The sequence below is a fragment of the Sphingobium agrisoli genome, assembly GCF_041877245.1.
Taxonomy (GTDB): domain Bacteria; phylum Pseudomonadota; class Alphaproteobacteria; order Sphingomonadales; family Sphingomonadaceae; genus Sphingobium.
The window spans coordinates 1-53,673 of record NZ_JBHDJI010000006.1 but is presented as its reverse complement, the minus strand read 5'-3'; the positions used below and the strand labels follow the sequence as shown (position 1 = coordinate 53,673).

Annotated in this window: 60 protein-coding genes (1 of these 60 only partly in view); 30 read left to right on the top strand and 30 right to left on the bottom strand. The window is 67.4% G+C overall.

The window, feature by feature from the left end; genetic code table 11:
• Positions 1-771: the 5' portion of a phage shock protein operon transcriptional activator gene (gene pspF, locus ACETPF_RS11420; protein WP_373934599.1), read on the bottom strand. It extends 255 nt beyond the left edge of the window; the window shows 771 of its 1,026 coding nt (coding positions 1-771); its start codon is at positions 769-771; its stop codon lies beyond the left edge, outside the window.
• A 184-nt stretch (positions 772-955) separates the two neighbouring features.
• On the opposite strand from pspF, the gene ACETPF_RS11415 reads away from it, so the two are divergent.
• The 8 genes from ACETPF_RS11415 to ACETPF_RS11380 are packed head-to-tail and all read left to right on the top strand — an operon-like array spanning position 956 to position 3,737.
• On the top strand, positions 956-1,129 hold the full coding sequence (locus ACETPF_RS11415; RefSeq protein ID WP_373934598.1) for a hypothetical protein: 174 nt from the start codon (positions 956-958) through the stop codon (positions 1,127-1,129).
• A gap of 42 nt (positions 1,130-1,171) precedes the next feature.
• Positions 1,172-1,840, top strand: coding sequence for a phage shock protein PspA (gene pspA, locus ACETPF_RS11410; RefSeq protein ID WP_373934597.1), 669 nt, complete (start codon positions 1,172-1,174; stop codon positions 1,838-1,840).
• A 4-nt stretch (positions 1,841-1,844) separates the two neighbouring features.
• Entirely contained in the window at positions 1,845-2,111 is a 267-nt protein-coding gene (pspB, locus tag ACETPF_RS11405; protein ID WP_373934596.1) for an envelope stress response membrane protein PspB, read from the top strand.
• 1 nt (position 2,112) lies between these two features.
• Positions 2,113-2,487, top strand: a complete 375-nt coding sequence (gene pspC / locus ACETPF_RS11400; RefSeq protein ID WP_066764369.1) for an envelope stress response membrane protein PspC — start codon at positions 2,113-2,115, stop codon at positions 2,485-2,487.
• Positions 2,488-2,520: 33 nt separating this feature from the next.
• A complete protein-coding gene (locus tag ACETPF_RS11395; protein WP_373934595.1) occupies positions 2,521-2,811 on the top strand; it encodes a hypothetical protein in 291 nt (96 codons plus the stop codon).
• A gap of 24 nt (positions 2,812-2,835) precedes the next feature.
• Positions 2,836-3,180 carry a hypothetical protein gene (locus ACETPF_RS11390; RefSeq protein ID WP_373934594.1) on the top strand — a complete coding sequence of 115 codons (345 nt, stop codon included), beginning with the start codon at positions 2,836-2,838 and terminating at the stop codon, positions 3,178-3,180.
• A gap of 36 nt (positions 3,181-3,216) precedes the next feature.
• Entirely contained in the window at positions 3,217-3,468 is a 252-nt protein-coding gene (locus ACETPF_RS11385; protein WP_373934593.1) for a hypothetical protein, read from the top strand.
• 29 nt (positions 3,469-3,497) lie between these two features.
• The gene (locus ACETPF_RS11380; protein ID WP_373934592.1) at positions 3,498-3,737 is read left to right on the top strand and encodes a hypothetical protein; all 240 of its coding nucleotides are present in this window, start codon (positions 3,498-3,500) and stop codon (positions 3,735-3,737) included.
• A 39-nt stretch (positions 3,738-3,776) separates the two neighbouring features.
• Here ACETPF_RS11380 and pheT read toward each other — a convergent pair whose 3' ends face one another.
• From pheT to ACETPF_RS11345, 7 genes are all read right to left on the bottom strand, one after another.
• On the bottom strand, positions 3,777-6,194 hold the full coding sequence (gene pheT / locus ACETPF_RS11375; RefSeq protein ID WP_373934591.1) for a phenylalanine--tRNA ligase subunit beta: 2,418 nt from the start codon (positions 6,192-6,194) through the stop codon (positions 3,777-3,779).
• Complete coding sequence (gene pheS / locus ACETPF_RS11370) at positions 6,191-7,282, bottom strand: phenylalanine--tRNA ligase subunit alpha (protein WP_373934590.1); 1,092 nt, start codon at positions 7,280-7,282, stop codon at positions 6,191-6,193. The genes pheT and pheS overlap by 4 nt, the downstream gene beginning before the upstream one ends.
• 56 nt (positions 7,283-7,338) lie before the next feature.
• A complete protein-coding gene (locus tag ACETPF_RS11365; RefSeq protein ID WP_373934589.1) occupies positions 7,339-7,656 on the bottom strand; it encodes a GIY-YIG nuclease family protein in 318 nt (105 codons plus the stop codon).
• A gap of 51 nt (positions 7,657-7,707) precedes the next feature.
• A complete protein-coding gene (locus tag ACETPF_RS11360) occupies positions 7,708-8,322 on the bottom strand; it encodes a LysE family translocator (protein ID WP_373934588.1) in 615 nt (204 codons plus the stop codon).
• 89 nt (positions 8,323-8,411) lie between these two features.
• The gene (rplT, locus tag ACETPF_RS11355; protein ID WP_007711871.1) at positions 8,412-8,774 is read right to left on the bottom strand and encodes a 50S ribosomal protein L20; all 363 of its coding nucleotides are present in this window, start codon (positions 8,772-8,774) and stop codon (positions 8,412-8,414) included.
• Between the two features lie 13 nt (positions 8,775-8,787).
• On the bottom strand, positions 8,788-8,991 hold the full coding sequence (gene rpmI / locus ACETPF_RS11350; protein WP_066699836.1) for a 50S ribosomal protein L35: 204 nt from the start codon (positions 8,989-8,991) through the stop codon (positions 8,788-8,790).
• A 134-nt stretch (positions 8,992-9,125) separates the two neighbouring features.
• Entirely contained in the window at positions 9,126-9,938 is an 813-nt protein-coding gene (locus ACETPF_RS11345) for an inositol monophosphatase family protein (RefSeq protein WP_373934587.1), read from the bottom strand.
• 69 nt (positions 9,939-10,007) lie between these two features.
• Here ACETPF_RS11345 and ACETPF_RS11340 point away from each other — a divergent pair, with 69 nt between their 5' ends.
• Positions 10,008-10,439, top strand: a complete 432-nt coding sequence (locus tag ACETPF_RS11340) for a VOC family protein (protein WP_373934586.1) — start codon at positions 10,008-10,010, stop codon at positions 10,437-10,439.
• A gap of 48 nt (positions 10,440-10,487) precedes the next feature.
• On the top strand, positions 10,488-10,724 hold the full coding sequence (locus ACETPF_RS11335) for a hypothetical protein (protein WP_373934585.1): 237 nt from the start codon (positions 10,488-10,490) through the stop codon (positions 10,722-10,724).
• A gap of 79 nt (positions 10,725-10,803) precedes the next feature.
• On the opposite strand, the gene ACETPF_RS11330 is transcribed toward ACETPF_RS11335, so the two are convergent.
• Positions 10,804-11,739 carry a ribose-phosphate pyrophosphokinase gene (locus tag ACETPF_RS11330; protein ID WP_373934584.1) on the bottom strand — a complete coding sequence of 312 codons (936 nt, stop codon included), beginning with the start codon at positions 11,737-11,739 and terminating at the stop codon, positions 10,804-10,806.
• 126 nt (positions 11,740-11,865) lie between these two features.
• Here ACETPF_RS11330 and gltX point away from each other — a divergent pair, with 126 nt between their 5' ends.
• The gene (gene gltX / locus ACETPF_RS11325) at positions 11,866-13,194 is read left to right on the top strand and encodes a glutamate--tRNA ligase (RefSeq protein ID WP_373934583.1); all 1,329 of its coding nucleotides are present in this window, start codon (positions 11,866-11,868) and stop codon (positions 13,192-13,194) included.
• On the opposite strand, the gene ACETPF_RS11320 is transcribed toward gltX, so the two are convergent.
• The 4 genes from ACETPF_RS11320 to hemC all read right to left on the bottom strand — a co-directional run bounded on the left by ACETPF_RS11320 (position 13,191) and on the right by hemC (position 16,580).
• Complete coding sequence (locus ACETPF_RS11320; RefSeq protein WP_373934582.1) at positions 13,191-13,949, bottom strand: esterase/lipase family protein; 759 nt, start codon at positions 13,947-13,949, stop codon at positions 13,191-13,193. The genes gltX and ACETPF_RS11320 overlap by 4 nt on opposite strands.
• A gap of 111 nt (positions 13,950-14,060) precedes the next feature.
• Positions 14,061-14,942: a hypothetical protein gene (locus ACETPF_RS11315; protein ID WP_373934581.1), complete on the bottom strand. Its 882-nt coding sequence runs from the start codon at positions 14,940-14,942 to the stop codon at positions 14,061-14,063.
• A 28-nt stretch (positions 14,943-14,970) separates the two neighbouring features.
• Positions 14,971-15,642 carry a uroporphyrinogen-III synthase gene (locus ACETPF_RS11310; RefSeq protein WP_373934580.1) on the bottom strand — a complete coding sequence of 224 codons (672 nt, stop codon included), beginning with the start codon at positions 15,640-15,642 and terminating at the stop codon, positions 14,971-14,973.
• The gene (hemC, locus tag ACETPF_RS11305; RefSeq protein ID WP_373934579.1) at positions 15,639-16,580 is read right to left on the bottom strand and encodes a hydroxymethylbilane synthase; all 942 of its coding nucleotides are present in this window, start codon (positions 16,578-16,580) and stop codon (positions 15,639-15,641) included. Before hemC ends, ACETPF_RS11310 begins: the two co-directional genes overlap by 4 nt.
• Positions 16,581-16,624: 44 nt before the next feature.
• Between hemC and tsaD the strand changes: the two genes are divergently transcribed.
• Genes tsaD through ACETPF_RS11290 form a run of 3 tightly spaced genes read left to right on the top strand, consistent with a single transcriptional unit; the run spans position 16,625 to position 20,193 of the window.
• Entirely contained in the window at positions 16,625-17,659 is a 1,035-nt protein-coding gene (gene tsaD / locus ACETPF_RS11300; RefSeq protein WP_373934578.1) for a tRNA (adenosine(37)-N6)-threonylcarbamoyltransferase complex transferase subunit TsaD, read from the top strand.
• Positions 17,656-18,627 carry an NAD(P)H-dependent glycerol-3-phosphate dehydrogenase gene (locus ACETPF_RS11295; RefSeq protein ID WP_373934577.1) on the top strand — a complete coding sequence of 324 codons (972 nt, stop codon included), beginning with the start codon at positions 17,656-17,658 and terminating at the stop codon, positions 18,625-18,627. Before tsaD ends, ACETPF_RS11295 begins: the two co-directional genes overlap by 4 nt.
• A 45-nt stretch (positions 18,628-18,672) precedes the next feature.
• Positions 18,673-20,193, top strand: a complete 1,521-nt coding sequence (locus tag ACETPF_RS11290; protein ID WP_373934576.1) for a lipopolysaccharide biosynthesis protein — start codon at positions 18,673-18,675, stop codon at positions 20,191-20,193.
• Here ACETPF_RS11290 and ACETPF_RS11285 read toward each other — a convergent pair.
• The gene (locus ACETPF_RS11285; protein ID WP_373934575.1) at positions 20,190-21,233 is read right to left on the bottom strand and encodes an adenosine kinase; all 1,044 of its coding nucleotides are present in this window, start codon (positions 21,231-21,233) and stop codon (positions 20,190-20,192) included. The two genes, ACETPF_RS11290 and ACETPF_RS11285, sit on opposite strands and share 4 nt — an antisense overlap.
• Positions 21,234-21,296: 63 nt before the next feature.
• On the opposite strand from ACETPF_RS11285, the gene ACETPF_RS11280 reads away from it, so the two are divergent.
• On the top strand, positions 21,297-21,956 hold the full coding sequence (locus tag ACETPF_RS11280) for an EI24 domain-containing protein (protein WP_373934574.1): 660 nt from the start codon (positions 21,297-21,299) through the stop codon (positions 21,954-21,956).
• Positions 21,953-22,324 carry a hypothetical protein gene (locus ACETPF_RS11275; protein WP_373934573.1) on the top strand — a complete coding sequence of 124 codons (372 nt, stop codon included), beginning with the start codon at positions 21,953-21,955 and terminating at the stop codon, positions 22,322-22,324. Before ACETPF_RS11280 ends, ACETPF_RS11275 begins: the two co-directional genes overlap by 4 nt.
• Positions 22,325-22,864: 540 nt before the next feature.
• On the opposite strand, the gene queG is transcribed toward ACETPF_RS11275, so the two are convergent.
• Complete coding sequence (queG, locus tag ACETPF_RS11270; RefSeq protein WP_373934572.1) at positions 22,865-23,905, bottom strand: tRNA epoxyqueuosine(34) reductase QueG; 1,041 nt, start codon at positions 23,903-23,905, stop codon at positions 22,865-22,867.
• Between the two features lie 28 nt (positions 23,906-23,933).
• On the opposite strand from queG, the gene ACETPF_RS11265 reads away from it, so the two are divergent.
• The 3 genes from ACETPF_RS11265 to msrB are packed head-to-tail and all read left to right on the top strand — an operon-like array spanning position 23,934 to position 26,579.
• The gene (locus ACETPF_RS11265) at positions 23,934-24,896 is read left to right on the top strand and encodes an ABC transporter ATP-binding protein (RefSeq protein ID WP_373934786.1); all 963 of its coding nucleotides are present in this window, start codon (positions 23,934-23,936) and stop codon (positions 24,894-24,896) included.
• Positions 24,893-26,083 carry an ABC transporter permease gene (locus ACETPF_RS11260; protein ID WP_373934571.1) on the top strand — a complete coding sequence of 397 codons (1,191 nt, stop codon included), beginning with the start codon at positions 24,893-24,895 and terminating at the stop codon, positions 26,081-26,083. Before ACETPF_RS11265 ends, ACETPF_RS11260 begins: the two co-directional genes overlap by 4 nt.
• A gap of 19 nt (positions 26,084-26,102) precedes the next feature.
• Positions 26,103-26,579 carry a peptide-methionine (R)-S-oxide reductase MsrB gene (gene msrB, locus ACETPF_RS11255; RefSeq protein WP_373934570.1) on the top strand — a complete coding sequence of 159 codons (477 nt, stop codon included), beginning with the start codon at positions 26,103-26,105 and terminating at the stop codon, positions 26,577-26,579.
• On the opposite strand, the gene ACETPF_RS11250 is transcribed toward msrB, so the two are convergent.
• From ACETPF_RS11250 to ACETPF_RS11200, 11 genes are all read right to left on the bottom strand, one after another.
• Positions 26,566-28,326, bottom strand: coding sequence for a hypothetical protein (locus tag ACETPF_RS11250; protein ID WP_373934568.1), 1,761 nt, complete (start codon positions 28,324-28,326; stop codon positions 26,566-26,568). The two genes, msrB and ACETPF_RS11250, sit on opposite strands and share 14 nt — an antisense overlap.
• Before the next feature lie 5 nt (positions 28,327-28,331).
• Complete coding sequence (locus ACETPF_RS11245; protein WP_373934567.1) at positions 28,332-29,867, bottom strand: NAD(P)/FAD-dependent oxidoreductase; 1,536 nt, start codon at positions 29,865-29,867, stop codon at positions 28,332-28,334.
• 176 nt (positions 29,868-30,043) lie between these two features.
• The gene (locus ACETPF_RS11240; protein WP_373934566.1) at positions 30,044-30,376 is read right to left on the bottom strand and encodes a UrcA family protein; all 333 of its coding nucleotides are present in this window, start codon (positions 30,374-30,376) and stop codon (positions 30,044-30,046) included.
• A gap of 154 nt (positions 30,377-30,530) precedes the next feature.
• Positions 30,531-32,081, bottom strand: a complete 1,551-nt coding sequence (locus ACETPF_RS11235) for a hypothetical protein (RefSeq protein WP_373934565.1) — start codon at positions 32,079-32,081, stop codon at positions 30,531-30,533.
• Positions 32,082-32,135: 54 nt separating this feature from the next.
• Complete coding sequence (purH, locus tag ACETPF_RS11230; protein ID WP_373934564.1) at positions 32,136-33,725, bottom strand: bifunctional phosphoribosylaminoimidazolecarboxamide formyltransferase/IMP cyclohydrolase; 1,590 nt, start codon at positions 33,723-33,725, stop codon at positions 32,136-32,138.
• A 14-nt stretch (positions 33,726-33,739) separates the two neighbouring features.
• Positions 33,740-34,924 (bottom strand): glycosyltransferase family 87 protein, encoded by a 1,185-nt coding sequence (locus ACETPF_RS11225; RefSeq protein ID WP_373934563.1) that lies wholly within the window; start codon positions 34,922-34,924, stop codon positions 33,740-33,742.
• A complete protein-coding gene (locus tag ACETPF_RS11220) occupies positions 34,924-35,481 on the bottom strand; it encodes a DUF1993 domain-containing protein (protein ID WP_373934562.1) in 558 nt (185 codons plus the stop codon). Before ACETPF_RS11220 ends, ACETPF_RS11225 begins: the two co-directional genes overlap by 1 nt.
• A 31-nt stretch (positions 35,482-35,512) precedes the next feature.
• Complete coding sequence (locus ACETPF_RS11215) at positions 35,513-37,279, bottom strand: heparinase II/III family protein (protein WP_373934560.1); 1,767 nt, start codon at positions 37,277-37,279, stop codon at positions 35,513-35,515.
• Entirely contained in the window at positions 37,276-37,938 is a 663-nt protein-coding gene (gene rpe, locus ACETPF_RS11210) for a ribulose-phosphate 3-epimerase (protein ID WP_373934559.1), read from the bottom strand. The genes ACETPF_RS11215 and rpe overlap by 4 nt, the downstream gene beginning before the upstream one ends.
• Positions 37,939-38,029: 91 nt before the next feature.
• Positions 38,030-38,521 carry a PAS domain-containing protein gene (locus ACETPF_RS11205; protein WP_373934558.1) on the bottom strand — a complete coding sequence of 164 codons (492 nt, stop codon included), beginning with the start codon at positions 38,519-38,521 and terminating at the stop codon, positions 38,030-38,032.
• A 51-nt stretch (positions 38,522-38,572) separates the two neighbouring features.
• Positions 38,573-39,889, bottom strand: a complete 1,317-nt coding sequence (locus tag ACETPF_RS11200) for an RsmB/NOP family class I SAM-dependent RNA methyltransferase (RefSeq protein WP_373934557.1) — start codon at positions 39,887-39,889, stop codon at positions 38,573-38,575.
• Between the two features lie 100 nt (positions 39,890-39,989).
• Here ACETPF_RS11200 and ACETPF_RS11195 point away from each other — a divergent pair, with 100 nt between their 5' ends.
• Positions 39,990-40,925, top strand: coding sequence for an FkbM family methyltransferase (locus ACETPF_RS11195; protein WP_373934556.1), 936 nt, complete (start codon positions 39,990-39,992; stop codon positions 40,923-40,925).
• A 15-nt stretch (positions 40,926-40,940) separates the two neighbouring features.
• Here the strand turns inward: ACETPF_RS11195 and ACETPF_RS11190 are convergent, their stop codons facing one another.
• On the bottom strand, positions 40,941-41,255 hold the full coding sequence (locus ACETPF_RS11190; protein ID WP_373934555.1) for a hypothetical protein: 315 nt from the start codon (positions 41,253-41,255) through the stop codon (positions 40,941-40,943).
• On the bottom strand, positions 41,252-42,175 hold the full coding sequence (gene htpX / locus ACETPF_RS11185) for a zinc metalloprotease HtpX (RefSeq protein ID WP_373934785.1): 924 nt from the start codon (positions 42,173-42,175) through the stop codon (positions 41,252-41,254). The genes ACETPF_RS11190 and htpX overlap by 4 nt, the downstream gene beginning before the upstream one ends.
• Positions 42,176-42,275: 100 nt before the next feature.
• On the opposite strand from htpX, the gene ACETPF_RS11180 reads away from it, so the two are divergent.
• The 3 genes from ACETPF_RS11180 to ACETPF_RS11170 all read left to right on the top strand — a co-directional run bounded on the left by ACETPF_RS11180 (position 42,276) and on the right by ACETPF_RS11170 (position 44,005).
• Positions 42,276-42,449, top strand: a complete 174-nt coding sequence (locus ACETPF_RS11180) for a DUF1674 domain-containing protein (RefSeq protein ID WP_373934554.1) — start codon at positions 42,276-42,278, stop codon at positions 42,447-42,449.
• A gap of 164 nt (positions 42,450-42,613) precedes the next feature.
• The gene (locus tag ACETPF_RS11175; protein WP_373934553.1) at positions 42,614-43,057 is read left to right on the top strand and encodes a hypothetical protein; all 444 of its coding nucleotides are present in this window, start codon (positions 42,614-42,616) and stop codon (positions 43,055-43,057) included.
• Between the two features lie 69 nt (positions 43,058-43,126).
• Positions 43,127-44,005, top strand: coding sequence for a UTP--glucose-1-phosphate uridylyltransferase (locus tag ACETPF_RS11170; RefSeq protein ID WP_373934784.1), 879 nt, complete (start codon positions 43,127-43,129; stop codon positions 44,003-44,005).
• Positions 44,006-44,055: 50 nt separating this feature from the next.
• On the opposite strand, the gene ACETPF_RS11165 is transcribed toward ACETPF_RS11170, so the two are convergent.
• Together ACETPF_RS11165 and pdxH are read right to left on the bottom strand one after the other, a co-directional pair.
• Entirely contained in the window at positions 44,056-45,387 is a 1,332-nt protein-coding gene (locus tag ACETPF_RS11165; RefSeq protein ID WP_373934552.1) for a dicarboxylate/amino acid:cation symporter, read from the bottom strand.
• Positions 45,388-45,561: 174 nt separating this feature from the next.
• Positions 45,562-46,137 (bottom strand): pyridoxamine 5'-phosphate oxidase, encoded by a 576-nt coding sequence (gene pdxH / locus ACETPF_RS11160; RefSeq protein ID WP_373934551.1) that lies wholly within the window; start codon positions 46,135-46,137, stop codon positions 45,562-45,564.
• A 127-nt stretch (positions 46,138-46,264) separates the two neighbouring features.
• Between pdxH and ACETPF_RS11155 the strand changes: the two genes are divergently transcribed.
• The 7 genes from ACETPF_RS11155 to ACETPF_RS11125 all read left to right on the top strand — a co-directional run bounded on the left by ACETPF_RS11155 (position 46,265) and on the right by ACETPF_RS11125 (position 53,567).
• The gene (locus ACETPF_RS11155; RefSeq protein ID WP_373934550.1) at positions 46,265-47,194 is read left to right on the top strand and encodes a DnaJ C-terminal domain-containing protein; all 930 of its coding nucleotides are present in this window, start codon (positions 46,265-46,267) and stop codon (positions 47,192-47,194) included.
• 121 nt (positions 47,195-47,315) lie between these two features.
• Positions 47,316-48,272 carry a YihY/virulence factor BrkB family protein gene (locus tag ACETPF_RS11150; protein ID WP_373934549.1) on the top strand — a complete coding sequence of 319 codons (957 nt, stop codon included), beginning with the start codon at positions 47,316-47,318 and terminating at the stop codon, positions 48,270-48,272.
• Entirely contained in the window at positions 48,269-49,075 is an 807-nt protein-coding gene (fabI, locus tag ACETPF_RS11145) for an enoyl-ACP reductase FabI (protein WP_373934548.1), read from the top strand. Before ACETPF_RS11150 ends, fabI begins: the two co-directional genes overlap by 4 nt.
• Before the next feature lie 69 nt (positions 49,076-49,144).
• On the top strand, positions 49,145-49,564 hold the full coding sequence (locus tag ACETPF_RS11140) for an endonuclease domain-containing protein (protein WP_373934547.1): 420 nt from the start codon (positions 49,145-49,147) through the stop codon (positions 49,562-49,564).
• On the top strand, positions 49,561-50,628 hold the full coding sequence (aroC, locus tag ACETPF_RS11135; protein ID WP_373934546.1) for a chorismate synthase: 1,068 nt from the start codon (positions 49,561-49,563) through the stop codon (positions 50,626-50,628). Before ACETPF_RS11140 ends, aroC begins: the two co-directional genes overlap by 4 nt.
• Positions 50,629-50,918: 290 nt before the next feature.
• Complete coding sequence (locus tag ACETPF_RS11130; RefSeq protein WP_373934545.1) at positions 50,919-52,700, top strand: sodium:proton antiporter; 1,782 nt, start codon at positions 50,919-50,921, stop codon at positions 52,698-52,700.
• An 81-nt stretch (positions 52,701-52,781) separates the two neighbouring features.
• Positions 52,782-53,567 carry a PhzF family phenazine biosynthesis protein gene (locus ACETPF_RS11125; RefSeq protein ID WP_373934783.1) on the top strand — a complete coding sequence of 262 codons (786 nt, stop codon included), beginning with the start codon at positions 52,782-52,784 and terminating at the stop codon, positions 53,565-53,567.
• Positions 53,568-53,673: the final 106 nt, after the last annotated feature.

The window sequence follows — 53,673 nt, the reverse complement described above, 5'->3', positions numbered from 1 at the left end:
CGGTGAAGCGAAGGGATCGAAGGTGATGCGGCTGATCGGTTTATTGGGTTCGTCCCAGCGATAGACCGCCCGCTCCACCACATTGCGGAGCTCGCGCACATTGCCCGGCCAGCCATAGCCTTCCAGCTCGGCGGCGCAGGCGGCGGTGAAGCCCGGCCATTGCGGCCAGTTGAGTTCCGCCGCCATGCGCCGCCCGAAATGGTCGGCCAGCACCGCCACATCGCCCTCGCGCGCACGCAACGGGGGCAGGGTGATGACCTCGAAGCTCAGCCGGTCGAGCAGGTCGGGGCGGAACCGCCCGGCATCGGCGGCGGCAGGCAGGTCTTCGTTGGTTGCCGCGACGATCCGCACATCGACCGTCACCGGCCGCGACGCGCCAATCCGTGTCACCTCGCCATATTCGATGACGCGCAGCAGCCGTTCCTGCGCCGCCATCGACAAAGTGCCCAGTTCGTCCAGAAACAGGGTGCCGCCGTCAGCCTCCTCGAACCGGCCCGGACGCGCCTTGGTCGCCCCGGTGAAGGCGCCCTGTTCATGGCCGAACAGTTCGGCCTCGATCAGCGTTTCGGGCAAAGCGGCGCAGTTCATGACGATCAGCGGCTCGCCCCAGCGCGGCGAGAGGTGATGGAGCCGTTCCGCGATCAGCTCCTTCCCGGTTCCCCGCTCGCCGATCACCAGCACCGGCCGATTGAGTTCGGCCGCGCGGCCGGCCAGTTCAACCGCGTCGAGAAAGGCAAAGCTCTGGCCGACAAACTGCGTATTCTTCTCCATGGCCCAACTTATGGTGAAATTTCCCACTGCTTGGCAAGTGCGATGTTGGACCGCACCGGCCTCAAGCGATGCGAAATGGCAGATTTCCGGGCCTTTTCACAAGTTGGCACGGGGTCTGCAAAGCTCAAAGCAATCCGCAAACAGATGCGGAACCATATGAAGGCCAAGGTTCAGGGAGCATAAAATGGAAAAGCAGACCAACAGCATCCGCGAGATCGGCCAGCTGATGTCGGTCGCCATCGCCGCCGTTCTGTTCGGATCGACCATGATCCTTTCGGCGGTCGGCCCGGCCCGCGCCAGCGAAGCCCCCGCGCTTGCCAAGCACGACATGGCCGCCGCTTCGCGCTATCTTGCCTGAGCCAAGCGGTCTTCTCGAGACACGACCAGGAGTGACGTAAAAATGGGCATTTTCTCCCGCACCCGCGACATCATCGCCGCCAATGTGACCGATCTGCTCGACAAGGCGGAAGATCCGGCGAAGATGATCCGCATGATCATCCTCGAAATGGAGGAGACCTTGGTCGAGGTTCGCGCGTCTGCCGCCCGCACCATCGCCGACCAGAAGGAGATGCGCCGCCACATTGCCAAGCTGGCCGCGCTTCAGGACAGCTGGACCGAAAAGGCCCAGCTGGCGCTGAGCAAGGACCGCGAGGATCTGGCGAAGGCGGCTCTGGTCGAACGGCAGAAGGCGGCCGACATGGCCGAGCAGCTCGATCATGAGATCGCCACGCTGGACGAGGCGCTGGCCGCGTCCGAAACCGACATCGCCAAGCTCCAGGCCAAGCTGCGCGAAGCCCGCGCCCGCCAGAACAGCCTGGTCAGCCGGATGCAGAGCGCGGAAAACCGCCTGCGCGTCCGCGAAGCCTATGCCGGCGAAAAGGTCAATGAGGCATTCGCCCGCTTCGACATGCTGGAGCGCCGCGTGGACATGGCAGAGGGCCGTGCCGACGCCATGAGCCTGGGGCAGCAGCCCAAGACTCTGGAGGAAGAGATTGCCGAGCTGAAGACGGCCGACAAGGTCGACGCGGATCTCGCGGCGCTCAAGGCCAGCATGAACAAGGGGGAATAAGGCCATGGAGGACGTGTTCCTGCCTGTTGTCATCTGCGGCATGCTGTTCATCGGGATGCCCTGGCTGATCTTCCACTATGTCACCAAATGGAAGCAGGCGCCCAAGATCACAGACGAGGACGAGAAGCTGCTGGACGAACTCCACCTTCTCGCCCGCCGGCTGGAAGAACGGCTCCAGACGGTCGAACGGATCGTCGCCGCCGACAATCCCGATTTCCGCCCCACGCGTCCGCAAGAGACGGACGACTACAGCTTCGACCGGAGGAACTGACATGAGCGCCCGCCGCACCAAATTCTACCTCGACAAGGCCAATGGCAAGGTCATGGGCGTGTGCTCCGGCATCGCCGACTATACCGGGATCGACGTGGTCTGGGTTCGGGTCGCCATGTTCCTGTCCTTCTTCATCATCGGCTGGACGCTGCTGGGCTATTTCGCCATCGGCGTGATCGCGGACAACAAGCCATCGGGGCTCTACACCGACCGGGACGACCAGAAATTCTGGCAGGGCGTGCGCGCCAACCCGGCGCGCTCCACCCGCGACGTCCGCGCCAAGTTTCGCGACATCGACCGGCGCCTGGCCGACATCGAAATCTATTACACCAGCCGCAACACCCGGCTTGCCGAAGAAATCGACAGCCTGCGCTGATCGGATCGGCCAGAGAAGAAGGGGAGAATCGTCATGAACTTCGGCAGTCCCTTGTTCGTCCTTGCGATCATCGCGATATCGACGATCGGTTGGGCCTTCACCACCTGGGTCCGGGCGCGCCACGGCTATCCGGTGGAAAATGAATGGTCGGGCGTCGCTCATCGAACCGATCCCGACGCCGGTCGAAAAATCGACCTGCTTGCCGGGGAAAACGAAAAGCTGACAGGCCGCATCAGCCGCCTTGAGGAACGCATCGCCGTGCTGGAGAGGATCGCCACCGATCCCGCCACCCGCACCGCGCGCGAAATCGACGCACTGCGCTGACACGGCCGGGCAAGGGGAAAGATCATGAACAAGGTTGATATCGCAGACGCCGTCATCCTCCCCAACCTGCCGTGGATCATCGGCGGCGGGCTGCTGATCGGGGCGATGGCGGTGGCGGGATGGATCTTCACCACCTGGCTCCGTGTGCGGCACGGCTACCCGCTGGAAAACAGCTGGGGCAAGGCGGTGTATCCGCAGCGGAACGAGGAAATGGTCGAGCGCATCAAGCTGCTGAGCCAGGAAAACGCCCAGCTTCGCGCCGAGGTCGGATCGATGAAGGATCGCCTGGCCGTGGTGGAGCGCATCGTCACCGACGAAAGCCACCAGCTTACCCGCGAAATCGAACGGCTGCGCGGTCCGGCCAACTGAGCCGGCCACCAGCGCGCCAACAGGGAGTGAACAGACATGAATCCGTTTGAAATGGTCGTCGCCATCATCGCGATCGTCGGCATCGTTCAGGTCGTGAAGGCCAAAATGGGCGTGGTGCGCCGGGACAAGGGCGAGGAGTTCATCCATCGCGGCCCTGACCCGGAAGCCGAGCGGCTGCGCGCCGAGGTGAAGGCGCTCAAGGATCGCGTCGCGGTACTGGAACGGCTCGCGACGGACAGCTCCACCGCACTGGAGCGCGAATTCGAAAAACTGCGGGACCGCGACTGACGGCGGGCCCCTCCGACAGGGAGGCTTAGATGCAAGACCCCTATCTCTACCTTACCCTCGCGGCGACGGGCCTTGCCGGTCTGGCGATCGTCACCGCGGCGACGCTGCGGGGCTGGAATGGCTGGCTGGAGCTGAAGCGCGCGGAACTGATCCGCTACGCGCAGAGCGAGGACAGCGCGCCACCTTCGGCCGCCGCCCGGATCGAGGTTGCCGACCTCAAGGAACGCATCCGCAAGCTGGAAGCAATCGCGGCGGGCGTCGATCTGTAACAAGCGGCGGGCGGGTTTGACCCCCGCCCGCTTGTCCGATCAGGCCCGAAGGCTGCCGCCCAGCTTCTGCGCTGCCTTCACCACCGCCGCGCTGATCGCTTCCAATTCCTCCTGCGAAAAGCTCTTCTCGCCCGGCTGGAGCGTCACTTCGACCGCAAGCGACTTATAGCCTTCTTCCACGCCCGGCCCGGTGAACATGTCGAACAGCCGGGCGTCGACGATGCTCTTCTTGTCCGCCCCCTTGATGGCGCGCACCAGCGCGTCGGCTTCCGCCTTGGCGGGCACGAGGAAGGCGAAGTCGCGCTTGACCGCCTGCAAGGCCGGCGGCGCATAGGGCGGGCGCATGAAGCCTGTCTTCCGCTTGGCCGGGACCGCGTCGAGGAAAATCTCGCCCGCGACCACCGTGCCGCTCAGGCCGAAGCTCTTGGCAAGGCTCGGATGCAGCACACCATATTCGGCCAGGATCACCTTGGGGCCAAGCCGCAGCGTCCCCGACTGCCCCGGATGATAGGCGCCCGATGCTTCCCCGAACATCTGGAGATTGGCGACCGGCGCGCCCGCGCCCGCGAGGAGCGCCAGCGCCTCGGCCTTGGCGTCGAAGGCGTCGAACCCCTGCGCCTTGCCCGAACGCCATCCGCGCGGCACCTTCTCGCCCGCCAGGACGAAGCCGACCGTCGCCCGCTCGCCCTGCGCGAAATAGCGGCGGCCCAGTTCGAACAGGCGGACCGTGGCCGCCCCCCGATCCATGTTGCGCGCGGCCGCCGAGAGCAGGCCCGGCAGTAGCGAAGGCCGCATGACCTTCAGATCCTCGGAGATCGGGTTGGCGAGCGCCCAGTGGCCGCCGCCCACGCTCGCCGCTTCCTTCTCGGAAACGAAGGACCAGTTGATGGCTTCGGCCAGGCCCCGTGCAGCGGCGGTCCGGCGCACCCGACGCTCGACCAGTTGCTCGGGCGTGGCGGTCGGCCGCGCGACGCCCGGTGCCCGTGGCAGCGGCGTCGATGGCACATGGTCGAGCCCGACGATTCGCACCACTTCCTCGACAATGTCGGGCCAGCCGTCCACGTCGCGCCGCCAGCTCGGCACGCCCACCTGCCAGCGCGCCGGCGTCATCACCGGCATTCCGTCCTGATATTCGACCGAGGCGGTCTCGATCGCAACGTCGAATCCCAGGCTTTGGAGGATGCGGTGCTGCTCGTCTGCCGGCACGTCCACGCCCGCCAGCGTCAGGCAGCGCTCGGGCGCATAATTCACGACCTTTGCGGGCACGGGAGGCGCCCCGACGCGCGTCGCTTCGGACGCCGTGCCGCCGCACAGGTGCGTCACCAGGAAAGTCGCGATCGAGAGGCCGTCGTCCAGAAACGCCGGATCGACCCCGCGCTCGAACCGCCCGCGCGCGTCGGAGGTGAGGCCCAGCTTCTGCCCCGTCACCGCGATCCGCTCCGGCGTGAAATAGGCGCATTCGATCAGTACGTCGGTCGTTCCGTCCTGCGCGCCCGAATGTTCGCCGCCCATGATCCCGCCGATGTCGTGCACGGCTTCGTCGTCGGCGATGACGGTCATCGTCTCGTCGACGGTGTAGGTCTTGCCGTTCAGGGCCAGCACCTGCTCGCCCGCGCGTCCCTTGCGCGCCACCAGCCCGCCTTTCAGCGTCGCCAGATCATAGACGTGCAGCGGCCGCCCCAGGTCGATCATGATATAGTTGGTGACGTCCACCAGCGCGCTGATCGGCTTCTGCCCGATGGCTTTCAGCTGCTTTGCCATCCAGTCGGGCGATGCGCCATTCTTCACGCCGCGCACCACGCGGGCATAGAAGGCCGGGCAGCCGTCCGCATCCTCGATGCGGATGTCCGGCCCCGCGCCTTCGCCCACGATCTCCGGCACGATGATGGCGTTGAGCGTGCCCAGCCCAGCCGCCGCCAGATCGCGCGCGATGCCGCGTACGCCCATGCAATCCTGCCGGTTGGGCGTTACCGACACGTCGATCACCGGATCGTCCAGCCCCGCCCATTGGGCATAGACCTGCCCCACCGGCGCATCCTCGGCCAGTTCGATAATGCCGTCATGATCCTCGCCCAGCTCCAGCTCGCGGTAGCTGCACATCATGCCGTTGGATTCGACGCCACGGATCGCCGTCTTCTTGAGCGTCATGCCGTTCACCGGCACGACCGCCCCCTCGACCCCGAATACGCCGACCAGGCCCGCGCGCGCATTGGGGGCGCCGCACACGACCTGAAGCGGATGCCCGTCGCCCGGATCGACGGTCAGCACCTGGAGCTTGTCCGCCTGCGGATGGCGCTCGGCGGTCAACACCTTGGCGATCTTGAACGCGCCCAGCTTGTCGGCGGGGTTCTCGACGCCCTCGACCTCCAGGCCGATGGCGTTCAGCGTCTTAAGGATCGTCGGCAGGTCCGCGTCGGTGACGAGATGCGTCTTGAGCCAGCTCAGCGTGAACTTCATGCGCCCACTCCTCCGCTCAGCGTCGGCACATCCAGCGCCGAGAAGCCGTAATGGCGCAGCCAGCGCAGGTCGCCGTCGAAGAAAGCGCGCAAGTCGTTCATCCCATATTTGAGCATCGCAAGCCGGTCGACTCCGGTGCCGAAGGCGAAGCCCTGCCATTCGTCGGGGTCGAGGCCGCACGCCTCGATCACCCGGCGATTGACCATGCCGCTGCCCAGCACCTCCAGCCAGCCGCCGTCAGCCGCATCGCCGTCGCCGCCGATGACCCGCTGCCCGTTGGTCAGTGTATAGCCGACGTCGACCTCCACCGACGGCTCGGTGAAGGGGAAATAGCTGGGGCGCAGCCGCAGGACGATATCCTCGCGCTCGAAAAAGGCCTTGAGGAACGTCTCCAGCGTCCATTTGAGGTGGCCCAGCGTGATGCCCTTGTCGATCACCAGCCCTTCGATCTGGTGGAACATCGGCGTGTGCGTCGCGTCGCTGTCGCTGCGATAGACCCGGCCCGGCGCGATGATGCGGATCGGCGGGGGCGTGGTCATCATGGTGCGGATCTGCACCGGCGAGGTGTGTGTGCGCAGCAGCATCTTTTTCCCCGTGCCATCGTCGGGGAAATAGAAGGTGTCGTGCATTGCGCGGGCAGGATGCGTCTCGGGAATGTTGAGCGCGGTGAAATTATGCCAGTCGTCCTCGATCTCCGGGCCGGTGGCGACGGAGAAGCCCAGGTCCGCGAAGATCTCGGCCAGTTCGTCCATCACTTGGCTGACGGGATGGACGCTCCCCTGTGGCAGCGTGTCGGCGGGCAGGGTCATGTCGACCCGCTCCGCCGCCAGCTTCGCGTCGAGCGCCGCCTGCTCCAGCGCCGCCTTCTTCGCCGCCAGCGCCGCCGTCACGCTTTCGCGCAAGTCCTGGATTGGCGGCCCCTTTTCCAGCCGATCGTCGGGCGACATAGGCCCAAGCGTCTTGAGCAGCCCGGTCACCACGCCGTTCTTCCCCAACGCGCCCACGCGCAGCGCCTCCAGCGCGTCGAGCGTCTCGGCGGCGGTGATGTCGGCGATCAGGCCGGCCTTGAGTGCGCTAATGTCGTTCATTATCTGCAAACCCCGTCATTCCCGCGAAAGCGGGAACCCATCTCCCGAACCCTCGATCATGCGCAGCGGATCGGCGGAAAACCGAATCGAAGAGCCAGATCGTCCCATTCAGGATTCCCGGCCTCGATCAGCTCGATCTTCCATGATCTGTTCCACTTCTTGATCCGCTTCTCCCGCACGATGGCGCTTTCCATGCTCTCGTGCGCCTCAAACCAGACCAGGCGTTTGACGCCGTAGTCGTTCGTGAAGCCTTGGATCAAGCCGTTTCGATGCTCGTAGAGCCGCTTTATGAGGTCGGCGGTCACGCCGGCATAGAGCGTGCCGTTGCGCCGGCTGGCGAGGATGTAGACGGTGGGGCTGATTTCACGCTTCATCGAACCCTTGGAAGATGGGTTCCCGCTTTCGCGGGAATGACGCAATGCGTGCTAAGCCCGCGCCCCCAGCAACGCCCCCCCGAACCCGATGAACAGCAACCCCGTGCCCCGGTTGAACCGCCGCTGCCGGTTCGCCGGCTCCAGCCAGCGGGCGAGCCGCGCACCGCCCAGCGCATAGACGCCGTACCAGAAGCTTTCGATCACCACGAAGCTGGCGATCAATATCCCGAGCTGCAGCCAGAAGGGGCGGTCCAGCACGATGAACTGCGGGAACAGCGCGGCGGCGAAGATGATGAGCTTCGGGTTGGACAGCCCGGTCATCAGCCCCGTCGCGTAAAGCGCCCGGTCCGACCGTACCGGCGCCCCCGCCGCATCGCCGCCCACGGGCGCACGCCACGCCTTGATCCCCAGCCAGACCAGATAGGCGACACCGGCATAGCGCAGCACGTCGAACAGGCGGGGCGACGCCTTCAGCAACGCGCCAAGGCCCAGCGCCGACGCGACCAGGCAGAGCAGCACCGCGCTCATCAGCCCCGCCATCGTGGCAAGCGCCTTGCGCGGCCCATGCGCAATGCTCTGCGTCATTACGTGCAGCATGTTCGGCCCCGGCGTCGCGGAGATCAGGAAAACCGCCGTGACGTAAATCCACCAGAGATGCAGCGACATGGAATTGCCCCCAGCAGTGCAAAAACAAAAAGGGCGCCGAAGGCATCTGCCCCGGCGCCCCTTTGGACGATTTTGCGACCGTTCTAAGCTCAGGCCGCGGGCAGCGCAGCCTTCGCCTGGGCGATGATAGCGCTGAACGCCTCGCCTTCGTGCATCGCGATGTCCGCCAGGACCTTGCGGTCCAGTTCGACACCGGCCAGCTTCAGGCCGTGCATGAACTGCGAATAGGTGAGGCCCTCGGCGCGGACGCCGGCGTTGATGCGCTGAATCCACAGGCCGCGGAAAGTGCGCTTCTTAACCTTGCGGTCGCGATAAGCGTACTGGCCGGCCTTTTCGACGGCCTGGCGCGCGATGCGGATGGTGTTCTTGCGACGGCCATAATAGCCCTTCGCCTGATCCAGAATCCGCTTATGCTTCGCCTTCGTGGTTACACCACGTTTGACACGTGCCATGGGTCAGAACTCCTTACTTGAGGCCATAGGGCGCCCACAGGCGCACATGACCGGCATCGGCGTCCGACAGGACGGACGTGCCGCGGTTCTGACGGATATACTTCGCGTTGTGGCTGATCAGGCGGTGACGCTTGCCAGCGACGCCGTGCTTGACCTTGCCGGTGGCGGTGAACTTGAAGCGCTTCTTCACACCGCTCTTGGTCTTCATCTTGGGCATTTTCGTCTCCTTTTTCAGCGCGACGATTACAGACGGCCACGGCAGCCCTCGTTAGCCGGGCAGTCCCACTGAATATCGCGAAGGGCGGCCCTTAGTGGCCCTGCGCCGGAAAGGCAAGCGATTCGCGGCGTCCGTCAGTGATGGTGATGGTCGTGCGCCGTCGCCTGCAAGGCTTCCAGCACGTCCTCCAGCCGCGCGGGATCGCCCAGCGCCAGCACATGCCCCTCGCTCTCGGCGGTCAGCGGTTCGCCGTTCCAGTCGCACATCATCCCGCCCGCGCCCTCGACCACCGGCACCAGCGCGGCGAAGTCATAGCTTTGCAAGCCCGATTCGATCACGATGTCGAGAAAGCCGGACGCCAGCAGTCCGTAATTGTAGCAGTCGCCGCCATAGACAGGCCCCTGCCGCGGCGATCCGCCCGACACGGCGGCGACCAGCGCCATATAATGCGGCACGTCGCCGTCGGCGAAGAGATGCGGACTTGTTGTCGCAATCCCCGCGCCCTCCAACCCGCGACAGGCGCGAGTGCGCACCGGCTTGCCGTTGAAGGTCGTGGGCTGTCCGCTCATCCCCGCCCAGCGTTCCCGCGCGGTCGGCTGGTCGATGATCCCGATGGTCGGCCATCCGCTTTCGGTAAGCGCGATCAGCGTGCCGAAGATCGGCCGCCCGGCGATGAAACTGCGCGTGCCGTCGATCGGGTCCAATATCCACACCCGCTCGGCGTCGGTCCGCACCGATCCATATTCCTCGCCGATGATGCCGTCGCCGGGCCGCTCCTTTTCCAATATCGCGCGGATCGCGGCCTCGGCGGCACGGTCGGCTTCCGTCACCGGCGACTTGTCGGCCTTCACCTCGACGTCGTAGCGTGCGCGGAAGAAGGGGCGGATCGCTGCGCCGGCCGCATCGGCGAGGCGGTTGGCGAGGGCAAGGTCGTCACGGCTGGTCATGGACCGAGCCCTAGCCGCTGGGGCCGCCTTGCGCTAGGCTGCGCCGCAACGCGAATGAAGGAGAGGTTCATGACCGGATCGACCGTCATCCCCGGCCTGCGCTACGCCAACGCCCCCGCCGCCATCGACTTTCTGTGCGACGCCTTCGGCTTTCAGCGCCACGCCGTCTATGCCGACGACGCGGACCCGACGATCATCCATCATGCTCAACTTACCTTGGGCGCGGGGATGGTGATGCTGGGCAGCGTACGCGACGGCAGGGACGAGTCCTTCTACACCTGGTCCACCCCGCAGGAACTGGGCGGCGCCACCGTTTGCCTTTACGTCAAGGTGGACGATCCCGACGCCCATTGCCTGCGCGCTCGCAACGCCGGCGCGGTTGTGGTGAACGAACCGCACGACAATGACGGCTATCCCGGACGCGGCTATGAGGCGCTCGACCCAGAAGGCAATGTCTGGAGCTTCGGCAGCTACGACCCCTGGGCCGCCGCGACGCATTAAAGCTTCCGCAACCGCTTTCCGTTTTAATCGTGACGGAAAGGGAGCGGCATGGCGCTGATCGGGTGGATCGTGAGTTTCGTGGCGCTGTTCGGCGGCCTTGCCCTGCGGCAGGACATGCCGATCGGCGGCTCCGTCGCGCTGTCCAATCTTCTGATCGGCCTCGCCGTCCTGGCCTGCCCGATGCTGTGGCGGGAAAAGCCGCTCGGCGTATCGCGGGGTCAACGCATCGTTGTCGCGCTTATCCTGCTCTGCGCGACGCCGCTCCTGTTGCTGCCGCCCGCCTGACCGTCCTCAGTCGAACAGGCTGGAGACTGAAAAAGTTCAGCCGAACGATCCCCCGGATCGTCCTCAGCTTGTGCGCCTTTCAGTCGAACAGGCTGGAGACTGAACTTTCGTCCGCGATCCGCTTGATCGCCTCGCCCAGCAGGGGCGCAATCGGCAGATGGCGGATATGCTTGGCGTTGTTCACAGCATCGGTGCCTTGGATCGAATCGGTGATGACCAACTCCAGCAGGTCCGACGCCTCGACCCGCGCCACCGCGCCGCCCGACAGCACGCCGTGGCTGACATAGGCGACCACTTCCTCCGCGCCCGCCGCCTTCAGCGCACCAGCCGCATTGCAGAGCGTGCCCGCCGAATCGACGATATCGTCGATCAGCACGCAGAAGCGGCCCTTCACGTCGCCGATGATGTTCATGACCTCCGATTCGCCGGCCCGTTCGCGACGCTTGTCGACGATCGCGAGCGGCGCGTTGTCCAGCCGCTTGGCGAGCGCGCGGGCGCGCACCACGCCGCCGACGTCGGGCGACACGACCATCAGGTTGCGATCGCCAAACCGCGCCTGGATGTCGGCCGACATCACCGGCGCGCCGAACAGATTGTCGGTCGGAATGTCGAAGAAGCCCTGAATCTGACCGGCGTGCAGATCGACCGACAGCACCCGGTTGGCGCCCGCCGTCGTGATGAGGTTGGCCACCAGCTTCGCGCTGATCGGCGTCCGGGGGCCGGGCTTCCGGTCCTGCCGGGCGTATCCGAAATAGGGAACGACCGCGGTGATCCGCTTGGCCGACGCGCGTTTCAGCGCGTCGATCATGATCAGCAGTTCCATGAGGTTGTCGTTGGTCGGGTAGGCGGTCGACTGAATGACGAAAACATCTTCGCCGCGGACATTTTCGTGGATTTCCACGAACACTTCCTCGTCGGCGAAGCGGCGGACGCTGGCGTCGGTCAGGGGAATTTCGATATAGTCGGCGATGGCGGCCGCGAGCGGCTTGTTGGAATTGCCGGTCATGAGCTTCATGGCCAAGACTCCCCGAATGACGTGACGGATTGATGACGCTGCGCGAGACGCGGCCCCTTTAGCGGCGCATGGGACAGGTGGAAAGGCGTTTTGCGCCCTGTCCCGAAATGGATTAGGGCGGCCGCCATGACCGTCACCACCCGTTTCGCGCCGTCGCCCACCGGCCATCTCCACGTCGGCAATATCCGCGCCGCGCTTCACAACTGGCTGTGGGCGCGCAAAGCGGGCGGCCGCTTCCTGCTGCGGTTGGACGACACCGACCTGGAGCGCTCGCGCCCCGAATATGCCGACGCCATCAGGGCGGACCTCGCCTGGCTCGGCCTGGGCTGGGCCGGGGAGGAAAAGCAGTCAGACCGTTTCCCCCTTTATGAGGCGCGGTTCGAGGCGCTCAAGGCCGCCGGCCGCGTCTATCCCGGTTATGAAACCGCGCAGGAACTCGACCTGCGCCGCAAGGTCTTGCTGGGGCGCGGCCTGCCGCCGGTCTATGATCGCGCGGCTTTGTCGCTGACGCCGAATCAGATCGCCGCTTATGAGAGCGAGGGCCGCACCCCGCACTGGCGCTTCCGGCTGGATCACGACCGCCCGATCGTCTGGACCGACCTCATCCGGGGGGAGCAGCGCTTCGATCCGAAGCTGCTGTCGGACCCCGTCGTCCGCCGCAGCGACGGCAGCTGGCTCTATCTGCTGCCGTCGGTCATCGACGACGTGGACATGAACATCACCCATGTGCTGCGCGGCGAGGATCATGTTTCCAATACCGCGACCCAGATCCAGATGTTCGAGGCGCTCGGCGCATCGCTGCCAGCCTTCGCACATGAAGCGCTGCTAACAGGGGCGGAAGGCAAGCTCTCGAAGCGGCTCGGATCGCTCGGCGTAACGCATTTCCGCGAATTGGGGCTGGAGCCGATGGCGATTGCGTCGCTCCTTGCGCGCCTCGGCAGCTCCCAGCCGATCGAGCCGTTCACCGACATGGCCCCGCTGATCGACAGTTTCGATTTCGCCCACTTCGGTCGCGCGCCGGCTCGTTTCGACGAGGCCGAACTGGCCGGGCTCAACCAGAAGGTCGTACATCTCCTGCCCTTCGAGGCTGTGGCCGACCGGCTGCCCGATGGCATGAATGCGACCGCATGGGACGCGATCCGCCCCAATCTGGAAACGGTCGCCGGCGCTGCCGACTGGTGGCGCATCGTCACCGGCCCCATCGCCGCGCCACCGCCGATGGAGGAAGATGGCTCTTTCCTTGCCGCCGCCCACCGCATCCTGGGCCAAGCAGCTTTCGACGCCGACATCTGGCGCACCCTGACCCTCGCGCTCAAGGATGAGACCGGCCGAAAGGGAAAGGCGCTGTTTCTGCCGCTCCGCCGCGCTCTCACCGGCCTCGATCATGGGCCGGACATGGGGCAGCTATTGCCGCTGATCGGCCGGGAAGAGGCGCTGCGCCGGCTCGGCGGTTAGGCGATCGCCGCCAGTGCTTCGCCGACGGCCGCGATGCCTTCAGGCGCGGCGGCGAAACCCATATGGGTGCAATTCACCTCGATGGCCTTGTCGCGTTCGCCCGCGCGGCCCCGCGCGCATTCGGGCAGGATCACGCCGTCCCGCTGCGACCAAAGCGCGACCGTCGGGACCGGCGGCTTTTCCTCGCGGGTGCAGGGGAAGGGGGGGCGGTCGACCGGAAAACCGGAGACCAATTGATACAGCCGCCAGGCATGATTGGCGCGCGGGTCGCCGGAAAAGGGGGTGCCCATCGTCACCACGCCGCCGACTTTGCGCGGCGCGAATTTCGCATATTCGCGCGCGTAAAGGCCGCCAAGGCTCCATCCGACCAGCGTAACGGGCGCGCCACTCTCCTGCCGGATCGCCTCCACCCGCTGATCGATCTTGTCGAGACTGTCCGGCCGCGGCCCGAAATTGCGCCCCATGCCCCAATCATGCGCGCGATAGCCGCCGGCCGTCAGTATCTCCCGCAGCCAGCCCATCCGTCGCTCCGACGCCATCAGGCCGGGGATAAGCAGCACTTGCCTGCCATCGCCCCGCATCTGTCCGGCAAGTGTCGCCGACTCAGCCCTGGTCCGGGCAAGGTCGAACGGCACCGTCAGATTACCCAGAAGCTGCTGCAAGGGCGGCAGTTGCGCGGCACGCGGGCCAGGCGCGAGCCTTCCTTCCCAGAAACTGGTGAGGGCTTGAGCGTAAGGTTGAACGGCAGGCGGCACGACGATGAATATCCCTGGCCCGGTCGGGCAAAGATGACATTGTCGTGACAAACGCGGCGGGCGTCCATCGGTTTCGCCGCCTGCGATGAACGGTTCGTCGTTTGTGACAGCTCAGGGCGCGAGTGGGGATGTCTGCGTAACCGCCGCGCCGGTCGTGCCGCGCAACTGACGCGGCTCCAGGATCGCCGCCGTCTCGATCAGGTCGAGCGCCCGCCGAGCCTCAATGTAGCGCCGCGCCGCCTGCACCCATCGGTCGGCCGCGCCCTTGCCCGGCATCCGCTCCACCTCGGCCAGCGCCGCCCCCACGCGCCCGCCATCGATATATCGCAGCGCCCGGTCGAGCGCCGCCTCGGGCTTGGGCGAAGGCGTGCTGGCCTTTCGGATCGAAACCAGTTCGCGCGCCTCATGTTCCAGTGCCGTCCACCAACTGGCGCCGGGCGGGGTTCGGGTCACTTGATCGGCGATCTGGTTGAGGCCTGCGCGCAGGTCCACAAGCGTGATCGGCTCGCGCGCGGCGTTGATGATAGCCGCCACTGCGCGCGGCTGCGCCTGGCCGAAGCGCAGCCGCAGCTGCCCCTCGATATAGCCAAGCGGCGCTCCGCTATCGAGCGCCCGTCGCGCGGCGAAGGCGACCAGCAGTCCCTCGGCCCGCGCGGCGTTGCCCGACGCCGCCTGCGCCTCCACGGTGATGCGGTTGAGCCGTTCCTCCAGCTGCACGACGCGAGTGTCGAGCATCTGTGCGGCGTCGGCGGTGAGGGGGCGAGGGGCGATGCCTGTCGCTGCCACTGAACCCGCCAGCGGCGCAGGTACGGCCGCCTGCGGCTTGGCGCTCCCGAAACGCTGCTGGATCTGCGGCCAGGCCCAGACGGTCACGCCCACCCCCAGCGCAAAGGCGATCAGCAGCAGGATGAGCACGGGCAGCGGGCTGCGCCGACGCGGCGCCGGCGCGGGATGCGCGACGTCGATGCTGCCAGCCTCACCCTCGTCGCTCATGCGGACCCTTTCGCCTGTCATTGGCCCGTCAATCGCACAATCGCGCGGCAAGGGCCAGCATCTCGTCATCGTCAGGACGTTCGGCCGCCCGCGCGCTGGCCCATCCCGTCCCGCAGGTCGCAAGTGCCGCCTCGCTGATCGCCACCACATGCAGCGTTGCGCGCCGCGCCACGGGGATCTGCGCCGCTGCCCGTTCGCCCGCGCGCGGGGAATGGACCAGCAGCACTGCGCCCTCGACAGCCTCCGACAAAAGGCGCGGATCGGGCGGCGTCGCCGTCATGCTGTAAACGGCGATGCGCGTGACGATCAGGCCGTCGCTATCCATCGGCGCGATCGTGGTGCCCGCCAGATGGAGCAGCCGTCGGTGCCCGTCCGCCGCGATCCGCGCGGCGATGGCGCTGCCGTCCGCCGATCCGGCGACGACACCGGCAAACCCCGCCTGCTCCAGCGCCCGCGCCGTGGCCGTCCCCACGGCATAGGCGGGCAGCGCCCTGTATCGCGCCAACGCTGGCCCGCCGAGCCGCGCGGCATGGGCGCTGGTCAGCAGCAGCGCGTCGAACGCCGTCGATGCTGGTGGCGTCCACTCGATGGGCTCCGGCGCGAACAGCGGCAACAGCCGCACGTCCAGCCCCATCGCCCGCGCCCGCGCGGTAGTCGCGTCCGCGCCGGGCTGCGGCCGCAGGATGAGGATGCGACTCACCCCTCGAACAGGCTGCGCAGCGCCGGGCTGGCGCGCGCCAGCAGCGCGCGCCCCAGCGCTTCGCCGGCCGCCAGGTCGCCCCGCGCCAGCCGCGCTTCCTCGCGCACCGTCTCGGTCCCGTCCGGGCTGATGATCTCGGCCCGCAGCCAAAGCGCGTCGCCCTCGACCACCGCCAGCGCGGCGATCGGCGAATGGCAGGTGCCGCCCAGCCCCTTGAGCACCGCGCGCTCCAGCATTACCGCGTCGAACGTCTCGCGATGGTTGATCGTGCCCAGTGCCTTCAGCACCGCGTCATTGTCCGCCAGCGTCTCGATCCCCACCGCGCCCTGCGACGGCGCGGGCAGCATCGTCTCGATCGCCATCGCCACGCCGATCCCGCCTTGCCCCAGTCGGTCGAGCCCCGCCGCCGCCAGCAAAGTCGCATGAACCTCGCCCGCCGCCAGCTTGGCGAGCCGCGTCGCGACATTGCCCCGGAAGAGGGTGATCGTCGCGTCGGGCCGCAGGCGCTTGACCTGCGCGGCGCGGCGCGGCGAGCTGGTGCCGACGACCGGATGAGAAACCAGCGCCTCGAAGCTGTCCGCCCCCACCAGCCGGTCGCGTACATCGGCCCGTGGCATCATCGCCGCCACGCTGAAAATGTCAGGCCGGATCGTCTCGACATCCTTCATGCTATGGACCGCGAAGTCGATCTCGCCTGCCACCAGCGCCCGGTCCAGCTCCTTGGTCCACAGCGCCTTGCCGCCGATCTCCGCGAGCGCCCGGTCCTGGATGCGATCGCCGCTGGTTTGCACTGTGACGATCTCGATGGCCGTCTCGTCCCAGCCATGCGCCTCGATCAGCGCGCGCGCCGTCATGCGTGCCTGGGCCAGTGCCAGCGGCGATCCTCTGGTGCCCAGGCGCAACGGTCGGCCAACGTTCAGTAGTTCGGTGAACAACATATGCGCCTTGCTCTAATGACCGGCGGCATTAGATGGAAGCGGCAATGACCATCATCCTCGGCCTGGAATCGAGCTGCGACGAAACTGCGGCAGCGCTGGTGACGGCCGATGGCCGCATCCTCGCCCATCGCCTCGCCACGCAGGACGAAGCACACCGCCCCTATGGCGGCGTCGTGCCCGAAATCGCGGCCCGCGCCCATGTCGAGGCGCTGACGCCGCTGGTGGAGGCGGCGCTGGCCGATGCCGGCATGACGCTGGCGGACGTCGATGTGATCGCCGCCACCGCCGGGCCGGGCCTGATCGGCGGCGTGATGGTCGGCCTCGTCACCGGCAAGGCGCTCGCCCATGCGGCGGGCAAGCCGCTGATCGCGGTCAACCATCTTGAAGGGCACGCCCTCTCGCCGCGCCTCGCCGACCCATCGCTGCAATTTCCTTATCTGCTGCTTCTCGTGTCGGGCGGCCATTGCCAACTGCTCCATGTCAGGGGGCCGGGCGATTATGCGCGGCTCGCCACCACCATCGACGATGCAGCGGGCGAGGCGTTCGACAAGACGGCCAAGCTGCTCGGCCTCGGCTATCCGGGCGGTCCGAAGGTCGAGCAGGCGGCAGCGCAGGGCGATCCCAAAGCCGTGCCTCTGCCGCGCCCTCTGGTCGGAACGGCGGACCCGCATTTCTCCTTCGCCGGCCTCAAGAGCGCGGTCATGCGCGCGGTCCAATCCGGGCAATATAGTACAGACGATATCGCCGCTTCCTTCCAGCAGGCGGTGATCGACTGCCTTGTCGATCGCACCCGCAAGGCGCTGGGCGAGAGCGTCGGCGTCACCGCGCTGGTGGTCGCGGGCGGAGTGGCGGCCAATGGCGCCATCCGCGCCGCGCTCGAATCGCTTGCCATGACCCACGACCTGCCCTTCGTCGCGCCGCCGCTATGGCTCTGCACGGACAATGCCGCCATGATCGCCTGGGCCGGGGCGGAGCGCTACGCGGCCGGGCTGGTCGATGACCTGACCGTGCCGGCACGGCCGCGCTGGCCGCTCGATCCGGCGGCGGAAAAGGCGCGCGGCGCGGGGGTAAAGGCATGAAGGCGGGAGTCATCGGTGCGGGCGCATGGGGCACGGCACTGGCCCAACTCATGGCGGCGGACGGGCGGGAGGTCGCGCTCTGGGCGCTCGAAGCCGACGTGGTCGATGCGGTCAACCGCACGCGGGAAAACCCGCTCTATCTGCCCGGCATCCCGCTCGCCGCCTCGATCCGCGCCACCGGCGCAATGACCGACCTTGCCGACTGCGACCTGTTGCTCGTGGTCAGCCCGGCCCAGCATCTGCGTACCATAGTCGCACAAGCGCCGGCGGGTGTGCCGCTCGTCCTCTGCTCGAAGGGGATCGAGGCGGGCACTGGCCTGCTGATGTCCGAAGTCGCGGCGCAGGCGCAGCCCGCTTCGCCCATCGCTGTCCTGTCCGGCCCCACTTTCGCGCATGAAGTGGCCAAGGGGCTGCCCACCGCGATCACCCTCGCCTGCGAGAATATGGACCTTGGCCAGCGTCTCGCTGCCCGCATCGCCCGGCCATCCTTCCGCCCCTATGTGTCGGACGACGTCATCGGCGCGGAGATTGGCGGCGCGGTCAAAAATGTGCTCGCCATCGCCTGCGGTGTCGCGGAGGGGGCGGGGCTCGGCCTCAACGCCCGTGCTGCACTCATCTCGCGCGGCTTTGCCGAAATGACCCGCTTCGGCCTGGCGCGTGGCGCGCGGGTGGAGACGCTGGGCGGCCTCTCGGGCCTCGGCGACCTTGTCCTCACTTGCTCCTCCACCAACTCGCGCAACTTCTCGCTCGGCAAGGGACTGGGGGAAGGGGCAAGCGCTGCCGACCTGCTCGCTAACCGCCGCACCGTGGCGGAGGGCGCGCACACAGCGCCCGTCCTGCGGGACGCCGCGCGTGCCGCAGGCGTCGAGATGCCGGTGGTCGAGGCGGTCTGCGCGCTGCTCGCCGACGCCGTGCCGCTCGCCCAGGTGATCGACGCGCTGCTCGCGCGCCCGCTGCGTCCCGAATAAGCCGTCGCGCGCGCGTCAGAAACCGCCTACAACCCCGCCGCAGCCATGACCCAGGCCCCCCAGCCCCTTTCGGCGAGCGATCGCATCTTGCCCGACGACGGCGACGACATCGCCGCGCTGGCGAAGGGTGGGCGGACCAACGTGTTCGGCTTCCTGTTGCGGTTGGCGGCGCGGCTGCCGTTCCTGTTCATCGCCGGGCGCTGGTATGGCGCTGACGCACTCGGGCGCTTCGCTTATGCCGTGCTGGTGGTGGAGTTCGTGGCGCAGATCGCGACCCTCGGCCTCAAACGGGGGCTGGCCGGCGCGCTGGCGCAGACCGAGCGGCCCCATGCCCATGTCGTCACCGACGCCATGGTCGTGACCTTCGCCGCGGCGCTACTGGGATCGGCGATCCTCGTCGCCTTCCCGCAGGCGATGTTCCCCAACAGCAATATCAACGGCCTCGATCGGCTGCTGGCACTGACCGTCATCGCCGTTGCCGGGTCCGACGTGGCGCTCGCGGCGTGCGCCTATCGCTTCGATGTCGGCGCCACGGTGCGCGCACGCTCGATCATCGAGCCTTGGGCGATCAGCATCGGCGCCTTCGCCTTTGCGTTCTATTCGACCCGCGACGGCCTGATCCTGTCCTACGCCGTGTCGATGATCGCGGCGCTGGTCGCCTCGCTCATCCCCATGGCCCGTCATTACGGCGTGCCGCGCGGCTGGCGGCCGGATGGCCGGCGCTTGTGGCGGCTGGCGCGCCGCAACCTTCCGCTCGCCGCCGCCGACGGGGTGGAGTGGGGATCGCGCCGGCTCGATATGGCGATCCTCGGCCTGTTCGTCAGCCCCGCCGCGATCGGCATCTATTATGTCGCGCAGCAGGTCGCGTCGCTGCCGCAGAAGCTCAAGACCAGCTTCGACCCGATCCTCGGCCCGGTCATCACCCGCAACCTTGCCGAAAACAACCTGGCCGCCATCGCCCGGCAGGTGAGCCAGGTCGGCTTCTGGATCATCGCCGCGCAGGCGGGGATCGCGCTCGCGCTCGGGATACCCGGCGAAGCGGTGATGGGCCTCGTCGGCCCGCATTTCGTCGGCGGCACCGGGGCGCTCGCCTTCCTGCTGCTGGCCGAGGTCGTCGCGGCGACCGCGGTGGTCAGCGAATCGGCGCTGGTCTATATCGCCCGGCACCGCAACCTCATGGTCTCGCTCGTGATGATCGGGCTCCAGGCGGGGTTCAGCTTCGCGCTGATCCTGGCCGCCCGCCAGATGGAATTGCCGGTCATGTGGATCGCCGCCGCGCCCGCGCTCGCGCTCTGCCTGGCGCTGGGGGTGAGCGCCTTCGTCAAGGCGCGGCTGCTCTCCCGCCTGCTCGGCGCGCCGATCAACGCCTGGCGCTGGCCGCTGCTGAGCGCCGCCGGGGTGGGCTGCATCGTCGGTGCGGCCTTCGTCGCGCTGCCGCCGCGGTTCGAGTGGGTCGAACTCGCGGTCGGCGTCTGGGCGATCCTTGCCGCCTACGGCGTCGTCATCTGGCGCTGGGGCTTCGGCCCCGAGGACCGGACCCTCTTCCGCAAGCAGAAACCAGCTTAGGCGAACAGCCGGTCGCGGATCACGCCCAGATCATCCTCCGGCCGCGCGCCCCAGTGGGAGATGACCTCCGCCGCCGCCGCCGCGCCCAGCGCAAGCGCATCCTCGACGCTCCGCCCGTCGATATGTGCGGCGAGGAAGCCCGACGCGAACAGGTCACCCGCGCCGGTCGTGTCGATAATCTGTGCCACCGCGGCGGCTGGCGCTTCATGGCGCACGCCGTCGACGATCGCCACCGCGCCATGTTCGCCCCGGGTCGACACCAGCACTGGCACCTTGTCGGCGAAGCGCGTCAGCGCGCTCTCGAAATCCTCGACCTGCGCCAGCGACCGGATCTCGCCCTCGTTCGAGAAGAGAATGTCGACGAGGCCCGAGTCGATCAGATCGATGAAGTCGGCGCGATGCCGGTCGATCACGAAATTGTCGGACAGGGTGAAGGCGACCTTTCGACCCGCGCCCTTCGCCGCGTCGATGGCCGCCCGCATCGCCGCGCGGGGCTGCTCCGGATCCCAGAGATAGCCTTCCAGATAGAGGATGCCCGCCGACCGGATCATGTCGAGGTCGAGCGCCTGCGCGGGCAGGAATTGCGACGCGCCCAGGAAGGTGTTCATCGTCCGCTGCGCGTCGGGCGTCACCAGGATGAGGCAGCGGGCGGTCGGCACGTCGCCCTGCATGACCGGCGTGTCGAAGCGGATGCCGAGCGCGCGCACGTCATGTGCGAACACTGCGCCCAGCTGATCGTCATTCACCTGGCCGATGAAGCCGCATTTTTTGCCCAGCGCCGCGAGCCCCGCCAGCGTGTTCGCCGCCGATCCGCCGCTGATCTCCTTCGCCTGGCCCATGTCGGCATAGAGCGTCTCCGCCATCGCGGCGTCGATCAGCTGCATCCCCCCCTTGGTCAGCGCATGTTGGGCGAGGAAAGCGTCGTCGCTGCGGGCGAGCACGTCGACGATGGCGTTGCCGATGGCGACGACGTCCAGAGTGGGGGCAGCGGTCACGCAAATTCCTTCGGGCTGTTCGTAAATTGCGCCGTCTCTAGCCATCGCCGCGCGCCCGTGCAACGCCGCTGATTGACGCGGGCGGCGGGGGAGGGGATAGCTTGCCCCATGGTCCTGACCGCCGCCCTGCGCGCCATCCCCTCGCTTTTTCGTGGCACGACCTTGCGTCTGCTCGGCAAGACATTGGCGCTGACGTTGCTGCTCTTCGCGGTGCTGGCGGGGGGCCTTTGGGCGGGATTTCATGCGCTGCGGCTCTGGCTCGGCTGGGGCGGCGGCGGGCTGGCCGAAGCGACGGCGACGGTGGTCGCGGTGGTCGCCGCCGGCTGGCTTCTGTTCCGTGCGACGGCGATGGCGGTGATGGGGCTGTTCGCCGACGACATCATCGAAGCGGTGGAGCGCGACGCTTATCCCCAAGTGACGGCAAAGCCGGTCGGCTGGGGGCGCAGCCTGCGCTTCGCCCTCGCCTCGCTCGGGCGGACGATCGGCTGGAACCTGCTGGCGCTGCCCGCCTACCTCCTGCTGCTTCCCACCGGCGTGGGGGCGCCGGCATTGCTCGTGACCTTGAACGCCTATCTGCTCGGCCGCGACATGGCCGACATGGTGGAGCCGCGTCATCCCGCCCTCCCGCCGATCGGTCGGCGCAGCCGGTGGCTCATGGGCCTCGTTCCGGCGCTTCTGTTCCTCGTGCCGCTGGTCAACCTGCTTGCGCCGATCTTCAGCGCGGCTATGGCGGTGCATATGCTGCTCGGGCGAAAGACATCCGCATGACCCTTCGCATCGGGCTTGCCGCATTGCTGGCGCTGCCGCTCGCCGCTTGCGGCGCGGGCACGATCGTGCCGCCCGCCGCCTCTGTCGCGCCACCGCCGGGGCCGCCGGCCAGCGCCTTCATGAAACAGGGGCCGCTGCTGGGGTCCGACGCCAGGGGGCTGACGCAGATGTTCGGCCAACCCCGGCTCGACATCCGCGAGACTGGCGTGCGCAAGCTGCAATATGGCAATGGTCGCTGCGTGCTCGACGCTTATCTTTACGCCCCCGCCAAGGGCAAGGAGCCGGTCGTCACCCATGTCGACGCGCGCACGCCGGCCGGCGTGGACGTCGATCCGGCAACCTGCGCGACGGCGTTGCAGGCCAAATAATCCTATCCCCGAAGTATACAGTGTCGTGGGGCGTTTTCCGCCGGAAGCGTTCGCGACGCGCTTGCAAAGCGCCGCCGACGCGCCTCCTGAGTCACGATCACGTAACGGTCGGGTCACAGCAACGCGCCTGCCGCGCGTCCGCTGCGCGTCAGTTGGATCAGGCATGAAGGGGAAGGGGCGGTGCGGCGTCATCCGGGAGGATAGGCCATAGCGTATCCTATTAGGAAAGGCTTCTCCGGGCGGGCGTGATGGTTCGCGCAGAGGCGAAGAGAGCGCAGAGGCTTTTCACGCGGAGGCGCGGGGACGCGGAGAAGATGTGAGAGGAAGGCCGCCTTTGGCGGCTTGAAACTCTCTGCGTCCTCTGCGCCTCTGCGCGAACAAATTCCTTCCTCCGCGTCTCCGCGCCTCCGCGTGAACCAAAAGATGTGCCAACCCTCCTCCTGTCATGCCAGGCTCGACCCGGCATACTGCTTTCCTTTCGGAGGGCGAAGAGAAGGAGCGGGATCCCGGCTCAGGGTCGGGATGACGAACATTGCGCTGCTACGCCTTTAACTGCGCGATCGCCCAGCTTGCCGCTTCCGCCACCACCGGGTCGGCGTCCTGCGTCAATGGCTGGAGCCGCGCCACCAACTTCGCGTCGCGGCTGTTGCCCGCCGCAATCGCGGCGTTGCGGACCATCCGGTTGCGCCCGATGCGCTTGATCGGCGAGCCGGAGAAAATCTCCCGGAACGCCGTATCATCCAGGTCGAGCAGGTCGGCGAGCGCGGGCGCGGCCAGTTCCGCGCGGCCCAGGAACGCGCGGTTCGCCGCGCCCATGTCGGCGAACTTGTTCCACGGGCACACCGCCAGGCAATCGTCGCAGCCATAGATGCGATTGCCGATCCCTGCGCGCAGTTCGTGGGGTATCGGCCCCTTATGCTCAATGGTGAGGTAGGAGATGCATCGGCGCGCATCGACGCGATAGGGCGCGGGGAAGGCGTCGGTCGGGCAGGCGGTCTGGCATGCGGTGCAGCTGCCGCAATGGTCGCTCTCCGCCGCGTCGGAAGTCAGGGCCAGTTCGCTGTAGATCGCGCCCAGGAACAGCCAGCTGCCATGGTCGCGGCTGACGAGATTGCTGTGCTTGCCCTGCCAGCCAAGTCCCGCGCCCTGCGCCAGCGGCTTTTCCATCACCGGCGCGGTATCGACGAAGACCTTCAGGCTGCCGGGCTGTCGATCCACCAGCCAGCGGGCCAGGCTCTTCAGTCCCTTCTTGACGACGTCGTGATAATCCTTGCCCTGCGCATAGACCGAGATGCGCCCCCGGTCGCCCGCGCCCTCCAGCGCCAGCGGATCGCGCCCCGGCGCATAGCTCATCCCCAGCATGACGACGCTGCGAACCTCGGGCCACAGTCCCTTGGGCGATCCGCGCTGCTCCGCCCGCTCCTCCATCCACAGCATGTCGCCATGATGCCCCGCGTCCAGCCAGGCGCGCAGCCGCGCCGCGGCTTCCGGCGCGGCGTCGGCGGGCGCGATGCGGCAGGCGGCAAAGCCCAGCCGCGCGGCCTCCGCCTTCAGCCGCTGCTCCAAGGTTTCGGTTTCCATGGGGTTGGGTCCAGACTATCAGGGCGGGATGAACGGTGACGTCCCGGCCCCGGAAAGCCCCTATGCCGTCGAAGGCCATGGGCTTGTCAAGAATTTCGGCAGTTTTCGCGCGGTGGACGGCATCGACATCGCCGTCCCGGCGGGGTCGATCTACGGCATATTGGGGCCGAACGGCGCGGGCAAGACGACGCTGCTGCGTACCCTGCTGGGCATCGTCGACCCTGATGAAGGGCACCGGACCCTGCTGGGCGCGGATCAGCCGCTGCGGATGGCGCGGCAGGTCGGCTATCTGCCCGAGGAGCGGGGGCTTTATCCGTCGATGAAGGCGGCCGAGGCGATCGCCTTCATGGGCGCGCTGCGCGGCCTGCCGCTGGCCGAAGGGCGCAGGCGAGGGCGGGCGCTGATGGAGGGGCATGGGCTTGGCGGCGCGATCGACAAGCCGATTCGCCAGCTGTCCAAGGGGATGGCGCAGACGGTGCAATTGTTCGGCACCATCGTTCATCAGCCGCGCCTCATCGTGCTGGACGAGCCATTTTCGGGCCTCGACGCGATCAATCAGGAGAAGCTGGAGGCGCTGATCCGGGAACAGGCGCGGCGCGGCGTCACCATCCTCTTTTCGACCCATGTCATCGCCCATGCCGAGCGCCTCTGCGAGCGCATCGCCATCGTCGCGGGCGGGCGCATCCGGTTCGAGGGCACGCCGGGCGAGGCCCGCGACCGGCTGCGGCCGCAGGTGCGGCTGCGCACGCGCATGATCGATGGGGCATGGCGGCGGGCGCTGCCGGCGGACACGGTCGCCGACGACGGCGCGTGGCATTTCGCGCTGCCCGAAGAAGGGATAGAGCCATTGCTGCGCGCGCTGATCGACGACAAGGCGGGGATCGAGAGCCTGTCGATCGAGCGGCCGGGGCTGCACGACGCCTTCGTCGCTATCGCCGGGGCTGACGCGGCGCGGGCGATGGACGCGCGCGATGAGGAGGAAGCGGCATGAGGGAACTCTGGCGCGCCGCCTTCGTCATCGCCCGGCGGGATTTCAGCGCCGTGGTGCTCTCGCGCACCTTCATCCTGTTCCTGCTGGGGCCATTGCTGCCGATCCTGATCGGCTTTGCCTTCGGTGGCCTTGGCGAGCGGATCAGCAGCACCGACCTGCGCCCGATCGTCGGCATCGCCCTGCCGGCGGCGGATGCGGCGGCGCTGGAGCGCGCTCATGACCGGCTGACCGAGCGGATGGGCGAGCGCGCGCTGCCGCGCCTGCGCCCCGTGCCCGCCAGCCCCACGCCGCGCGCGCAGCTCGCGCGCCCCGATTCGGCGGTGGTGGCGATCCTGTCGGGCAGCGTCGCCCGCCCGGTGCTGACCGGCAAGCCCGAGGATCTCGACAAGCTGCAGGGCGATCTCAGCCTGATCGCCAGCGCGGCCAAGGCGGAAAAGACACTGCGGCTGGTGAAGGTCGAGCGGCAGGAAGTGGCGACGAGCCTCGGCGCGCAGGCGCAGGCGCGGCTGTTGATCGGCCGCGTCGCGCAGGTGGTAATGTTCTTCCTCACCATCCTGCTGGCGGGCATGATCCTGTCCAACCTGGTTGAAGAAAAGACGAACAAGATCATCGAGATCCTCGCCGCCGCCGTACCGATCGACGCGATCTTCCTGGGCAAGCTGATGGCGATGCTGGCGATGAGCTTCGTCGGCATCGCCTTCTGGGGCGCGACCGCGTTCGGCATATTCCTGTTGCTGGGCGGTGATGCGACCGCGCTGCCGACGCCGGCGGTGGGCTGGCCCCTGTTCCTGACGCTCGCGGTGCTTTATTTCGCCATGGCCTATACGCTGCTGGGGTCGCTGTTCCTGGGGATCGGCGCGCAGGCGGCGACGGTGCGCGAGGTGCAGACGCTCAACATGCCGATCACCATGGGGCAGATGCTGATCTTCTTCTTCGCCAGCTACGCCGTCGACCATATGGGATCGCCGGCCGAGATCGCGGCGTGCATCTTCCCCTGGAGCTCGCCCTTCACCATGATCGCGCGGGCGGCGCAGGAACCGGCGATCTGGCCGCATCTGCTGGCGCTTGTCTGGCAGGCGGCGTTCGTGGCGCTGATCATCCGGGTGGGCGTGCTGCTGTTCCGGCGGCATGTGATGCAGTCGGGCGGGCGCTGGTGGAAAAATCTGTTCAGGCCGGCGACAGGCTGAACCGGCTAGGGGAGGGACCATGAACCGGCGGCATTTCCTGACGGCACTGGGCGGCGGCGTCGCCGGCCTTGCGCTGTGGCAGATGCTGCCCGGGGATGCGGAAGCCGCCTATCCCTATGCCCTGACCGATGAGCAGTGGCGCAAGAGGCTCAGCCCTTGGGCCTATAAGGTGCTGCGCCACCAGGCGACCGAATATCCCGGCAGCAGCCCGCTCAACAAGGAGCATCGCAAGGGCGTCTTCGCCTGCGCCGGATGCGACCAGCAGCTTTTCAGTTCGGCGACCAAGTTCGACAGCGGGACCGGCTGGCCGAGCTTCTGGAAACCCTTGCCCAAGGCGGTGGGGACGAGCCGGGATTTCGACCTGGGATATCCCCGCACCGAAGTGCATTGCGCACGCTGCGGCGGGCATCTGGGCCATGTGTTCGACGATGGGCCCAAGCCCACGGGCCTGCGCTACTGCATGAACGGCGTCGCGATGCGCTTCATTCCGGCCTGATGCGGTAGAGCCGCAGCGGCCCGGCGCCGGGCACCGGCTCCAGCCAGGCAGGCACGCGCCCCTTCGCCAGCATCGCCGCGAGGCCATCGGAGCCAGCGCGACGATAGGACGCCATTTCCGACAGGCTATCGCAGCGCAGCAGATAGGCTGCGCTGGTATGCGTGATGACGGCCCGCGCCCGCTGTGGCGCCTGCACGAAACCCTCTATCACGGCGGTGATGCCGACCGCATTGCGATGATGCGCGGTGGCGATCACGCGGTGGCGGGTCTGGACCAGAATGTCGGGGCCAAGGTCGATCGGCGCGAACAGCGTGGTCGGCGGCAGGCCGCGGAGCAGCGCGAAACTTTCCGGCGTCTTGCAGCCCGGCCCGGTGGGCTTGGCGGGTTCGGACTTGGCCGCCACTGCGACCCATGCGCCACATAGGCCCGCCGGCGTCAGCAGCACCAGCGCCACCGACCCCAGCACGCGGACCGGCATCCGCGCGCTCGCCTGCGCCCGGACGAACAGCGTCAGGATCGCCCAGGCCAGCCCCGGCAGCGCAAAGACATGCGCCACCGACAGCGCGCGCATGACCAGGCAGGCGATGGCGGTCGCGCCTGCGATCAGCAGCGCCAGCGTCAGCCAGCGCATCCGCGCCTCGCCCTGCGCGCCCCGCGCGGCGGCGATCGACGCGATAAGGCCGGCCAGCGGCGGCAGCAGGATCACCCCCTGCATCGACGCGCTCTGTTCCCAGATCGGGCGGCCCTCCATCACCTGAAGATACCAGAGGCGGTAGGCGGTAGGCCCGAGCGCCGCGAAGGGATCGCCGGTGAGGCACGGCCCGCCGGTGAGGGCAAAGACCACCAACGCCGCCCCGCCGCCGATCGCCGCGATCCAGAATCGGTCGGCCCCCGACCCGGTCCCCCGCCAGCGCGCCGCGACCAGGGTCGCGGCGGCAAAAGCCGCGAGCGGCCAGACATAGACGGCCGAAAGCGCGTCGCAATAGGATGTGATCGCCGCGCCCGGCCCACGCAAGGCCACGAGCATCGGCAACGCCGCGCCGCCCAGAGCCCCGGCGAAGCCAATGAAGCGCGCCGCCTGATCCCGCGCGACCCAGTGCCGCAGGGCGAACACCGCGCCGAATAGCGCGGCATAGGGCAGGGCTTCGCTCGAAATCTGGAGCCAGGTCGCGATCGCAAGTCCCGCGACGATCCCGCCGCGCCGCACCCGCCCGTCCATCGCGCCGGCCAGCGCCAGCGTCGCCAGCATGATCTGCCAGCCATGATGGTCGATCCGCAGCGGCGTGAACTGGACGAGGATGCTGGGGGCCGTCAGCAGCAACGCGACGGCGATCAGTGCCGCTCGCGCCCCCGCCATCCGCCGCGCCGCGACGAACAGGGCGGCGACCAGCCCGCCCAGCAGCAGCAAAGGCATGGCGAGGCAGGCGACCAGCTCCGCCGCGCCCGCGCCCAGCAACGGCCGCAGCAGCAGGATGAGGCCCGCAACGGGCATGTCGACGATCCGGCTCCAGTGCATCGGGCCGCCGACCGGCGGGTTCACCCGATGCTGGCTGACGTCCCAGAATGCCTGCCCGCCGATCCAGTCGCGCACCTGCGCCAGCCGCATCGCATCGTCAGGATCGCGAAAATTGAAGTCCGCATAATTGGCGCGGAACAGCCAGAGCATGACCCCGGCGCAGAGGAACCACGCCAGCAATGCCCAGAGCGCCGCGCGGCGCAACTCCGGCGCGCGCCGGTCCGGCGACATTGGCGTCAGGCGGCCTTCAACCGCGAAGGCACGGCGCGGACGCTGGCAAGCGCGGCCTGCGCGTCGGCCTCGGTCGCGTCGACCTGCCCCTCGTCGCCCGCCTCATGATATTCGGCGTCCTCATTGACTTGCCACACGTCATGGACACGCGCGCCCGCGATGATGTTGCGGACCGTCAGCATCGCCGTCATCATCGCATGGTCCTGATTATTGTAGCGGTGCATCCCGTTGCGCCCGACCATGTGGAGCGTGGGATAGCGCGCCTCCAGCTCGGCCCGCATCGCCTGCACATTGGCGGCATAAGCATCGTCATAGACCGGATAGGCCTTCTCCTGCCGCACCACCGCGCCCCCGACGACATCGTCGGGGTTGCACAGGCCCAGCTGCGCCATTTCCTTCGTCGCCAGCGCGATCAGGTCGGCGTCGCTCGAAGCCCACAGGCCGTCGCCCTCGAAACAGAAATATTCGAGGCCGACGCACGCAAGCGAAGGATCCGGCACCATTTCGGGCGACCAGCTGCGGAAGTTCTGGATGCGGCCGACCAGCACCTTGGGATCGTGGATATAGATCCAGTTGTCGGGAAAGATGTCCTCGCCCTTGACCATCAGCGCGACGGTCAGGAAGTCGCGATATTTAAGGTCCATCGCCTGGGGCAGCGTGTCGGGCAGCGGATGGATGCGCCCCGCCAGTTCGCGCATCGGCGCGGAGGAAATGACATGGCCGGCCTCGATCGCCACCTCGCCCTCGGGGCTTTGCGCGATCAGGCGCCAGCCGGTGCCGCCCGGCACCTGCTCCAGCCGCTTGAAGCTGTGCGCCATCAGCACATGGTTGCCGCCGTCGACCACCTTGTCGCGCGCGGCTTCCCACATCATGCCGGGGCCAAGGCGCGGATAGCGGAACGTCTCCAGCAACGTCTTGGTCGCCATGCCGTCATTGGGCCGTTTGTTGAGGCCGAGGCTGCGCTTGAGACCATCGGTCACCGCGCCCCAGAGCGACAGCCCCTTGATCCGCTGCGCCGCCCAGTCCGCCGACATTTCGTCGCACGGCATGCCCCACACCTTTTCGGTGTAGGTCTTGAAGAAGATCGAGAACAGCTTGTGGCCGAATGCGTTGACGGTCCAATCCTGAAAGGAGCGGACGTTGCGGTTCGGGAACAGCCGAGCCTTGGCGAAGCTCGCCATGCACAGCGTCGAGCGCCAGATGCCGAGATTCCACAGCGCCTCGAACGCGCGCAGCGGATAGCTGTAATATTTGCTCTCATAATAGATGCGGCTCATCCGCGGGCGCTGAATGAAGTCGTCGGGCAGGATCTCGTTCCACAGGTCGACGACCTGTTGCGACTTGGAAAAGAAGCGATGCCCGCCAATGTCGAAGCGGAAGCCGTTCAGTTCCACTGTCCGGCTGATGCCGCCGACATAGGTGGCGTCCTTTTCGATCACCGTTACGCGATAGCCCTGCTTGGTCAGCAGATAGGCGGCGGTGAGGCCGGCGGGGCCAGCGCCGATGATGGCGACGTCCACGCTATGCTCGCTACGCGACATGACAGGCAATTCCCCCGGATGGTCCTTCGTCAGGGCCTGAAGTGAAGGAAATCTTCTAAGGACTGGTTAACGGCCGGTAAGGATGCACTTGGCCTCCAAAACGCCAAAGGGCCGCCCCGACGCATGTCGAAGCGGCCCCCTGCAGTCCCCTTCGTGAGGGGAAGGCGGGACAAGGTTCAGCCTTGGCGCTGGGCCAGGCTGTTGAGGTCGCTGCGCGCGCCCTCGATCGCGTTGCCGTAGCAGGTGCGATAATCCTCCGTCACCGGGAGGATCGATCCGCGCACATAGCCGCACACTTCCTTGGACGCGCGGATCAGGCGATAATCGGCGCGGCGCATTCCGCTGGCGCTGGCAAGATTGAGGTCGTTCACGGGCACGACCACCGAGCGGGTCTGCGCGCCGCTGTTGCCGTCCACGATCACATCCATGCTGTTGCTGCCGGCGCTGGCCATGCCGGGCAGCGCGAGCGCGAGGGAGGCGGTCAGCACCGCCAGCGTCTTCCTGCTCATCCTGTTTCTCCTGTCGAACACATCTTATGCTTTTACGCCCCACGTCTGACGTGGATGTAGGGTCGCCGCTGTAAATAGGCGCACAGGGTGGACAAGAAAAGAGGCCACTTCACAAAAAGTGGCGGATTTCCGTTATTTTGCGGGTGCGAAGGGTTCAGCGTCGCAACGGCAATTGTGGGATCCGGGGCGACAGATCGCTGATGACCTTTTCTGCATTGAACGTGGCCGATGCGGGGAAGCCTTCGCTCCCGGCATTGCCGAACCGAATGGCGGTCGATGCAATGCGGGTCCGGTTCTGCGGCAGGACGAAGCCATCCACGCCGCGCGCGCTTGCAATAAGCGCGGCATGGAGCAAGACCGCTTCGCCCGAAGCCAACCCCCACAGGTTTGGCTCGACGCTGATAATTTCATAGTCCGTGACATCCTTCGGCAGCTTGCGGACCAGATAACGGGGCTTGTTGCCGACCTTCCAGACCGATCCCGAGGCTCGGGCATAGTCCGACTGGCGCACGCTGTTGGCGACCTTTGCGTAGTAATTCTTCGTTAAATCGGGATTCTGCAGCAGTTTAAGGTTGCCGCGCATCGCTTCGTCCCGATAATCCTGGCGCGATCGCGCCCACAGGCCCGTCCGTTCGGCCGCCGGCAGTCCGGCTTGAAGCCGCCCAAACATGTCCGCGACCACCGGCGGCGGCACCGCCAGCCAGCGTGTTCGGCCCGCAAAGGCCGTCCGCGCCTCGGCCCATTTGCCCTGCGTCGCCTGCGTCGCCAGATCATGGAAGGCCAGCAGTTCCTCGACATTGGCGACGCCCGATGCGTCCGACCGCGCACCGCCTTCGGCAACATAGGCGTCCAGCCCCCGACGGGCCTTTGCAGCTATCGCCGCCGCTTGCGGATCGCCCGCCATCATCAGGTACAGCGCGACCAGCGCATCGTTGGAAAAGGGCTTGGCCTTGGGCGCGAAGCCCTGCACCAGCTTCAGCCTGTCGGCTTCATCTTTTGCAGCCGCAGCATAGTCGCCGACCCAGGCGTTGAGCTCGGCGCGCAGCGAAAGATGTTGGGGGCACATGAGCGCGAGCTGATCGAGATAGGCCTTTTTAGCGGGACTGATCGTGGGGGTCAGCTGCACATAGGCCGGAACCCGATATTGGGCGACCAGATCATAGGGCGCGAAAGCGGCCGATCGCAGCGCGGCCGCTTCCGCTTCGGCGGGGCGGTCGAGCCGCACCAGAACCACGGCTTCCAGGAAAGCGGCGGATGATCCCAGCCCAGCATTGAATGCCCAGTCCTGTACGCCAGTCGGGGCGAGCGTGGGCAATGCGCGAACACTTTCGAGCGCCGCGTTCAGATCCTCCGCCTCGATCAGGTGGATCGTCCGCGCCAGCAGCAGTTGCGCGCGGCGCTCTTCGTTACTTTCCTGAGCGATGGCGATGTTGCACGCATCCGCGCCCGCGCGCCCGGCAAGCCGCTTCTCGACATTGCCGTCGTCCTTGTTGAAAACGTCGCCGGCAAGTCCTGCCGTCACGCTGATCGCCAGCAACTGGCCGAATAGTTCGCCAGCGCCGGCATGGCCCTTGCGCCCGTCGCACTGGATGAAGGGAGATGGCGTTTCGGCTGCCGGAGGCGCCGACTCGGGCGTACCGGCCGCCACGGCCATGGTCTCAAGCAGCATTGCGCCGCCAAACAGCGCGCCCACAAGCATTCGCATGAAAACCCCCAGATCAGAACCGGCCCGCCTTCCCCAAGGCGCTGCGCCGCCGCCTCAATGCCGGAAGTGGCGCATGCCTGTAAAGACCATCGCCAGGCCCGCTTCGTCCGCCGCCGCGATCACTTCGTCGTCGCGGATCGATCCGCCCGGCTGGATCACCGCGCTCGCGCCGGCCTCCACCGCTGCCAGCAGGCCGTCGGCGAAGGGGAAGAAGGCGTCGGACGCGACCGCAGAGCCGATCGTGCGCGGCTGCGCCCAGCCCGCCTTTTCCGCCGCATCCTTCGCCTTCCACGCGGCGATGCGCGCGGATTCGAGGCGGTTCATCTGGCCCGCGCCGACGCCCGCCGTGCTGCCGTCCTTGGCATAGACGATGGCGTTCGATTTCACATGCTTGGCGACGGTCCAGGCGAACAGGCAGTCCTTCAGTTCCTGATCGGTCGGTTGGCGCTTCGTCACGACCTTCAATTGCTCGCGCGTCACGCGGCCATTGTCGCGGCTCTGCACCAGCATCCCGCCGGCGATGCTCTTGATCTGAAGGCCGGGGCGCGCCGGATCGGGCAGGTCGCCGGTCAGCAGCAGTCGGAGATTTTTCTTCTTCGCGAAGATCGCCTTGGCGTCCTCATCCGCGTCGGGCGCGGCGACGACTTCGGTGAAGATGCCGCTGATCGCCTCGGCCGTGGGGCCATCGAGCGGGCGGTTGACCGCGATGATGCCGCCGAAGGCCGATACGCTGTCGCAGGCGAGCGCGGCCTCATAGGCTTCGATCAGCGTGTCGCCGGTGGCGACGCCGCAGGGATTGGCGTGCTTGACGATCACCACGGTCGGCGGGCCGTCGCGGAATTCGCTGACCAGCTCCAGCGCCGCATCGGCGTCGTTATAGTTGTTGTAGCTCAGTTCCTTGCCCTGCACCTGCTTCGCCTGCGCAATGCCGTTGGCCGAAGGGCCGGTCGGCAGGTAGAGCGCGGCCGACTGGTGCGGGTTTTCGCCGTAACGCAGCGTCGCGCCGAGCTTGCTCGATACGGCAAGCGTCTCGGGGAACATCGCGCCCTGATCGGCGAAGGCGAACCAGCTGGCGATCATCGAATCATAGGCCGCCGTCGCCGCATAGGCTTTGGCCGCCAGCATCCGGCGGAAGTCGTAGCTGGTCGCCCCCGCCTTCTCGTCCATCTCCGCGATTAGCCGGGCATAGTCCGCCGGGTCGGTGGCAATGGCGACGCTCTCGTGATTCTTCGCGGCGGAACGGACCATCGATGGGCCGCCGATGTCGATATTCTCGATGATCTCCTCGCGTTCCGCGCCCTTCGCCACGGTCGCGGCGAAGGGGTAGAGGTTGACCACCACCAGATCGATCGTGCCGATGTCATGCTCGTCCATCGAAGCGACATGCTCCGGATTGTTCCGCACCGCGAGCAGGCCGCCATGCACCTTGGGATGCAGCGTCTTGACGCGGCCGTCCATCATTTCGGGAAAGCCGGTGAGGTCGGAAATATCCTTCACGGTCAGGCCCGCCTCGCGCAGCGCCTTCGCCGTGCCGCCGGTCGACACCAGCTCCACGCCATGCTTTCCCAGCGCCTGCCCCAGTTCGATGAGGCCGGCCTTGTCGGACACGGACAGGAGGGCGCGCTTGATGGGTAGGTCGGTCATGGAAGGGGGGCTTTCTAAAGGGACGGCGTTGCGCGGTCCCTTAGGGGCTGATGGCGCAAAAATACAGCCCCGAGCAGCATCGGCCAGAGCAGCAGCGCGCCGAGCGCGACCCCGCTCGCCATCGCCAGCGGCGCTGTCACCAGCGGCGTCACGATCACCGCCGCGATGGCCAGCCGCAACCATGCGCCCGCTTGCGGCCAGAGCCACACAGCCGCCAGTCCCGCCATCACCAGATCATAGTCGCTGACATAGAGCGACCCCGCCAGCACCCCCATCGCCAGCACCGCCTTGGCCCGATCGCTCGCCCCCTCGCGCCGCCACACCAACGCGACCGTCAGGGCGACCGCGCCGCTCGCCACCGCCTGCGCGGCGTAGGCGACCGCGACCGGCGCACCCAGATGCCGCACCGCCACGAACACCGACAGCATCCGGTGCCAGGTGCCCGCGCCATCCTCCAGGATCACGCGCTTGAGCATCGCCGCCTGCCGCGCATAGGCCAGCCACGATTCGATCCCGTAAAGCGGCAGCGTCGCCGCCAGCAGCAGCGCCGCGCCGCCCACGAAGGCGAAGAGCGCGCGCCAGCGCCGTGCCGCGATCAGCGCGACCGGGATCAGCCAGCCAAGCTGCGGCTTCACCACGAACAGAGCAAGGATCGCACCGGCCAGCAAAGGCCGCCGATCGATCAGGATGAGGCCCCAGCCGATGATCGCCGCCGTCCAGCAGCCATTCTGCCCGCCGATCGCGTTGATGAACACCGCCGGCAGCGCGACCGCCAGCAGCAGGCCATGCCCCGGCGCGATCCGCCTCGCGGCGCTGGCGAAGGCGGCCCAGCCCGCCCCCTGCCACAGCGCCCAGGCAAGCGGATAGGGCAGCAGCGCGAATGGCGCGCTCGGCAGCCACATGACCGGCGGATAGCTGTAATGATAAAGGTCGATCGGCGCGCCAACGACGCCCGTCTCGAACGCGTGGAAGCGCCCCAGATCGTAAACAGCCTCCGCCCGCCCGGTCAGCGCCAGCCGCGCGCCCGACCAGAAATTGAGGAAATCCTCGCCGAACGGATGCCCCATGCCGTCGGTCAGCCCGGCGCGCAGCTGCCGCGCGAGATAGAGTGCCAGCAGCACCCCCGCGACCGCGCACCAGATGAAGGCGATGCGCCGCAGTCGCACCGGGTTCATGATGTCGCCCCCTGCCGGCGGCATCAGTGGCCCGGCATGGTGCCGGGTCGCAGGCGGGGCAGCAGGTGCGCGACATAATCGCCCTTGCCCAACGCCACGCCCCGATGCCGCAGGATCGCGTAGGCGGTCATGACGTGGAAGTAGAATTGCGCCAGCGTCCAGTCCCGCGCGTAGCTAAGCGCCGTCAGGTCGAAGATCATGCCGTTGGGCAGGTCGTGCGCCAGCGGCGCGTCGGCTTGCCCGTCGAGCGCGTCGTCGGCCAGTGCATCCAGCATCGCAATCGTCTCGGCGATGCGCGCCTGCGCCTCCGCGATCGTGCCCGGCCGCTCGTCCGCCGCTCGCCCTTCGTCCAGCATCGTCTGCACGATCGGGGGAAAGGGCATGTCCCGCAACCGATGCACAGCTTCCCACGCTTGCACGCAGGCGAAGCGTATCTGCGTCGCGAGCGGGAACATGTCGGGCGCAATCCGCGCCGCGAGCAGCGCGTCGGCATCGCCGGTCGCCTCTGCCTTGGCAAGCCAGCCCGACAGGCTGCCGAGCATCTGCCGATAAGTGGGGACGAGCATCGCGGTCAGTGACACGGGTTTCTCCTGGACGGTCGCGGACGCGATCTTACCCCATCCGCTTGAAGATCCAGCCGATGCTGGAGCCGCCGGGCAGCGCCTCGCCGGTGACGACGAGCTGGCGGGTGGGGTGGGGGCGGCCTTCGGGATCGACCCAGAGGCTTTCCTCGACGCTCAGCACGCCCGTGCCGGTGCGGAATTGCCACAGCGCGCCCAGTTCGATCCGCAGCAGCGCGCCCTGATTGTCGGCGGTCAGCGTCGGCTCGACGCCCGGCGCGAGGTGAAAGCGCAGCTGGACCGGCTGCTTCGACGGGCGGCGGCGGCGCTCCGCGGGGGTCAGCATGTCCTCGCCGCGTATCTCCTTGCCGTCGCCGCTCACCAGCAGCAGGCGACGGTGGACATAGCCCATCCGGCGGACATAGCCGTCATGGGCCAGTTCCAGCCGGCTCCCCTGATCCAGTTCCTGCCGGTTCAGCTCCACTTCGGTCACGCCCTTGCCCAGCGTTCCGTCGGGCAGCAGGGCGGTCGAATTGCTGTCGTTAAGGACCAGCGCGCTGTGCGCCGCCGTGGTCCGCAGCCCCTGCGCCAGATCGCGGGGAATCCATGCCCCCTCCAGCGCCGCACCGCCGCAATTGACGATCAGCCGCAGCGGCCCGTCGCTGATCTCGATCGCCCCGGTGGAGGCGCAGCCCGCCTCCGCCAGCCGCGCGACCGGAGGCGGGGCGGCGTCCACCTGCACCACGGTCGATCCCGCCGCAATCCGCTGATAGCCCCAGTCGCGCGCCTGGCGCAGCGGGCGGGCGCGCACGCGGCTGGCCTGCACCACCGCCTGCACCGCCTGCGGCGCGGTCGCCCCCGCGCCCTGCCAGCTGCCGAGACCGCCGTCGCCATGCGCGAGGCCCAGCAACGCCGGCACCGCCCGGCCCAGTGCGTCGGTCAGGCAAGCGGGCGGCGTTTCCCGGCGCACGTCATAGACCGCCTGGAGCATGGAGAGCAGCATCACCGCCTCCATCTGCGCCAGCGGCGATCGCGACACGATGCCGCCATCGCCATGGAAGCCGCTGTCGACCGCGCGCTTGAGGCCCGATTCGCCGAACAGCTTGCGCGCCGCCCCGCCGGGGATCAGCAAGGATGCCGCGACGATGCCGCACCAGGCGACAAGGCGCGGCAGGCCGATCGGCGCCTTGTCGGCGCTGCGGTCGAGATGCCGGGCAGTGCGCGCGATGCAGGTCAGCACCAGCGATCGATAGACGAGGTCGCTCGAAGACAGGATCAGCGGCGCATATGCGGTCCAGAACAGCAGCCGCCAGCCGGCATTGTCGGCGCGCCATGCCGGTTCGCTCGGCGTTGCGGCATGGGTCTCCAACCATTTGCGCATCACCGCCTCGGCGATCGGCGCGCCCTGCTCGCGGGTCGCGCTGCTGGCAAGGTCGCGCAGCCAGCGGAAGCCGTGAAGATAGTCGGAGAAGGCGGGGCCGACGCCAGGCCGCGCGAAATCCAGCGTCTCGATCGGCAGCTTCTGCCCCCGGAACAGGAAGTATCCCGCCCGCATCGCCGCGCCCGCCCGGCTGTCGCCGGGAATGTCGTCGTCCGGCACGGCGAGCAGTTTCAGCGGATATTTGCCCTTGAGCTTGCGCCCGTGGATCGGCGTCTTCCAGCTCAGCAGGTAGAATTGGTTGGCGATCTTCTGCGTCAGCGACAGCCCCTTGTCATCCGCGACGCGGATGAGCCGCTTGCCCTGCTCGATGCCGTCCTCGCCCTCGTCGGGCTCCGGGTTTAGGCCCTTGCGGGGGGAGATGCGCCGATGGTCGTTCACCCGCCCCTGAGCTTCCTGATATTGTCGGCATAGGCGGACGGACCGCCCCGGAAGGTCGCCGTGCCCGCGACCAGCACGTCCGCGCCCGCCGCGATGGCCTTGGGCGCGGTGACGAGGTCGATGCCGCCATCGACCTGAAGCCGGATGTCGCGGCCCGACTTGGCGATCATCTTGGCGCACGCCTCGATCTTGCGCAGCTGGTTTTCGATGAAGCTCTGCCCGCCGAAGCCCGGATTGACGCTCATGATGAGGATCAGGTCGATATCGTCGATCAGATAATCGAGCATCTTGGCCGGGGTGCCGGGGTTGAGCACCACGCCCGCCTTCACGCCCAGCGACTTGATGTGCTGGACGGTGCGGTGGATATGCGGCCCGGCCTCCGGGTGGACGGTGATGATGTCCGCGCCGGCGCTCGCGAAAGCGTCGAGATACTGGTCCACTGGAGAGATCATCAGATGGACGTCGAAGGGCTTGGTCGTATGCGGGCGCAGCGCCTTCACGACCATCGGACCGATGGTGATATTGGGCACGAAATGCCCGTCCATCACATCGATATGCACCCAGTCGCAGCCGGCCTCGTCGATCGCGCGCACCTCCTCGCCCAGGCGGGCGAAATCGGCGGACAGGATGGAGGGCGAAATCAGGATGGGGCGGGTCATTAACCGTTCGCCTTAGTGCCGGGCGCTGCGCAGGGCAACGGAGATTTGCGGGCGCGGCGGGATTGTTCCGGCTGGCCTTGCCAACCCCTTTTTAAAGCATCACGAAAATGCCGGGATCAAGGCCATGGGACGGCTTCGCGCCGGCGGGCAGCAACTGCTTGACGCCATGCAGCCCGGTCACCGCGCCCTTGGCATCCAAGGTCGGCGCACCGATCAGCCGCATCGCGCAACGCCCCGCGCCATCGGCCTGGTTGATATCGACATCGATGGTAAAGCCCCGCTTGTGCCGGATCGCGTAGGCGCGCAGCCGCTCCATCGGTTCTCGGGATTCAGGCGCGTAGAGCGACAGCGCCAGCGGGCGGGGCACATCGAGCTCGCGCTCCAGCCCGAAAATGTCATAGACCCCGGCGGTCCAGCGCAGTCGGTCGCCGTTCAGATCACAATGCCACAGCCCCAGCCCCCGTTCGGCAAGAGCCACGTCGCTGCGCGCAACATTATTGCCCAGCATCACCGGGGCGAGATGTGCGCGCAGTTCGTAGAGCGGCCAGCTATGATGAAGGGGTAACGGCTCGATCGGACGCATGGCGGGCCTGTGAAAGCAAGAAGATAACCATAGACTGATCAGAGTTAAACTTCAGTTATCCTTTCGGGCAAGCCGCGCGATGAAAAATCCGTCGGTCCCGCCCCGGTCGGCCAGCGTGTCGGCCAAGGTGCCGGGCCGGGTGCGGAGCCAGCCCTGCGGCGTCGGGGCGATGCCGGCGGGCAGCGTGCCGGCGTCCGCCGGGACCAGCGCGAAGTCGGGCCGGTCGCTCAGGAAGCGCGCCACCTGCGCCTCGCCCTCTTCGGGTTCCAGCGAGCAGGTCGCATAGACGAGCACGCCGCCCGGCTTCAGCCAGTCGGCCGCGCGCGCGAGCAGGGCGGCCTGCAACTCCGCCAGTTCCGCGATCTGGCGCGGGCCGATGCGGTGCAGCACATCGGGGTGCCGGCGGTAGATGCCCGTCGCCGAACAAGGCGCGTCGAGCAGGATCGCGTCCGCCGGCGCGTCCGGCGACCATTCGCGCAGGTCGGCCTGAACGATGTCGGCGGCCAGGCCCGTGCGCGTCAGATTCTCGGTCAGCCGCTCCAGCCTTTTTTTGGACTGGTCCACCGCCGTCACCGCCCAGCCGGCGGCGGCGAGCTGCATCGTCTTGCCCCCCGGCGCGGCGCAGAGGTCGAGCGCGCGGCGCCCCGCGCCCGCGCCCAGCAGCCGCGCCGCGCAGGACGCCGCGATATCCTGCACCCACCACGCCCCTTCGGCAAAGCCGGGCAGGTCGGGGATGGACATGCCGTCCGGAAGCCTGACATGGCTGGGCGCGAAGGAGACGCCGCCGGTCGCCTCCGCCCAATGTGCTGTCTCGCCCGCATCGCGCAGGCTGATGTCCACCGGCGGTCGAACGGCATAGGCGCGCGCCGCCGCCGCCGGCATCGCTTCGCCCCAGGCGGTGGTCCAGCGCGCCACCACGTCACCCGGCAATGTTGGCGGATCGGGCAGGACGGGCGCGCCGCGCGTCACTGTGCCGAACACGCCATGGACCAGCTTGCGCGGGCCTCCGTCGACCAGCGGCAATGCGGTGGCGATCGCCGCATGGGCCGGGGTGTCCAGCGTGAGCGTCTGGGCGAGCGCGATCCGCAGCACCATCCGCGCCTTGGCGTCGGCGGGCAGAGACTGCTTTGTCGCACCGTCGATCAGCGCGTCGAGATCGGGCAGATGGCGCAGCACCTCCGCCGCGATCGCATGGGTCAGCGCCCGGTCCTCGCGCGGCAACCCTTGCGCCGCGCCATGCAGCGCCAGCTCCAGCGGCTCGCCCCGGCGCAGCACAGCGTCGAGCAGCCTCAGCGCCGCGCGCCGGGCGGGCAGGCCGGGGACATCGTCGGAACGGGGGGCAGGGCGGCGGCGCTGGGATGAAGGCATGGCGCGGCCCTACGCCTTTTGGACCGGCGGCGGAAGCCCGTCCCCCCTTGCGCGGGCCGGCCTGGGCCTTCATCAGGGGCGTCATCCTTGGGGAGAGGCCATGCTGCGCGCGCTCTATTTCTGGTTGAGGGGGGTGGCGCGATTGCCGGGGGATTATGGCCGGCGCGGTGTTCTCGCGGCGACGGTTCGCCACGATCTGCTGCTGCCGACCGCGCTCCGGCGCGCGGATCGGGCGCGCAACGAAGCGCTGATCCGCGCGCGCTGCGCCACCGTGCCGCTTCCGGGAAACGACGCGCTCTGCTGGTGCCTGGGGCGCTACCGCATGTTCGTGGCGACCGACGATATCGGCTTTTCGACCTTCATGATGATGGACGGCTATTGGGAACTGCCGATGACCGAAGCGGTCGTATCCGCCCTGCGGCCGGGGATGCATGTCGTCGATTGCGGCGCCAATCTCGGCTATTACAGCCTGCTCATGGCGGACCTGATCGGCGAGGAAGGGCGGCTGCACGCGTTCGAGCCCAATCCCGACATGGCCCGCCGCCTGCGCCAGTCGATCGGCGTCAACGGCTTTGCCGGCCGCACGACCGTCCACGACATAGCGCTGGCCGACGCGCCCGGCACCGCCGCCTTCACCGTGCCTGCGGGCGAGCCCAAGAACGGCCATGTCGGCGCGGCGGGCAGCCGCGCGGAGGAGGGGGGCGATGGCCTGCGCCGCTTCGACGTGCGGGTGGACAGGCTCGACGCGATACTGGGCGACGCGCCGGTCGATGTCATCAAGATCGACGTCGAGGGCGCGGAGGAGAGGCTCTGGGACGGGATGGAGGGGATTTTGGCGCGGGGCGCGCCGCTCACCATCTTCCTAGAATTCACCGCCGACCGCTATGCCGACCCCGCCGCCTTTTTGGGCCGCATCGCCGCCGCTGGCTTCGCTTTCGCGCGGATCACCGAAAAGGACGGCGTCGTCGCGACCGACCAGGCCGACATCCTCGCCGCGCCCGGCAACCGCGACCAGATGCTGGTGCTGACCCGCTGAAGGGTCAGGGTTCGCTCACAGGAAAAGCGATCCGCCAAACCCCAGCGCAAGAAACAGCGCTACCCAAATTCCGACCCCTGTCCAAAGCGCGAACCAGTCCATTGCACGGGGGCGAGGCCGGATCCCTGCTGGCACGGCCCGCAGCGAGGACGGAATGCGCCTGCGTCCGAAAGTTGCAAGAGCAATAGCCCGCCGACCGACCCCATGGAAGAAGCGGGCAGTGTGCCGTGAGAAAATATGCGCCACTGTTGCCTCAACGACGAGGCCGCCAGCGTGGCGCAGTACGACGCCGGCCGTATCGACCACGACCTCGCCAACATCGTCGATCATGCGTTGCTATGGGGATCGAGCGCGCTGCGCCGACGCGCCGGGGCGTTGACTGGGGACAGGGCGGACGCGCTCGCCGGCCTAGCCACAACCGGCGCGCCCATATCCGCGGCGATATCCTGCAACGCCGCGATCCGCTTCTCGGTCGCTGGGTGGGTCGAGAACAGCTCGCTCACATGGGTCGGCACGATGTAGAGCTGCGCCGCCGCCGGATTGCGCTCGGCGACCGGATTGGGGATCATCTGCGCCCGGCCGGAAATCTTGGCGAGCGCGGAGGCGAGCGCTTGCGGATTGCCGCTGATCTCCGCCCCGGCGCGATCCGCGCCATATTCGCGGGTGCGGCTGATCGCCATCTGCACGATCATCGCGGCAAAGGGCGCGACGATCACCGCCAGCAGGCTGGCGACGATATTGCCATGCCCATTCTCATTGTCGCCGCCGCGAAAGAACAGCCCGAAATTGGCGAGCATCGAAATCGCGCCCGCGATCGTCGCGACCATCGTCATGATGAGCGTGTCGCGGTTCTTCACATGCCCCAGCTCATGCGCCATCACGCCGGCAACTTCCTCGCGGCTCAGCATTGACAGCAGTCCGGTGGTGGCGGCGACGGCGGCGTTGTCGGGATTACGGCCGGTGGCGAAGGCGTTGGGCGCGTCCTGGTCGATCACATAGACGCGCGGCATCGGCAACCCGGCCCGCTGCGCCAGTTCGCGCACCAGATCGTAGAAGTCGGGCGCGCTCTGTGCGTCCACCTCCCGCGCGCCGTGCATCGACAGCACGATCCTGTCGGCGTTCCAGAAGGTGAAGAGGTTCATGCCCGCCGCCGCCAGCAGCGCGATCACCGCCCCGCCACTGCCGCCCAGCGTATAGCCCAGCGCCATGAACAGCGCGGTCAGCGCCGCCAGCAGCATGGTCGTCTTCATCCCGTTCACTTGCAATGCACTCCTTGGCGGCCCAGATAGCCGATATGGCATGAATATGGGGTTGACGGTCCCCGCGCGCAAATGTGGAAAGGCGGCCAGCATGGGAGTTTTCAACGGCAAGCGCCCCGCGCATGTGAGGCCGCCCGCGCACCTCTCCAAAAGCCCGCCCGTGCCCAAGCCCGATCCCGTGGACGCGCCCTCGCGTCACACCGAGGAACTCAGCCCAGTCCGCTACGGCGATTGGGAGCGGAAGGGAATCGCGATAGATTTCTGACGCTTGGGCGAACGACTCATCGCCCATTTCGCACGTTCCCCGTTGGCCCGTGCTGCCCGCGCGGGGAGAATCCCGCTCGCCTCTGGCCTTTTCGCGCACCCGCCGTGCAGGCTTTGAGGCCAAGCGGGAGTGAGAAGAGCGTGGGCGTACAACTGGTTTCGGACATGAGCGGGAAGATGGTGGCGGATTATGCGCCGGAGGATGCGGCGCTGCTCTGCGCGGTGGGGCGGCTGGTCTGCGCCTGGACGATGCTGGAGCAGAGCCTGGAGGCGAAGATCGCCCATTTGCGCGAGGCGATGGGCGACGTCCGCACCATCGGCGCGCGCACCCGGCCCAGCATGGCAAAGCTGATGACCGAGCTTCGCACCATGGTCGCGATGCGCGACCGCCGCAACGCCAGCGCGCTCACCGAGATTTCGGACATCGAGCGCGACATGCAGCGCATCGACCGCTTCCGCGCGCTCATCGTCCAGGGGTTCCACCAGCCCGAGCCGGGCGGCTTCACCTGCCGCGACGCACGCAACAATATCCAGCATGTCGCGTTGGAGCAGCTCGAAGGCGAGATCGCCGCACTGGAAATCGTCGCAAATCGCCTGCTCGCTGTCTGAGGGGCGCGGGTTGACCTTTTTCGCACTTGCGGCAATCCAGAGCAGTGCCGCGCGCGCGAAGGGGACATCATCTTGAACAAGTCGATTCGTAAAGCCGTGTTTCCCGTGGCGGGGCTCGGCACCCGTTTCCTGCCCGCGACCAAGGCTGTGCCCAAGGAATTGCTGCCGGTCGTCGATCGTCCGCTGATCCAATATGCGGTGGACGAGGCGCGCGAGGCCGGGATCGAGCAGATGATCTTCGTCACCGGGCGGGGCAAGGGCGCGATCGAGGATTATTTCGACATCGCCTACGAGGCCGAGGCGACCCAGCGCGAACGCGGCAAGGATCTGTCGGCGCTGGATGGCACGCGCCTGGCGCCCGGCAACGCGGTGTTCCTGCGCCAGCAGGAGCCGCTGGGCCTGGGCCACGCCATCTGGTGCGCGCGCGAGATCGTGGGCGACGAACCCTTCGCCATCCTGCTGCCCGACGAGTTCATGGCGGGCGCGCCGGGGCAAGGCTGCATGAAGCAGATGGTCGACGCTTATGAGAAAGTTGGCGGCAATCTCGTCTGCGCGCTCGAAATCCCGATCGATCAGACGCCAAGCTATGGCGTCATCGATCCCGGCGCGCGCGACGGCGCGCTGACCGAAGTGAAAGGGCTGGTGGAAAAGCCCGCGCTCGGCACCGCCCCCTCCAACCTCATCCTGCCCGGCCGCTATATCCTCCAGCCCGATGTCATGAAGATCCTCGAAACGCAGGAAAAGGGCGCGGGCGGCGAAATCCAGCTGACCGACGCGATGGCGGCGCTGATCGGGGTGCAGCCCTTCCACGGCGTCACCTTCGATGGCCGGCGCTTCGATTGCGGATCGAAGGCCGGCTATATCGAGGCGAACCTGGCCCTGGCGCTGGAGCGCGAAGATCTGAGCGGGCACATTCGGGCCTTCGCGACCGCCGAACTGGCGCGCTGACCGCCGCGCCAGGGAGGCAATGATTGCCTCCTACGGGCGGATGCCGGACATCATCCCTTCCGCTCGTCGTCCACCATGTCGGACGCGAGCTGAAGTCCCGCGCGGCCCTCGGCCGGGGTGTGGGTGGGGGCCTTGGGATGGGGCACGTCGACCGGCTCCTCGACCTCCAGCATCCCTTCCCATTTGGTGATGACCGATGTCGCGATCGCGTTGCCCAGCACGTTGGTGGCGGTGCGGCCCATGTCCATGAAATGGTCGACCGCCAGGATGAAGGCGACCCCCTCGACCGGCAGGTCGAACTGGCCGAGCGTAGCGGCAACCACCACGAGGGACGCGCGCGGCACGGCGGCGATGCCCTTGCTTGTCACCATCAGCACCAGCAGGATCGTGATCTGGGTCGCGATCGGCAGGTCGATGCCATAGGCTTGCGCGATGAAGATGGTGGCGAAGGTCGAATACATCATCGACCCGTCGAGGTTGAAGCTGTAGCCCAGCGGCAGCACGAAGCTGTAGATGCGGCGCGGCACGCCGAAGCGGTCCAGTTGCTCCAGCATCTTGGGGTATGCGGCTTCGGACGAGGCTGTCGAAAAGGCGATCAGGATCGGCTCGCGCACATAGCGCACGAGCTTCAGCATCCGCTTGCCCAGGAAGATCGAGCCCGCCGCGAACAACAGCGCCCACAGGCAAATGAGCGCGATGTAGAATTCGCCGACCAACGCGCCATAGGTCTTGAGCACGCCCAAACCCTGCACCGTCACCGACGAGGCCAGCGCGCCGAACACGGCGAAGGGGGCGACGCGCATGACATAGCCCGTGACTTGCAGCATCAGCTCGACCATCGCCTCGATCACCGTGACGATCGGCTTGCCCTTGTCCCCGATGGCGGTGAGCGCAACGCCCACGAACAGCGAGAAGACGACGATCTGGAGGATCGAATTTTCCGCCATCGCCCCCACCATGGAGGTGGGGAAGACGTGGAGGATGAAGTCGCGGAAATTGAGCGCCTCGGTGTTGACGCCGCTGTCTGCGCCCGACCGGACGAGGTTCAGCCCTTCGCCCGGCGCGAAGAAATTAACGAAGATGAGGCCCAAGGTCAGCGAAATGAGGCTGGCGATGATGAACCAGGCAAGCGCGCGCCCGCCGATCCGGCCGAGCGCCGCGCTGTCGCCCATATGGGCGATACCCGCGACCAGCGTGGAAAAGACCAGCGGCGCGATGATCATCTTGATCAGATGGAGGAAGATGTCGGCCAGCAGGTGGAAATAGCCCGCCACATCCTTTGCCAGCGCCTCGTCGCCGCCGACCATCAGATTGGCCACGAAGCCCGTAATTACCCCCAGCACCATGCCGGTCAGGATGAAGGCCGTCAGTCTGTTTCGCATCAAATTCCTTTAGGCCGACCCCGGCCCCCGATCCTGTAACTTCCGTCAGGCCGACACCTAACAGGCGGCCGGGCGACCCGCAATCGGCGCGCGCCCTGCCGCCTCATGCTAGACGAAGCAGCGCGGGCTTTCCGCCCCCGCCCGATCGCGTCCTTGCGGTCCTGACGGCAAATGTCAGGGATAGAGCAGACCTTCGGACCAGCGGCCGCCGTCCGCCACGAACAGGCGGCGTTCGTGCAGCCGATGTTCGCGATCCTGCCAGAATTCGATGCGTTCCGGGGTCACGCGAAAGCCCGACCAGTGAGGCGGGCGCGGCACAGGGCCCACCGCGAATCGGGCGCTGACCTCTGCAAAGCGATCCATGAAGGTTTCCCGGTCGGGCAGGGCGCGCGACTGGTCGGATGCCCAGGCGCCAAGCTGGCTGTCGCGGCTGCGGGTGGCGAAATAGGCGTCGGCGGTCGCATCGTCGACCGGGCCGACCGGCCCCTCGATCCGCACTTGCCGGCGCAGCGACTTCCAGTGGAAGAGCAGCGCGGCATGGGGGTTTTCCAGCAGCTCGCCCGCCTTGCGCCCCTCGAAATTGGTGTAGAAGATGAACCCGTCCGGCCCATGGCCCTTGAGCAGCACCATCCGCACCGAAGGGCGCCCGCGCGCGTCGGCGGTGGCGAGCGCCATGGCGTTGCTGTCGTTGATCTCGGTCTCGCGGGCCTCCGCATACCAGCTGTCGAACAGGGCGAATGGATCGGTCATGGCCCATCCCTAGGCCGCCGGGCCGCTGCTGTCGATATGGCGACAAGGTCGGGCAAGCGTCTTGAATGTGGCCGTCCTATCGTCCACATAGTTGCCAAGTGATGCTTTTGTGCAACAGGTAGAGCAGATGGCCGATCCCTATTCCACTTTGGGCGTGGCCCGCAGCGCCAGCGAGGCGGAAATCAAGTCCGCCTATCGCAAGCTGGCGAAGGAGCTGCACCCGGACAAGAACAAGGACAATCCGAAGGCGGCAGACAAGTTCGCTGCCGCCACCAATGCCTATGACCTGCTGTCGGACAAGGATAAGCGCGCTCGGTTCGACCGGGGCGAGATCGACGGCGAGGGCAATCCGACCGCGCCCTTCGGCTTTGGCGGGGGCGGACCGGGCGGCGGCGGTTTTCGCGGCCAGCCGGGCGGCGGGTTCGACGCGGGCGGCGCCGATTTCGGCGACATTTTCGAAGGGCTGTTCGGCGGCGCGGGTCGCCGGGCCGGAGGCGGCTTTGGCGGCGGCGGTTTTGGTCGGCAGGCGCCGCCGCAGAAGGGCGCGAACGTCGCCTATCGGCTGGCGGTGCAGTTCGTCGACGCCGCGACATTGGCGCCCCAGCGCATCACGCTTCAGGACGGCAAAACCATCGACCTGAAACTGCCCGCTGGCGTCGAAAGCGGCACGCAGATGCGGCTGACCGGCAAGGGTCAGCCGGGGGCGGGCGGGGCGGGCGACGCGATCGTCACCATTGAGGTTAAACCCCATCCCTTCTTCACCCGCGACGGCGACAATGTGCTGCTCGACCTGCCCATCACCCTTGATGAGGCGGTGAAGGGCGGCAAGGTCAAGGTGCCGACCGTGGATGGCCCGGTGATGCTGGGCGTGCCGGCCGGCGCGTCGTCGGGCAAGACGCTGCGGCTGCGCGGCAAGGGCTTCACGAACAAGGCCGGCCAGCGCGGCGACCAGCTCGTGACGCTCCAGATCGACGTGCCGTCGGACGATCCGGCGATCAAGTCTCTGGTCGAAAGCTGGCACGATACTCGGCCGGTTCGCGCGCATCTGGGCGTGTAATCGGCCCGTGTTCACCCTCACCCTTCCGGCGCTTCGCGCCTCCCTCCCTCTCCCGGCGGGCGAGGGAAGGGCCCCGCCGGCGCAGCCGGTGGGAAGGGTGAGGGCCTGAGGCTTTCCTCCCATGCCGATGCCGTCCCCCCTTTCGCCCGAACAGCGCCGCCACATGGCGCACGGCGCGCGCGCGCATTGGCACCGGCAGATGGAACGGGTGCGGCCCGGATCGCATTTCTTCGAGGTGCTGAAGCGCGTCGCGGTCGGCACCTATAGCGACGGCTTCATCCATGCCGGGAACCTCGCCTATCTGTCGCTGATGACGCTGTTCCCCTTCTTCATCGTCGCGGCGGCGGTGGCGAGCATATTCGGGCGGACGCAGGACGGGGTGCAGGCGGTCAACGCCTTCCTTTATACCGTGCCGCGCGGCGTGGCGGACGTGGTGCGCCAGCCGATCAGCGACGTTCTGACCGCGCGGTCCGGCCCACTGCTCTGGCTCGGCGGGCTGGTGGGCCTCTGGACCGTCGGCAGCCTGATCGAAACCATCCGCGACATCCTGCGGCGCGCCTATGGGACGAAGAGCACCAAGCCTTTCTGGCACTATCGGCTGGGCGCGATCGGCATCACCTTGGTCAGCGTGTTCGCGGTCATGTTCGCCTTCTCGCTTCAGGTCGCGATCACGGGCATCGACCAGTTCCTGCACCGTGTCCTGCCCTTCGCGGACGAGGCGATCGGCCTGGTCGCCTCGGCGAAGCTGGTGCCGATGGGCATATTGTGCATCGCGCTCTGGTCGCTGTTCGTCGCCTTGACCCCCACCGCCTACAAGGACAGGCGATTCCCCAAATGGCCGGGCGCGGTGGCGACGTCGCTCTGGTGGTATGGCAGCGTGCTGTTGCTGCCACCCACGCTCTCGCTGCTGGGCGGCTACGGCCGCACCTATGGCAGCCTGGCGGGGGTCATGATCACCCTCATTTTTTTCTTTCTCGTCGGGCTTGGCGTGGTAATTGGCGCGGAATTGAACGCGGCGCTCGCGGAATTCCCCGATGAGGAGGAGGGCGCGGGCCAACGGAATGGGATAACGGAATGACGGGCTTGATGGCAGGAAAGCGCGGTCTCATCATGGGGCTGGCAAACGACAAGTCGCTGGCCTGGGGCATCGCTAAGGCGCTGCACGCGCAAGGGGCGGAGCTGGCCTTCTCCTATCAGGGCGATGCGCTCGCCAAGCGGGTGCGGCCACTCGCCGAACAGGTCGGGTCGGACTTTCTGATCGACTGCGACGTCACCGACATGGACAAGCTGGACGCTGCCTTCGCGCAGATCGAGAACCGCTGGGGCAGCCTCGATTTCGTGGTCCACGCGATCGGCTTTTCCGACAAGAACGAGCTGCGCGGCCTCTATGTCGATACCAGCCTCGACAATTTCCTGCTGACGATGAACGTGTCGGCCTACAGCTTCGTGGCGGTGACGAAGCGCGCCCGCGCGCTGATGCCCAACGGCGGCAGCATCCTGACGCTCAGCTACTATGGCGCGGAAAAGGTGATTCCGCACTACAACGTCATGGGCGTTGCCAAGGCTGCGCTGGAAACCAGCGTCAAATATCTGGCGATGGACCTGGGGCCGGAAAATATCCGGGTGAACGCCATCTCCGCCGGCCCGATCAAGACGCTGGCCGCCAGCGGCATTGGCGATTTCCGCTATATCCTGAAATGGAACGAGCTGAACTCGCCGCTGCGCCGCAACGTCACGATCGAGGACGTGGGCGGCGCGGGCCTCTACCTGCTGTCGGACCTTGCGTCGGGCGTGACCGGGGAAATCCATCATGTGGACGCAGGCTACAATGTCATCGGCATGAAGGCGGAGGACGCGCCGGACATCGCGCTGGAGAAGTGACGCAATTTCCCTCTCCCCTCGGGGGAGAGGGTGGGGCCCGCCGCGCAGCGGTGGGAGGGTGAGGGGGCTATGCGACGACCCGATACGCCGGATGCCGTCACCAGAGTGCGCGCGATGCGGCAAAACCCCACAGAGCCGGAAAAACGCCTATGGCTGCGGCTCCGTAACCGGCAGGTCGACGGCATCAAGTTCCGGCGCCAGGTCTGGCTTGCAGAATATATTGCGGACTTTTATGCCGCCGAGCAGAAGCTGGTCATCGAAGTTGACGGCGATGGCCATGCCGCTAGGGAGGCAGCCGACCAGCAGCGAAGCGCGCTGCTGGAAAGTAAGGGCTTCACGGTGATCCGCTTCTCGAACGCAGAGATCATGGGAAATATAGAAGGGGTGCTGGAAGCAATCGGCAGGATTGCGCGCCTCATCCCCTCACCCTCCCACTCGGCTGCGCCGAGCGGGGCCCTCCCTCTCCCCCAAGGGGAGAGGGGTCTATGAGCTTCAACACATTCGGTCGTATGTTCCGCTTCAGCACCTGGGGCGAGAGCCATGGTCCCGCGATCGGAGCGGTGGTGGACGGATGTCCGCCGGGATTGCCGCTCAGCGAAGCGGACATCCAGCCCTGGCTCGACCTGCGGAAGCCCGGCACCTCCAAATTCACGACCCAACGCCGCGAGCCAGACGAGGTCCGCATCCTCTCGGGCGTGTTCGACGGGAAGACGACCGGCACGCCGATCAGCCTGATGATCGAGAACACCGATCAGCGATCCAAGGACTATTCGGAGGTCGCCAAGGCCTACCGCCCCGGCCATGCCGACTATGCCTATGACGCCAAATATGGCTTTCGCGATTATCGCGGCGGCGGGCGATCGTCGGCGCGCGAGACGGCGAGCCGGGTGGCGGCGGGCGCGGTGGCGCGGCTCGTCATCCCGGAAGTCGACATCTTCGCCTACGTCAGCGAGATTGGCGGCGACGCTATCCATTTCGCCAATTTCGATGCCGCGCAAATCGGCGAAAATCCCTTCTTCTGCCCGGACCCGGAGGCCGCGAAGCGCTGGGAGGCTCTGGTCGATGCCGCGCGGCTCGACGGTTCGTCGCTCGGCGCCGTGGTGGAATGCGTCGCATCGGGCGTCCCCGCCGGCTGGGGCGCGCCGCTCTACGCCAAGCTCGACAGCGAACTCGCCAGCGCGATGATGAGCATCAACGCGGTCAAGGGCGTCGAGATCGGCGATGGCTTCGCGGCTTCGCGCCTACGCGGCGAGCAGAACGCCGATCCCATGCGACCGGGTGACGACGGGCCGACCTTCCTCGCCAACCATGCCGGCGGCATCGCGGGCGGCATTTCGACCGGCCAGCCGGTCAAGGTCCGCGTCGCCTTCAAGCCGACCAGCTCGATCCTGATCCCGGTCGAGACGGTAACGCGGGAGGGGCAGGCGTCCGACATCATCACCAAGGGGCGGCACGACCCCTGCGTCGGCATTCGCGGCGTGCCGGTGGTGGAAGCCATGATGGCGCTGGTGCTCGCCGACCAGAAACTGCTCCACCGCGCCCAATGCGGCTAATGCTGCGCCGAATCGAGCCGCTCGCGTCGAAAATCGAGAGACGACTCAGGCCTGTTACGATAGGATGACGATCAACGCCCGCGGGAGGGCGTGCGGCAGAGCGTAAGCCTGGGGAGCGTCACTGCGTATCACGCGGACTGACGGTCAAAGCGTCCCCTGATCGCCGCGACACGGGCCAGCCATGCACCCATGGCTGGCCCATTTCGTTTCAGTCTGGCAACCATGGCGCGCGCTCTTCGTTGCGTCAGCACAAGACACGCGACCACGCGATCTTTGGGGGCCGACGACATATGCATTTCCTTACCGCACTGATCGGCATCTATCGTGCGGAAATCGGCCTGCTGATCCTCGCCGCCATGTTCGTCGCCTTCGTGCGCGAACGCTATTCGCCGACGGTGGTCGCGGTGGTCGGCGCCTGCGTCTTCGCGCTGCTTGGCCTCATCGACGAACAGAGCCTCTTCTCGGTCTTTTCCAACAGCGCGCCGCTGACCGTGGGGGCGATGTTCGTGCTGTCGGGCGCGCTGATCCGCACCGGCGTCATCAGCCGCGTCGCCGACCGCATCATGGCGCGGGCGCAGCGGCATCCGCGTCTCGCCTTTGTCGAAGTGACGGCGGGTGGGCTTTTGCTGTCCGCCTTCCTCAACAACACGCCGGTGGTCGTGCTGCTGATCCCGATCATGTTCACCCTGGCCCAGGCGACCGGCTATCCGGTCAAGAAACTGCTCATGCCGATGAACGTGCTCGCGGTGCTGGGCGGATGCCTGACGCTGATCGGCACGTCGACCAATCTGGTCGTCGCCGGCATCGCGCGCGATCAGGGCATGGAACCCTTCGGCATATTCGACATCACCCCCTATGCGCTGGCGGGCGTCGCTGCGGGAATCGTCGGCCTGCTCGGCCTCAGCTGGCTGCTGCCCAGTGATCCGCCCAGCATCGCCGGGGAGAATGGCGGCAATGTGCAGGACTATCTCACGACGCTGGTCGTGCGCGCCGACAGCGACCTCGTCGGGCGGGAGATCGGGTCGCTGGCGCTGTTCGGCCGGTCGGTGGCGCTGCTTGGGCTCAAGCGGGGCGGGGCGATCCGGCGGAAGGACATAGCCACAGAGGAGCTTCATGCCGGCGACCATCTGATCGTCCGGGCCGATGGCGCGGCGCTGATGACGCTGCGCGAATCGCGCCAGTTCGATCTCGGCATCGCGTCGGATTCCTCGCTATCGTCGCACGACGGCACGGTGGTGGAGGCGATGATCGCGCCCAGCCATCCGTCGATCGGCGAGCGGCTGATCGACATTCCATTTCTGCACGCGTTGCGGATCCGCATCATCGGCATCCATCGCGCGCGCCATGTGCCGGGGCCGGACCTGGCGACCACGCGGGTGCGCGGCGCGGACCGGCTGCTGATCGCCGGCGGGATCGACGCGATGCGGGCGCTGCGCGACAATCCGCACCTCATTGGCGTGGATGTCAGCCGGGTGCGCGCCTTCCGCCGGCAAAAGGCGTGGATCGCCGTCGCCGCGATGGCGGGTGCCGTGCTGCTGTCGGCCTTCGACGTGATGGGCATCGGCATGGCGGCGGTGCTGGCGGTCGGCCTGATCCTCATCACCCGCTGCATCGACCCGGAGGAAGCCTGGGCCGCGATCGACGGCGACGTGCTGATCCTGATCTTCGCCATGCTGGCGGTCGGCCTGGCGCTGGAGCATGCCGGGAGCGTGGCGCTGATGGTCGGTTGGGTGACGCCGCTGCTGCAACATGCGCCGCCCTGGGCGCTCATCTTCCTCATCTACTTCTTCTCGCTGCTCTTGTCCGAACTGCTCAGCAACAATGCGGTCGCGGCGTTGCTGACCCCCATCGCCATCGCGCTCGCGCACCAACTGGGCGTCGATCCGCGCCCGCTGGTGATCGCGCTGATGATCGGGGCGTCGGCCTGTTTCGCGACGCCGATCGGCTATCAGACCAATGCCCTGGTCTATGCCGCAGGCGACTATCGCTTCGCCGATTTCGTGCGGATCGGCGTGCCGCTCAACATCATCGTCGGGGTGGCGGTGTGCGGCGCTCTGGTGCTGATCGGCTGAACGGCCACTGCCGCGCCGCCGGCCCTGTTGCCATGAGGCCACAGCGGGCATGGAGGCGCTGACGCTATGAGGACCGATCCCATGACCAGCCTGCCCTTCACCCAGGTCGACGCTTTCGCCCACGCCCCCTTCACCGGCAATCCCGCCGCCGTGATGCCGCTCGACGCCTGGCTGGATGACGCCACGCTTCAGGCCATCGCGGCGGAAAACAACCTGTCCGAAACCGCCTTCACCGTCCCCACGCCCGAAGATCAGGAGGCCGACTATGCGCTGCGCTGGTTCACGCCCACGGTTGAGGTGAAGCTGTGCGGCCACGCCACTCTGGCGAGCGGCCATGTGCTGATGGACGGGAATGCGATCCGCTTCCGCACCCGCCATGCCGGTGTGCTGACGGTGTCGCGGGAAGGGGAGGGCTATGCCCTGTCGCTGCCGGCATGGAGCGCGGAGCCCCGTCCGCTGCGCGATCTTGCGGCGGGGCTGGGCGGCGCGCCGGTCGAAAGTTTCTGGCGCGATGGCGGCTACAGCCTCTTCCTCTTCCCTGACGAAGCGGCGATCCGTGCGCTGGAGCCGGATTTCGCCGCGCTGAAGCGCCACGGCGACGTAATGCTGATCGCCACCGCGCCGGGGGAAGGCAGCGACTTCGTCAGCCGCGTGTTCGTACCGGGCGGCGGCGTCGATGAAGACCCTGTATGCGGCTCGGCGCATTGCCTGATGACGCCGTTCTGGGCGGAGCGGCTGGGACGCACGTCCCTCAACGCGCATCAAGTGTCGGCGCGGGGAGGGTATATCGGCTGCCGGCTCGACGGCGACCGCGTCATCTTGAGCGGACAGTGCCGTACGGTGATCGAGGGGCGCTTCTTCCTCTAGAGCGAGATGACGTGAGGCTGAATCGAGAGGGGTTTTGCTCGGGCCTATTATGTGATTCAAGATGCCGGCTGGGGAATGGAGGCCAGCGGGCATGGCGAAACCCTAT

Bases quoted from the DNA above. Each gene is read 5' to 3' on its own strand.
- pspB (WP_373934596.1), top strand. From the start codon at position 1,845: ATGGAGGACGTGTTCCTGCCTGTTGTCATCTGCGGCATGCTGTTCATC.
- ACETPF_RS11415 (WP_373934598.1), top strand. From the start codon at position 956: ATGGAAAAGCAGACCAACAGCATCCGCGAGATCGGCCAGCTGATGTCG.
- ACETPF_RS11290 (WP_373934576.1), top strand. From the start codon at position 18,673: ATGACCCAGGCCCCCCAGCCCCTTTCGGCGAGCGATCGCATCTTGCCC.
- rplT (WP_007711871.1), bottom strand. From the start codon at position 8,774: ATGGCACGTGTCAAACGTGGTGTAACCACGAAGGCGAAGCATAAGCGG.
- ACETPF_RS11315 (WP_373934581.1), bottom strand. From the start codon at position 14,942: ATGAGCGACGAGGGTGAGGCTGGCAGCATCGACGTCGCGCATCCCGCG.
- ACETPF_RS11175 (WP_373934553.1), top strand. From the start codon at position 42,614: ATGAGCGGGAAGATGGTGGCGGATTATGCGCCGGAGGATGCGGCGCTG.
- ACETPF_RS11200 (WP_373934557.1), bottom strand. From the start codon at position 39,889: ATGCCTTCATCCCAGCGCCGCCGCCCTGCCCCCCGTTCCGACGATGTC.
- ACETPF_RS11345 (WP_373934587.1), bottom strand. From the start codon at position 9,938: ATGACCAGCCGTGACGACCTTGCCCTCGCCAACCGCCTCGCCGATGCG.
- purH (WP_373934564.1), bottom strand. From the start codon at position 33,725: ATGACCGACCTACCCATCAAGCGCGCCCTCCTGTCCGTGTCCGACAAG.
- ACETPF_RS11225 (WP_373934563.1), bottom strand. From the start codon at position 34,924: ATGCCGCCGGCAGGGGGCGACATCATGAACCCGGTGCGACTGCGGCGC.
- tsaD (WP_373934578.1), top strand. From the start codon at position 16,625: ATGACCATCATCCTCGGCCTGGAATCGAGCTGCGACGAAACTGCGGCA.
- ACETPF_RS11295 (WP_373934577.1), top strand. From the start codon at position 17,656: ATGAAGGCGGGAGTCATCGGTGCGGGCGCATGGGGCACGGCACTGGCC.
- ACETPF_RS11330 (WP_373934584.1), bottom strand. From the start codon at position 11,739: ATGAAGCTCATGACCGGCAATTCCAACAAGCCGCTCGCGGCCGCCATC.
- ACETPF_RS11180 (WP_373934554.1), top strand. From the start codon at position 42,276: ATGGGAGTTTTCAACGGCAAGCGCCCCGCGCATGTGAGGCCGCCCGCG.
- ACETPF_RS11385 (WP_373934593.1), top strand. From the start codon at position 3,217: ATGAATCCGTTTGAAATGGTCGTCGCCATCATCGCGATCGTCGGCATC.
- queG (WP_373934572.1), bottom strand. From the start codon at position 23,905: ATGGAAACCGAAACCTTGGAGCAGCGGCTGAAGGCGGAGGCCGCGCGG.
- ACETPF_RS11260 (WP_373934571.1), top strand. From the start codon at position 24,893: ATGAGGGAACTCTGGCGCGCCGCCTTCGTCATCGCCCGGCGGGATTTC.
- ACETPF_RS11240 (WP_373934566.1), bottom strand. From the start codon at position 30,376: ATGAGCAGGAAGACGCTGGCGGTGCTGACCGCCTCCCTCGCGCTCGCG.
- ACETPF_RS11340 (WP_373934586.1), top strand. From the start codon at position 10,008: ATGACCGGATCGACCGTCATCCCCGGCCTGCGCTACGCCAACGCCCCC.
- pheS (WP_373934590.1), bottom strand. From the start codon at position 7,282: ATGAACGACATTAGCGCACTCAAGGCCGGCCTGATCGCCGACATCACC.
- ACETPF_RS11250 (WP_373934568.1), bottom strand. From the start codon at position 28,326: ATGTCGCCGGACCGGCGCGCGCCGGAGTTGCGCCGCGCGGCGCTCTGG.
- ACETPF_RS11335 (WP_373934585.1), top strand. From the start codon at position 10,488: ATGGCGCTGATCGGGTGGATCGTGAGTTTCGTGGCGCTGTTCGGCGGC.
- ACETPF_RS11150 (WP_373934549.1), top strand. From the start codon at position 47,316: ATGCCGATGCCGTCCCCCCTTTCGCCCGAACAGCGCCGCCACATGGCG.
- htpX (WP_373934785.1), bottom strand. From the start codon at position 42,175: ATGAAGACGACCATGCTGCTGGCGGCGCTGACCGCGCTGTTCATGGCG.
- ACETPF_RS11395 (WP_373934595.1), top strand. From the start codon at position 2,521: ATGAACTTCGGCAGTCCCTTGTTCGTCCTTGCGATCATCGCGATATCG.
- ACETPF_RS11280 (WP_373934574.1), top strand. From the start codon at position 21,297: ATGGTCCTGACCGCCGCCCTGCGCGCCATCCCCTCGCTTTTTCGTGGC.
- ACETPF_RS11125 (WP_373934783.1), top strand. From the start codon at position 52,782: ATGACCAGCCTGCCCTTCACCCAGGTCGACGCTTTCGCCCACGCCCCC.
- pspC (WP_066764369.1), top strand. From the start codon at position 2,113: ATGAGCGCCCGCCGCACCAAATTCTACCTCGACAAGGCCAATGGCAAG.
- ACETPF_RS11390 (WP_373934594.1), top strand. From the start codon at position 2,836: ATGAACAAGGTTGATATCGCAGACGCCGTCATCCTCCCCAACCTGCCG.
- ACETPF_RS11130 (WP_373934545.1), top strand. From the start codon at position 50,919: ATGCATTTCCTTACCGCACTGATCGGCATCTATCGTGCGGAAATCGGC.
- ACETPF_RS11365 (WP_373934589.1), bottom strand. From the start codon at position 7,656: ATGAAGCGTGAAATCAGCCCCACCGTCTACATCCTCGCCAGCCGGCGC.
- aroC (WP_373934546.1), top strand. From the start codon at position 49,561: ATGAGCTTCAACACATTCGGTCGTATGTTCCGCTTCAGCACCTGGGGC.
- ACETPF_RS11285 (WP_373934575.1), bottom strand. From the start codon at position 21,233: ATGGCTAGAGACGGCGCAATTTACGAACAGCCCGAAGGAATTTGCGTG.
- ACETPF_RS11360 (WP_373934588.1), bottom strand. From the start codon at position 8,322: ATGTCGCTGCATCTCTGGTGGATTTACGTCACGGCGGTTTTCCTGATC.
- pspA (WP_373934597.1), top strand. From the start codon at position 1,172: ATGGGCATTTTCTCCCGCACCCGCGACATCATCGCCGCCAATGTGACC.
- ACETPF_RS11380 (WP_373934592.1), top strand. From the start codon at position 3,498: ATGCAAGACCCCTATCTCTACCTTACCCTCGCGGCGACGGGCCTTGCC.
- rpmI (WP_066699836.1), bottom strand. From the start codon at position 8,991: ATGCCCAAGATGAAGACCAAGAGCGGTGTGAAGAAGCGCTTCAAGTTC.
- msrB (WP_373934570.1), top strand. From the start codon at position 26,103: ATGAACCGGCGGCATTTCCTGACGGCACTGGGCGGCGGCGTCGCCGGC.
- ACETPF_RS11205 (WP_373934558.1), bottom strand. From the start codon at position 38,521: ATGCGTCCGATCGAGCCGTTACCCCTTCATCATAGCTGGCCGCTCTAC.
- ACETPF_RS11140 (WP_373934547.1), top strand. From the start codon at position 49,145: ATGCGACGACCCGATACGCCGGATGCCGTCACCAGAGTGCGCGCGATG.
- pheT (WP_373934591.1), bottom strand. From the start codon at position 6,194: ATGAAGTTCACGCTGAGCTGGCTCAAGACGCATCTCGTCACCGACGCG.
- ACETPF_RS11190 (WP_373934555.1), bottom strand. From the start codon at position 41,255: ATGATCGACGATGTTGGCGAGGTCGTGGTCGATACGGCCGGCGTCGTA.
- ACETPF_RS11245 (WP_373934567.1), bottom strand. From the start codon at position 29,867: ATGTCGCGTAGCGAGCATAGCGTGGACGTCGCCATCATCGGCGCTGGC.
- pdxH (WP_373934551.1), bottom strand. From the start codon at position 46,137: ATGACCGATCCATTCGCCCTGTTCGACAGCTGGTATGCGGAGGCCCGC.
- ACETPF_RS11235 (WP_373934565.1), bottom strand. From the start codon at position 32,081: ATGCGAATGCTTGTGGGCGCGCTGTTTGGCGGCGCAATGCTGCTTGAG.
- ACETPF_RS11165 (WP_373934552.1), bottom strand. From the start codon at position 45,387: ATGCGAAACAGACTGACGGCCTTCATCCTGACCGGCATGGTGCTGGGG.
- rpe (WP_373934559.1), bottom strand. From the start codon at position 37,938: ATGACCCGCCCCATCCTGATTTCGCCCTCCATCCTGTCCGCCGATTTC.
- gltX (WP_373934583.1), top strand. From the start codon at position 11,866: ATGACCGTCACCACCCGTTTCGCGCCGTCGCCCACCGGCCATCTCCAC.
- ACETPF_RS11155 (WP_373934550.1), top strand. From the start codon at position 46,265: ATGGCCGATCCCTATTCCACTTTGGGCGTGGCCCGCAGCGCCAGCGAG.
- ACETPF_RS11195 (WP_373934556.1), top strand. From the start codon at position 39,990: ATGCTGCGCGCGCTCTATTTCTGGTTGAGGGGGGTGGCGCGATTGCCG.
- ACETPF_RS11265 (WP_373934786.1), top strand. From the start codon at position 23,934: ATGAACGGTGACGTCCCGGCCCCGGAAAGCCCCTATGCCGTCGAAGGC.
- ACETPF_RS11275 (WP_373934573.1), top strand. From the start codon at position 21,953: ATGACCCTTCGCATCGGGCTTGCCGCATTGCTGGCGCTGCCGCTCGCC.
- hemC (WP_373934579.1), bottom strand. From the start codon at position 16,580: ATGTTGTTCACCGAACTACTGAACGTTGGCCGACCGTTGCGCCTGGGC.
- fabI (WP_373934548.1), top strand. From the start codon at position 48,269: ATGACGGGCTTGATGGCAGGAAAGCGCGGTCTCATCATGGGGCTGGCA.